Raw genomic sequence first — 57,671 nt, 5'->3', positions numbered from 1 at the left:
TTGATCATGCCAACGAATCCAACACGCCATCGATTTTGAGCTGCAGAAATAATTGCCCTGCTTATAGCAGGGTAACTGCTGGCTGTCATGGACAGGTGCTGATCTATACTTCCTTTCATAACACCAAAGGAGGAGATGAGCATGTCGGATATACTGCAGCACATACGTAGCCCTGCCTCGAATCAGAATGACCCGGACGGCAACCTGTTGGAATTGGCTCCCTGGTCAGAAGATGCGGCGGTTGCAAGAGCCCAGGAACTGGGTATCGCATTGAGTAATGATCATTGGGATGTTGTCCTCTTCGTACGTGATTACTATCGCGGACGAGGGGAGAAAGCCAAGGCGCGGGAGATCACAAAGGCGTTGGTGGAAGAGTTTGCAGAGGATGGTGGGAAAAAATGGCTCTATCAACTGTTTCCCGGTGGCCCGGTTAACCAGGCCAGCCATATTGCCGGTATACAGGTGCCTGGTGATGCAAACGATCCATCCTTTGGCAGTACCCATTAGGCAGTCAAAAACTACCGGTTTTCAGCATTACCAGGGTGCAGCCCTCCAGCCACTCGATGCCTGCCTTGTCCAGACGTGATGTGAGGTCTCGGGATTCGGTGCCCGGATTGAAGATCACCCTGCTGGGTGCTGCATTGACGATTTCATCGAACATGGGTGCCAGGCGCTGTGGCCCGACATAGAGGGTCAGGGTGTCGATGGTTTTTGAGATCTTCCCTAATGATGAAAATACCTGCAGGCCTTCGACGCTCTCCAGTTTCGGATGTACAGGTGTGACTTCATAGCCGAGTTCGTTCAGCAGTTTAATCGCCTGATTGGCGTAACGGTGCGGTTTTGAGCTGGCGCCAAGCACCGCGACATGGTGTTCTGACGGATTCATAACGCCTGAATCTTTACTGCCTGTGCCTGCAAATCCTCAAGCGCCTTACGGGCGACCTCCATCTTGTCCTTCTCTTTCTGCACTACGGCCGCCGGTGCCTTGTCTACAAAGTTGGGGTTGGAGAGTTTTTTTCCGGTGCGTTCCACTTCCCCCTGTAGTTTGCCGATCTCTTTCTCCAGACGTTTGATCTCCGCGTCTTTGTCGATCAGACCGGCAAGGGGGATCAACACTTTCATCTCGCCTACCAACGCGGTGGCGGACTCCGGCCCCGCCTCTCCCGCTGGCAGGACTTCCACCGATTCTGTGCGGGCAAGGAAATCGAGGTAACGCCGGTTGGAGGTGAGCCAGGTCTGATCCTGTTCGGTGGCGTTGGCCAACAGCACCGGAACCGGCTTGCCGGGCGAGATATTCATCTCCCCCTTGATCTTGCGAATGCCGAGAATGAACTGCATAGTCCACTCCATTTCGGCGACAGCACTCTCGTCGATTTGTAATTGATCAGCCACCGGATAGCCCTGCAACATAATGGTGTCACCCTCGGCATCGGTCATTGGCGCGACCCTCTGCCAGATCTCTTCGGTGATGAAGGGCATGATCGGATGAGTGAGGCGAAGCAGGGTCTCCAGAACCTGAACCAGGGTGCGACGGGCGCCGCGTTTGGTCGCTTCCAACTTCCTGTCTTCCGCGACACTCGCACTTCCCTGTGCATCAGCGGCGTCCGGGGAGGCATCGTTCGTCAATACCGGCTTACAGAGTTCCAGGTACCAGTCGCAGTAGTTGTTCCAGGTGAACTCGTAGATCGCCTGGGCAGCGTGGTCGAAACGGTAGTTGTCGATCGATTGGGTTACCGCAGAAATGGTGGACTGGAGTTGGGTGGTGATCCAGCGGTCGGCGACTGAAAGTTCGACCTCTGATGAACCTTTACCGGCATCTTCGCCTTCGGTGTTCATCAACACGTAGCGGGTGGCGTTCCACAGCTTGTTGCAGAAGTTACGGTAGCCTTCGACCCGGCCCAGATCGAACTTGATGTCGCGGCCCCTGGAGGCCAGTGCGGCAAAGGTGAAGCGCATGGCATCGGTGCCGAAACTGGGGATGCCGTCGGGGAAGTCCTTACGGGTTGCCTGTTCGATCTTCTTCGCCAGCTGTGGCTGCATCATGCCACTGATGCGTTTCTCCACCAGTGGCTCCAGTTCGATGCCGTCGATCAGATCGATGGGGTCGAGCACGTTGCCCTTCGATTTCGACATCTTGTCGCCGTGGGAGTCGCGTACCAGGCCGTGTACGTAGACCTCTTTGAAAGGCACATCGTCCATGAACTTGATGCCCATCATGATCATGCGGGCGACCCAGAAGAAGATGATGTCGAAACCGGTGACCAGCACCGAGGTGGGGTAGAAGGTCTTTACCCGCTCGGTCTCTGCCGGCCAGCCCAGGGTGGAGAAGGGCCAGAGGGCGGAGCTGAACCAGGTGTCGAGCACATCCTCGTCCTGACGTAGCGGGTAGTCGTCCGCCAGGTTGTGCTGCTTACGGACAGCTTCTTCGGAGCGGCCGACATAGACGTTACCGGCATCGTCGTACCAGGCCGGGATGCGGTGCCCCCACCAGATCTGGCGGCTGATGCACCAGTCCTGGATATTGCGCATCCACTCAAAATAGGTGTTTTTCCAGTTGTCGGGTACGAATTTGATGTCGCCGTTCTCTACTGCCTCGATAGCCGGTTTCGCCAAAGGGCCGACCTTGACGTACCACTGGTCGGTGAGAAGGGGTTCGATAACCGCGTCGGAGCGGTCACCCCGTGGCACCATCAGCTTGTGGTCGTCGATCTTCTCCAGCAGTCCCTGGGCCTTCAGGTCGGTCACGATCTGCTTGCGTGCAGCGTAGCGGTCCATGCCGATGTAGGCTGTCGGGATCAGGTTGTCCTCATCCTCATCGTTGTCACGGATAGCGGCATCGATGGTAAAGATATTGATCAGGCCGCCGTGGGGCTCTTCGGTGATGACCTTCTCATCCCGGTGGCGCTGCCAGACCGCATAGTCGTTGAAGTCGTGGGCCGGCGTAATCTTTACGCAGCCGGTGCCGAACTCGGGATCGACATGCTCTTCGTCGGCGATGATTGGAATCATGCGCCCGGTGAGAGGCAGTTCCAGCAGTTCGCCGATCATGTGCTTGTAGCGCTCGTCGCTGGGATTGACTGCCACCGCGCAGTCGCCGAGCAGGGTTTCCGGCCGCGTGGTGGCGACGACCAGATGGCCCTGGCCGTTGGAGAGAGGATAGCGCATGTGCCACATGTGGCCATTCTCCTCCTCGGAGAGCACCTCCAGATCGGAGACGGCGGTATGCAACACCGGATCCCAGTTGACCAGACGTTTGCCGCGGTAGATCAGTCCCTCTTCATAGAGGCGGACAAAGACCTCCTTTACCGCATCCGAAAGCCCCTCATCCATGGTAAAGCGTTCGTGCTCCCAGTCGAGGGACGATCCCATGCGCCGTAGCTGGAGGGTGATTGTGTTGCCTGAGTGCTCTTTCCAATCCCAGATCCGATCGATGAATTTTTCCCGCCCATAGTCGTGACGGGTCTCCCCTTCGGCGTTGATTAGTCGTTCAACCACCATCTGTGTGGCTATCCCCGCATGATCAGATCCCGCCTGCCAGAGGGTGCGTTCCCCCTTCATGCGGTGGAAACGGGTCAGGGCATCCATGATGGTGTCCTGAAAGGCGTGACCCATGTGCAGTCTGCCGGTGACATTGGGTGGCGGGATCATGATGCAGTAGGCATCGTCCCCTTCGTCTTTGGGCGCAAAGTAACCGCGCTCCTCCCAAGTCTGGTACCAGTGTTGCTCTATGGAGTGGGGATCGTAGGTCTTGTCCATGGGTTTCGTGATGGTTGGTCGCAAAAGGCGCCTAGTATAACCGGATGGACCGGATAAGGTGGAGGGTGGTTTTTCGCTGATTCTGCACAACTGTAGAGAATCTTCCTCCAGTTATAGCGCTCGTGGCCGCTAGACAGGTATGGAACGGCTCTGTTTCGGAGGCGGGTGTGCCGGAATGGGCGCTAACTAATGGAATTAACTGATGCGTATTTGAGAAATGGACGCTTCTATAGACATACTTGCGATAGACGACGACAAGATAAGCCGTAAAATTATTGGCCGCAGCCTTGAGGCGGCAGGTATGGTGCCGAGATTTGCCGAAACTGGCGAGGAGGGGCTTGCTGAAGCCCAGCGCCATATTCCCGATATCGTCCTTCTCGATGTGGAGATGCCCGGCCTCAATGGTTATGAGGTCTGCGATCGTCTGCGCCATACAGAAGCAACCAAAGATGTTCCGGTTGTCTTCCTCTCCTCCCATAGTTCCCTGCGGGAAAGGATGCTGGGCTACGAAATGGGGGGGGACGACTATCTGGTAAAGCCTTTTGAGCCGGAAAACCTGATCGCCCGCATCAGGGTGCTGATCAAATACAGGGAAGAGCAGCAGGTGCTGCAGGCGCAATACGAGCAGGCGCAGAAAACCGCCTTTATCGCGATGACCGGGACCAGCGAACTGGGCATGGCTGTGCAGTTTGTGGAGAAGAGTTACGCCCACAAAACCTACGAGGAGCTGGCAGATGAGCTTTTCGGAGTCATGCACCATCTGCAACTGCAGTCTTGCCTGATGATCATGGATGAAAATACGCCTCTTTGGTTCTCATCGGAGGGCAGCATCAGTCCGTTGGAAAAGGAACTGATCGAGATGGCAGATAAGGACATGCGTTTTTTTGATTTTGGAGCCAATACCATCATCAACTACCCCACGCTCAGTCTGTTGGTAAAAAACATGCCGCTCGATGATCCCGAGCGTTATGGGCAAATCAAGGATCTCATGCCGGTAATGCTTTCTGCGGCGAATGCCAAAAACAGCACTATTAGTGTCGAAATGGCCCTGCTGGGGCAGAGCCGCGATCTGTTGAGTGCCTTTGGCCAGATCCGGGCTAAGCTCTACTATCTTGCCAGGGGTATGTTGGACAAGCAGGAAGAGAGTGGTGGACTGCTGCGGGAGATGGCGGAGCATATCAACTACGATCTGTTGAGCATGGGTCTGGAGGAAGATCAGGAGGATTATCTACTGGCGCGAATCGATACTGCGATTGATGATGCGATGGAACGCATCGACTCAGGTGAGACTATTTACTATACGCTGTCAAATGTGCTGGCGAGCATTAAAGGGGTTATGCAGAACCAGGAGCATATCGTGGAGGCGTTTACCATGAGCCAGGCAGTGGATGGTGATGCAGATGAGAAAAATTATGAAGGGGATATTGAGCTCTTTTAAACGCTGAAAATCCGCTACAAAATCCGGATAAAAGTCTATTCTTCATTGCTGAATCTGTCTTCAGTCCCTCTTACGAACAAATCGCCATGACCATGACCCGATAATAGGGTCATCCCGCTGTGTTCCGGGTGAATTCGGTAATGGTTCGGCAACAAAAAAAGGCTATCATACTCTGATGATTCAATCGGGGTGGAGCAGGTTCCGCCTCCCGACAAAGGAAAGAAGTAAATGAGTGGAAAAAGACAGGTTTTCTCTTTCGAAGAAGGTGACGGCAAGAACAAACAGCTGTTGGGCGGCAAAGGTGCGAATTTGTGCGAGATGACCCAGTTCGGTCTCAATGTGCCGCCTGGCTTCGTCATCTCCACCGAGGCCTGTCTAGACTATCTTGCCAACGAAACCCGGCAGTTGCCGGATGGCCTGATGGACGATGTGAGAGAACACATGAAACGGGTCGAGGCGGCCACCGGCAAGGGCTTTGGTGATGCAGAGAACCCGCTGCTGGTCTCTGTACGTTCCGGCTCCGCAATGTCGATGCCGGGAATGATGGACACCATTCTCAACCTGGGGCTTAACTCCAAGACCCTGCTGGGTGAAATCGAGCAGACTGGTGACGCCCGTTTCGGATATGACGCCTATCGCCGCTTCATTCAGCTCTTCGGCAAGGTCGCTCTCAATGTGCCTGACGAACTCTTTGATGCTGAGTTTGAGCAGGTGAAACAGAAGGCGCATGTTTCAGAAGATGTGGGGCTCTCCGGAGATGACCTGAAAGAGATTTGCGAACGTTTTCTGACCGTTTTTGAGAATCATACCGGACGACCTTTTCCGGAAGACCCATACGACCAGCTGGAGATTGCCATCAAAGCGGTATTCGGCTCCTGGGGCGGCAAGCGGGCAGTGGATTACCGCCGTGAATTCAATATCACACCCGAAATGGCCAATGGTACTGCGGTCAATGTCTGCACCATGGTCTTCGGAAATCGGGGCGACGACTCCGCCACCGGCGTTGGCTTCACCCGTAACCCCGGTACCGGCGAGAACAAGTTGTATGGCGAGTATCTGGTCAATGCTCAGGGTGAGGATGTGGTGGCGGGTATCCGTACGCCGAAACCCATCGACCATCTTACGGAAGAGATGCCGGAGATGGCGCGGCAGCTTGCGGAACTGCGTGAAAAACTGGAGACCCATTATAAAGAGATACAGGATTTTGAGTTCACCATTGAGCGTGGCACTCTCTACTGTCTGCAGACCCGCAACGGAAAGATGAATGCAGTTGCCATGGTGCGCACCTCTGTGGAGATGGTGGAGGAGGGGCTGATCGACAGGGAGCAGGCGCTGCTGCGCATTGATCCCGCCCATCTTGAACAGATGCTCTACCCTCGTCTTGATCCCGACGCCAAGGCGGATGCGGTGGCACAGGGTTTGCCCGCATCGCCGGGCGCGGCCAGCGGCCGGGTCGTTTTCGATGCGGATCGGGCGGAGATCTTCGGCAAAGAGCAGGGGCAGAAGGTGATACTGATGCGCGAAGAGACCAAGCCCGAAGATATCCACGGCTTTTTCGCTTCGGAAGGTATCCTCACCAGTCGTGGCGGCAAGACATCTCACGCCGCGGTGGTGGCCCGTGGCATGGGTAAGCCCTGTGTGGCAGGTGCGGAGGGTATCTCTGTGGATGTTCAGCGCCGGGAAGCGCACATCGGCGGTTTGGTGATCCGGGAAGGCGATGTGGTCACCATCGACGGTAGTAGCGGCAACGTCTATTTGGGTGAGATATCGATGGTGGAGCCGGACTTCACCGAGGAGCTGAACCGGTTGCTGCGCTGGGCTGATGATGAGGCTTATCTGCGGGTGGTGGCCAATGCCGATACTGGACCGGATGCCACGCGGGCGCTCAAGTATGGCGCCAAGGGTATAGGTCTCTGTCGTACCGAGCGCATGTTCAATGATGTCGACCGTCTGCCGGTAGTGATCGAAATGATCGTGGCGGAAACCGATGAACAGCGTGAGGCGGCTCTGGATAAGCTACTGCCGATGCAGCGCGCCGACTTTAAGGCGATATTTGAAGTCATGGCGCCGTTTCCGGTCACCATTCGCCTGCTCGATCCGCCGATCCACGAGTTTCTGCCATCCGAGCAGCAGTTACTGGCGGATCTGGAAAAGTTGCACCATCTGCGCAATTCGGTGCGCGGCATGGAGGTTTTGGCAAGCAGCATGATCCTGCTGCACGATCCTGATCAGGCAAAGCAGGAAGCGGCTTCGATGCGCCAGATCGTGGACATCGACATGGTGGAAAAGACGCTGAAAAAGAAGGAGACCATGCTGAAAAAGGTACGGGCTCTGACAGAAACCAACCCGATGCTGGGGCATCGCGGCGTACGGCTGGGTATCACCTTTCCTGAGATCTATTCGATGCAGATTCGGGCAATCCTGGAAGCTGCCGCCGAGTGTGCCGCCAAGGACCTGGAAGTGCATCCGCAGATCATGGTGCCTCAGGTCTGTACTTCGGAAGAGCTGAAAAAGGTAAAAGAGACCGTCGACCGGATTCGCATCGAAGTTGAGGCTGAGTTTGGACATAAACTCAATTTTCGCTTCGGTACCATGATCGAGGTGGTGCGTGCCTGCATGCGGGCTGACACCTTGGCTGAAGAGGTGGAGTTCTTCTCTTTCGGTACCAATGATCTGACCCAGGCCACCTTCTCCTTCTCCCGCGAGGATGCCGAAAACAAGTTCCTGCCCATGTACAACCAGATCGGTATTCTCCAGGACAACCCTTTCGAGGTGCTGGACGAAAAAGGTGTGGGCAAGCTGATGGATCTGGCAGTGAAGTGGGGACGAGAAAAGAAGCCTGACCTGAGTGTCGGTATCTGCGGTGAGCACGGTGGACATCCGGCCTCCATCGCCTTCTGCCACAAAGCGGGTCTGAACTATGTCTCCTGTTCTGCACCGAGAGTGCCGGTGGCAAGGCTGGCCGCTGCCCATGCCAGTCTGCTGAATCGTAAATAGAATCCCCCACTCCGCGGAGGGGTGTTGCTCAAACTTTTGTGTAGGTCGGGTTACGCTACGCTAACCCAACCTACACTTGTTAAATTCCCCCACCGGTGATCCACTTTGCTTGATCAGATCTACTCCCAGAACACTTTCTAATCTCATTCATTTGATCTAAAACAGTGACAGAAAGGTCAGTCGGCCCTAGAATGCCGCGCTTACTGTTGAGAGTGTTTGCATGAAATTCACCCGAATCCCAGTTCTTCTGTTATTGACCCTGTTATTTCAGGGCACGGCTGTTGCTGCGACAGATCAGCAGTTCGCAGCAATTAAACGTCTGGGAGAGTTAAACGGCGTGGCCCTGCATTGCCGATATCTTGAGCAGACCCAGCACATGAAAAGAGTGTTGGTGATGACGCTTCCCAAACGCAGGCAGTTGGGAGAGTTGTTCGATATTGAAACCAATACCTCCTTCATGAATTTTATGGCGGCACAGGCCACCTGTCCGGATGTGCATACATTCAAAAAGCAGGTGGATGCCGCTGTGCAGCAACTGGAAACTGTTTTTAGCAAGTCTTAAGCTGATTTTAAATTATGTGGTTCAAACGTTACCTATTACCTCTGTGTGTCCCTCTCGGCCTTATATTCTCCGGACAAGCTGTCCTTGCTGATGACAGTTTTGATGTCGTTGTCAGCATCAAGCCGATCCATTCCATCGTGGCTGGCCTTATGGACGGCACCAAAGGCCCACAGTTACTTGTGAGTGGGGGGCAGAGTCCCCTTGAATTCAAGCCAACCGACCAGCAGAAGCATGCTATGCAGTCTGCTGATCTTGTCATCTGGGTCGGCCCGGAGTTGGAGGAGCATCTGGCGGAATCGATAGCGGCGCTCGAATCCCAGGTAAGGGTAATTGAGCTTTTGTCGAGCAGCAGCATGAAGATTCTCCTCTCGCGGGGCGATGATGCAAAACGTGATCCGTTTTTCTGGCTCGACGACCGGAATATCATCATTTTGCTGGATGATCTTACCCATCTGCTGGAGGAGGCAGACCCGCTCCGAACCCACATCTACCAGCAAAACAGGCGAAAGATGATGCAGCGGCTTACCCGCATCGACCGTGAATATGAATACGGTTATCGGGGGTTGAAGGCGGGATTGGGTGTGCAATATTACGATACCCTTCACTATTTTGAACAGGCTTATGCGCTGACGGTACTCGAACATGTGGGTATCTCTCCCAGACAACCGGGTGATGCGACTTCGCTGTTCAAGGTGCGGCAGCGCATCGTGGACGGTGAGGCAGTGTGCCTGCTGATAGAAGTGGGCATGCCTGCGGAGCATGCAGGGCTTTTGACTCAGGGGCAGGAAGTCAATATCGGCAGACTCGACAGCCTGGGCATCAATCTAAAGCCGGGTCCCGATCTCTATTTCCAACTGATGGATCATAATACGGATACCATCAAGCGGTGTTTGAATGCGGATATGGGGGCAGCGGAACAGGCACGTGTTTCAGCCGATAGTGGTGGTATTCCCGATCAGGATGGTATTGGTGGGCGTTTCATCCTGACCGACCATCTTGGTGGAACGCTCACCGAAGATGACATGCGGGGGGGCTACCACCTGCTCTATTTCGGTTACACCTACTGTCCGGATGTCTGCCCCACGACCCTGCAGGTGCTGTCACTGGCCTTGGACGAACTGGGTGAAAAGGCCAAGTTGATACAGCCCTATTTCTTCACCATCGATCCGGAGCGGGATAACGTCAAGGTGATGCGTAACTATGTAGAGTACTTTGATCCCCGGTTGATCGGGGTGACAGGTTCAAAGCCTATGATTGAGCGTGTTGCCGCCCAGTTCAAAGTAAAATATGAAAAGGTGGAGGAGGCGTTGGCGGATCCCGATCTCTATGTGATGGATCACTCTGCCAGCCTCTATCTATTGGGACCGAATGGCCGCTTTATAAAGAAATATGTCTATGGCATTACCGCTGAGCAGTTGGCTCAGGAGTTGCTTGAGGTTCTGCCCTAAAACCCTACCTCTTCCTTGCGCTGGCATAGAAAAATCTAATCTGTGTTATTTGACTAAAATCAATGTGTCATATGACGCATTTTTAGATTATCCTTCCGTGAGTGTTCGTAATATGCGCAGCACAATCTGTCTCTAAACTTGGGGAAGGGGAATAATGAAGAAAAGCACCAAACAGTTTTGTACGGCGCTTGTGGGCCTGGGTATTGGGCTAGGAGCGGCTTCAAGCAGTTTTGCCCAGCAGTCTCTCAAAGATGTGATGCAGGCGCGTGGCCTGACTCAGAAAGACCTGCTGGCTGCAGCCAAGACCTACACGCCTACCGGCGGGCGCGATGAGTATCTGGCTTTCAGTTCAGGCGGCCAAAGCGGCCATGTGATCGTATACGGCATCCCGTCTATGCGTATCCTGAAATACATAGGCGTGTTTACGCCTGAGCCTTGGCAGGGTTACGGCTTCGATGACGAGTCCAAGGCTGTTCTGGCCCAGGGCAAGATCAATGGCAAGCTGATCAACTACGGTGATACCCATCATCCAGCTTTCTCCGAGACAGAAGGCGAATACAACGGTAGATATCTGTTCATCAACGACAAGGCCAATCCCCGTATCGCGGTGATTGATCTGCACGACTTCGAAACCAAGCAGATTGTTGTCAACCCCTTCATGAAGTCTGATCACGGTGGTGCTTTTGTTACCCCTAATACAGAATACGTGATGGAGGCTTCCCAGTATGCAGCGCCGGTCAGCGGCGACTATGTGCCGCTGGAAGAGTTCAACGAAAAGTATCGTGGTGCTTTGACCTATTGGAAGTTCGATAACAAGAAGGGGCGGATTCAAGAAGATCAGTCCTTTACCTTCGAATTGCCGCCCTACAGTCAGGATCTCTCTGACGCGGGTAAGGGGCCTTCCATGGGTTGGGGTTTCACCAACTCCTTCTGTTCCGAGCGTTATGTCGGTGGTATCGAGCGAGGGCGTCCTCCTTTCGAAGCAGGTTGTTCGCAGAAAGATACTGACTTCCTGCACGTAACCAACTGGACAAAAGCAGCCGAACTGGTTGCTGCCGGCAAGGTGCACAAGGTCAATGGCGCATACCAGATCACCATGAAGCAGGCGGTGAAAGAGGGTCTGCTCTATCTGATCCCAGAGCCCAAGAGTCCTCATGGCGTTGATGTCAGCCCGGACGGTACCCATATCATCGTTTCCGGTAAACTCGACAGCCATGCATGGGTCTACAGCTGGGACAAGATCAAGAAGGCCATCGACAGCAAGAAGTTCGAAGGCAAGGATCCCTACGGTATCCCGATCATCTCCATGAAAGACACTCTGCACACTCAAGTGCAGGTAGGCCTTGGCCCTTTGCATACCCAGTATGATTCCAAAGAGTGCGTGGTCTACACTTCTATCTACGTAGACTCCATGGTCACCAAGTGGGACTACTGTAAGGGCAAGGTGCTGGATCAACTCCATATCCACTACAACATCGGCCATCTGGTCTCCATGGAAGGCGACTCCGTCTCTCCTGACGGCAAGTATCTGGTCTCCCTCAACAAGCTGGCAATCGACCGCTTTAATCCTGTCGGTCCCCTGCATCCGCAGAATCATCAGTTGATCGATATCAGTGGCGACAAGATGCAGCTGCTCTACGATATGCCTCTGCCTTTGGGCGAACCCCACTACGTTGTGGCAATCAAAGCCGACAAGCTGAAACCTGCGGTTCGCTATAAGTCTGGTTGGGACAGTCGTTCCGACAAGAAATCGCCCTGGAAGACCCGTGCCGGCCGCGAGAAAGTGGTACGCAAAGACGGCGTGGTTCATATCTATGGTACTGTGATTCGCTCTCACATCACGCCTGAGATCATCGAGGTCGAAGAGGGTGAGACTGTCTCCATCCATCTGACCAACCTGGAACGTGCTGAGGACGAGACCCATGGTTTCGCCATGTACAGCCAGAACGTCAACCTCTCTATCGAACCAGGCAAGACCGTATCGGCTACCTTCGTAGCAGATAAAGCTGGTGTCTTCCCCTACTACTGCACCGAGTTCTGCTCCGCGCTCCACTTGGAGATGCAGGGTTATTTGCTGGTCAAGCCGAAAGGTTATGTGGCCGAAGCCGGCGCGAAGATGGAAGAAGGCCAGAAGTACACCAAGGCTGATTATGACAAGCAGGTGAAGACGAATGTCGATACCCAGGCTGTAATCAACTCCGTGGTGGGCTTCATCACCAGTCACAACTACAAGGACTTCCCGGAAGTTGTTGCACTGGTTGAAGATGCTACCGACCAGCTCGGTTTTGCTGATGAGGCCAAGAAGAAGGCCGAGGGCTATGCCGTCAAGGGTGACTTCCAGAATGCTACTCTCTGGGCTGGTCAGCACTGGCAGTATCAAGTCAAGACAGCTGACCTGGGCTTGCGCGCCAAAACCTTCCTTGAGGAGCATGGTGCCGTCAAGGTCCAAGCGAAAAAATAATTGCTGAGAAGCAATTAACCTGAAAGAGAAAGGGGGCCTTATGGTCCCCTTTCTTGTTTCTAAATAGATATTTGGTCGATAATTATAGATGCATGGTTAGTCAGATACTCTCCTGATAATTATTCAATGCCAGGTGGTATCCACTATAAGTCGCACTAATCGAGGGGTTTTATTTGATGTCGCTCAATGCGGGAACCTTTACCCGGTGAGAGACTCCTACTCCATGGAATAAGTTGCCCAAAACGGGGCGCATTGTCTGAAAAAAGAGGAAATACGAATGTTGAAATTGATCACTTTTGCCGCAGTAGCCGCGACACTCTCTCTTGGAGGGATTGGCAATGCAGTTGCTGCTGATGGTGCTGCGCTCTTCCAGGCAAAGACCTGCTGGTCCTGCCACGGTAAAGATGCCAAGACTCCAATTATGCCTATGTATCCTAAGCTGGCGGGACAGAATGCTGACTACGCCTTTAACCAGATGAAAGATATCAAGTCTGGCGCACGTAATAACGGTCAAACCGCAGCCATGAAGGGTGTGATGGGTTTGGTCTCAGATGACGAGATGAAAGCGATCGCAGACTGGCTCGCTACTCAATAGTCCAAACAACCCTGCACTGAGATGTAACCCGGTCGTTGGGGTTGGTCTTGGTGCGGGTTTGACGCATATCAAAGAACGCTAATATTCCCCGTGAAAGAATCCGTCCCTGGAACGGATGTTGAATTTCCGGTCAGACAGGGGCGCAGTGGCGGCCTGGTGTACATTTTAGAAGTGTTTGTACCCCGACACCGGGGAAGAGGAGAAACTTGGAATGAGTGTTAAATCTGTATTGACGACCCTTTCACTGGCTTTGGGTTTGGCCATTTCCGCCGGCAGCTTTGCTGGAGAGGCTGATGTCCAGGTAACGGATGTCAAAGACTGGAATAAAGAGGGTGGTGAGAAGACCGAGGCTATGTTGCTAACACCCGATAAGCCACGTGGCATAGTTGTCTACGAAGTCTGTTCCGCCTGCCACCTGCTGGAAGGCTGGGGCCTGAAGGACGGTACCTTTCCACAGTTGGCCGGACAGCATCGCAGTGTGCTGGTTAAGCAGTTGACCGACATTCGTGCCAAGAATCGCGATAACCCCACCATGTATCCTTTTGCGCTGGATGAACAGATTCTGGCGGTATCCGGTTATCATGCGGGGGAGATTAATCCTGCCCAACTGGTTGCTGACGTCACCGACTATATCTCCAAGTTGCCCATGAACCCGGACAATGGCAAGGGTCCCTGGAATGAACTGTTTCCAGAGTTTGAGCAGGGTAAGAAACTCTATGCCGACAACTGCACCCAGTGTCATGGTGAAAATGGTGAGGGCATGGAAGACAAGTTCTACCCCAAGATTCATGGTCAGCACTACTCTTATATGCTGCGCCAGTTCGAGTGGATTCGTGACGGAAAACGCCGTAATGCTAACCCCGATATGGTGAAACAGATCAAGGGCTTCTCCGACAAGGATATGCAGATGGTCATCAACTACGTATCCCGTCAGAAAGTTCCCGCCAAGGATCTCGCACCTTCCAAAGATTGGCAGAATCCTGATTACGATTAATCAATGACAACTGTGCCGGGTGTCCGCAAAATTTGGTACAGGCTCTCCCTCTAGATTCCCCGGGAGTTGCTTAAGGTGCTTCATCCAGAAGCGCCTTGAGTCTCACCGGGGGACTCATCAACAAAATGTCAGTGATTATGCAAAACAAGCAAACGCTCCTAGTCGCAATACTCTCTCTGGCTGCTGTAGGTCTGCTTGCAGTCATCTTCTATAGCCCGATCTGGTGGGTATCCCTCACCGCGCCCAACTACCCTGAAGAGTCATTTCCGGATGGTGTGCGAATTCATTTTCACATGAATGGCGTCTTCAACGGCTGTCAAAAGCAAGATAAAGCTGAAATTACTGAGGATGAAGCACTCGATTGTGTGCATGAGATGGATACTATCAATCACTATGTCGGCATGTATCCCATCGCCGCAGGTGGTCCGGTAGAACGAGGCTTTGGTCAATTCCTGATGGCGTTCATGGTCGTTATGCTGCTGGGATTTATCTGTACGAAGCCGAAAATCCGCATGGCGCTGATGAGTGCTGGTTTTGTAGGTATCGCCCTCTGGATGTATCTCACGCTGTATGGAGAGGAGGGTTTCAATCTGCAGAATGAAGGATTTGTCACTGCACTGGTGACCTCTCTTGATCAGGAGGCGTCCGGCGAATCCTCAGAGCCTGAAATCGTCATCGGTGGAATTACCGGTGTTTTGAAAACTTCGCTTGAGGACTCAGGCGTCGAGGTTATCCTTCCATCTGAGGTGGCGGCTGCAAAGGCAAAGGCTGAAGAAACCGATGTCGGCAAGACACACCTGATCGAGCAGCTCAGGATTACCTACGATATTGACCAGGCTAAATCGGAAACGATGGAGCCGTGGAAAGGCAGTTCCTTCCAGGTCATGTCCTGGCACTATGCCAAGAGCCTGGGACGCTATTTCAATAACCAGGAAGAGATCGTGCCGATGGTCGCCACCTTGGAAACTGCGGTCAAAGTTGTTTTCTTTGGTCTGCTGGCGGCGATGGTGGTTGTGGTGGTCGGTGCGCGCAAGAACAACGGTTTTTTCTATTGGTTGCTGGTAATGGTGCCAATGGCCCTGCCACTCTTCTTTATTATCGACTACTCAGCCTGGCTCTGGTGGTATGGACACACCCTGAACGACATGGGCGCTTTTTCGGTCAAACCCTTCATGCCAACCGTATTTGGTCAGGGAAAGGTAGCGCAGTTCACCACCCACTCCTATCCATACACAGGCTTCTTTTTGATGCTGTTGACGTCGGTGGTATTGGCTGTGGCTGCATTGATTCGTAAGAAACAGTTTAAGGAGTCGAGTGATTGAAGCCATCGCTTTGGTCGCATGTCCTGGTCTGTCTTGCCTTTTTGCTGTTGCCTCTGGGCAGCAGTCAGGCAGCCTATCCCTCGTTTCAAGAACTGGTCGATGCTGCTGACCCCAAAGGCACGCTGACTCCACCGCCCGGCACCTATGCCGGGCCGGTTACCATCGAGAGCGCCATTACCATCGATGGCAGGGGGAAGGTTACTATTGATGCCGGTGGCAAGGGTTCGGTCATCTATCTGGATACTGATGGCGCAACCCTGAAAAATCTGCATCTGACCAACTCAGGTGAATCCCACAACGATATCGATTCGGGGGTTCAGGTCCGCGGTAATTTCAATGTTATCAAGGATAATGTCATCGACAATACCCTGTTTGGCATAGATCTCCAGCAGTCTGAGAACAACGTCGTGCAGAGAAATCGCATCTCCTCCAAGCCTTTCGATCTTGGCATGCGGGGTGATTCAGTCCGGCTCTGGTACAGCTTCAACAACAAGATCACAGACAATATCATCCGGGATTCCCGTGACATGGTCGTCTGGTATTCGGCAGATAATCTGATTGCCAGAAATGATTCCCGTGGTGGTCGTTATTCCCTCCATTTCATGTATTCGAAGTACAATGAGGTGATAGAGAACCACTACGAAAAAAATTCAGTGGGTATCTTCCTGATGTACAGCGACGGCGTACAGGTGAAGAATAACTATATCGCCCATGCACTTGGGCCAACCGGGATGGGTATTGGCTTTAAAGAGACGTCCGATGTGGATGTCGTCGGCAATCAGATTCTCTATTGCGCCACCGGTATCTATCTGGACATCTCCCCCTATGATCCTGAGACAACCAATCGACTGAAGAATAACCTGATCGCCTATAGTGGAATTGGTATGCTGTTCCTGAATGACTGGACAGGCAACATCCTCGAGAGCAACAGCTTTAAGGGTAACATTACCCAGGTTGCTGTTTCCGGTGCGGGCAAGACCGCAAACCGGAACGACTGGTTAGGAAACTACTGGGATGACTATGCAGGATTCGATCAGGACAGGGACGGTGTGGGTGATAAGCCCTATGAACTTTACAGTTATGCCGACAGGATCTGGATGGATGTGCCACCGGCCCGGTTTTTCAAAGGTGCGCCGGTTTTGGAAGTGATGGACTTTTTGGAACGCCTGGCCCCGTTTTCCAATCCAAATATGTTGGTTAGAGACAAGAAACCGATGATGGCGGCTCAATTAGCTGTTGCGGAAGTGGAGCAGGAGAGCGGGTCTGCTGTTACTGGCGAAACAGCCGGGGACGGGAAAGTGGAAGGTCAGGATGCGTATGATCCACTAAAGGCGCTTAGAGAATCGCTGGACCGATAATTGTTGGTTACTGCTTCCTGTAGGCCCGATCAAACGTAGCGGATTGGGCATTCACGCAATATCGAAACAGGGGATCACCGGTTCCACTGCGCTCGAACCGGCCCACTCATCGATAGGTAGCGACAACACAAATTTCTGGAGGCAGGATTTCTGATGAGTGATATGACTACGAAAAAGTCCCAAGCCAAAAGGCCGCTCTCACCAAAACGGAAGGAGCAGAGCCGACGGGAGTTTCTGCGTTCCTCAGTATTGACCGTAGGTGTTGTCGGTGTTTCTCTGCTTGGGATCATTCCAGTGGTGCAGGGGACATCGATCCGGCTGCGTCCTCCAGGCGCGATCAAGACACCTTTCGACGAGCAGGAGTTTTTTGCCTCCTGTATCAAGTGCGGCCAGTGTGTGCAGGTTTGCCCGGTGAACGCGATTAAACTGGCGGATCTGGAGGATGGTTTCGGCATCGGTGTTCCCTATATCGATGCACGGACCCAAGCCTGTGACTTCTCCTGTGACGGTCTGCAGTGTGTGCTGGCTTGTCCAACCGGCGCACTGACCCATCATCTCGACTATCCTGCCGATACTCGCATGGGCTTTGCTCGTCTCGCACGCCCCAGAGCCTGCCTTGCAGTACAGGGTAAAGGTTTCAAAGGTCAGGCCAGGGGGCCGGACTACGAGGGGCTTTTACGATATGACGAGGTGGACCGCTGGAATCCTATTTCGGTGGCGGATCATCCGTACGACCTGGAGTTGTGCGATCTATGCGTTCGTCAGTGTCCCATCGAGATCCGTATCACCCAATGTGCAGAAAAGGCGAAGCAGGCGGAAGCCTCTGGAGATTCAGGCAAGATCGCCAGGGTGGCTGAACAGCATGGCAATGAATGTCCGCCAAAGCACGCCATTGTGCTGGAACCTTTCGAACTGCCGAATGGAGAGACGAGAATGAAACCCGTGGTCAAGGAGGGGTGTGTCGGTTGCGGCGTCTGCGAAATGATCTGTCCGGTTGAGTCAGCTGCGATTGTGATTGATCTGGATAAAACTACGGATACGCTGGGAGGTTGATATGCGATACATAAGAGACTCCCTGTCACAAATATTTGGCAATAAACCCCGCCGGCCCTCGAAGGCGGAGCAGCCGCCCGAGCTGTTAGAGATCTATCAGGGTAAAAAAGGCAATCTCTCCAAGGCGGATGTCGAAGCAGTGCGTCATGAGCACCATACTGGTTGTTGCAATAAATGGCAGCGGCGGCGTTGGATTACCCTGATACTGGTGAATGTACTGTTTGTCGTCTCCTACTATTTTGACGTACAGCTGCTGGAGGGCGCACTCACCGCGTCACGCTTTGTGGGTTTTCACATGGCGGATCTCAACTCAGCGCTGCAGGTGGCTTTAGCATACAAACACATCGTGCTGAACCTGGTGATCGGAACAGCCACTGTATTTATTATGTGGCTGTTGCTCGGTGGCCGCACCTTCTGCTCCTGGGTTTGCCCCTACCATCTGCTGGCTGAGTGGGCGGAGTATCTCCACCTCTGGCTGGTGAAGAAGAAACTGATCAAGAATCACACATTCAACCGCAAAGTTCGTGGTGTCTTTTACGTGATTTTCGCCTTGCTTGCGCTGATCTCCGGATATACCGTTTTCGAGACAATCTCGCCTACTGGTATATTGAGCCGTGCCCTGATCTATGGACCCGGTGTTGCGTTGATCTGGGTGGGAGCGTTGCTGCTGTTCGAAGTCTTCTACTCCCGTCGCGCCTGGTGCCGTTACGTTTGTCCAATTGGCGTCACCTACGGCGTCGTGGGTGTATTGTCTCCGCTGCGGGTAAAGTACAATGCCGAAGCTTGCCACCACGAAGGCGACTGCCGCAAGATCTGTATGGTGCCTCATGTGCTTGATCTGACTGTCCGTGGGGCAGCCCATGATGTGAACCAGGATGTAGGCGCAGACTGTACCCGTTGTGGCATGTGTGTGGATGTCTGTCCCACTGGCTCCTTAGTCTATGAATTTAAAGGTTTGAGTAAACTGCTCTGATCCATGATCCAGTTTGAAAATATCGTAAAACGATTTCGACGCAACGAAGTTTTGAAAGGCGTGAACCTGACGATTGAGCGGGGACACAGGGTCGCTTTGGTGGGTTCTAACGGTGCCGGAAAGACGACGCTGATACGTTGCCTGTTGGGTGAGTATACTTGTGACGGTCGGGTGCTGGTGGACGGCATGGACCCGCGCAAGCAGCGGCGTGAAGTGCTCTCCAAGGTCGGTTTTGTGCCGCAACTGCCACCACCTCTGCGTATGCCGGTGGGACAGTTGATCCGCTTTGCCGCCAGCCTTTGTGAATCCGATCCTGCCAGGATGCGCGATGTGGCACAAAAGCTTGGATTCGATGCGGAACAATTTCGCCACCAACCTTTCGTGAAACTCTCAGGTGGACAGAAACAGAAGCTGTTGATTGCCATCGCCCTCGGACGGGAGAGTGAACTGTTGGTCATGGATGAGCCCGCAGCCAATCTCGATCCGGATGCCCGGCACATCTTTTTTCAACTGCTGGCGGAAAAGCAGGAACGCTCGGCAATGTTGATCTCCAGTCATCGTCTGGATGAGGTTGCTACACTTGTAAACCGGGTTATTGAGATGGACCAGGGCAAGGTGGTCCTCGATGACCGGGTAGCTGACCTGGTGGAACTCTCCTCTCGGCTGCGTTGCCGATTGCGCTTGATCCAGCCCGAAGAGGCGTTCGCCAAAACAATCGGAGAGTGGGGTTTTCTGGGCGCTGCGGACGGCGTGACCTGGGAAGGCTATATCGCCGGACCGGACCGGCTGCGTTTTCTTGGTGTTCTCTCCCGCTATGCTGCTCTGCTTGCCGGGATGGAGATGGAAGAGGCAGAGGAGCAGGTGGCAGCTGCCAATGTCAGCTAAGCGCTGTTACAGCCTGCTTGCGGGGCTGGCTATTCTTCTCCTGACTGCCTGCTCCGGTGATCCTGGTACGGGTCCCAAAGAGGTGAAATGGGATCGGGTTACCTGTGAACGTTGCCGTATGGTTCTCAGCGACCGGCACTATTCCGCCCAGATTCGCTATTTTCCAGAAGGTAAACGTTCCAAAGTGGTGGGGTTTGACGATATCGGTTGTGCAACGCTCTGGTTGGACACACAGTCATGGAAGGATGATCCGAAGACAGAGATCTGGGTTACCGATTTTCGTACCGGTGATTGGATCGATGCGCGCACCGCCACCTACGTAAAAGAGAAAATTACGCCGATGGAGTACGGATTGGGTGCCCAATCAGATCCGACGCCTGAAGGACTCAATTTTTCCCAGGCGAAACTGCACGTCGTCGAAGTGGAGAAGCGTTTCAGCATTCATGGCGTTCACTTGCTTGACCGACTGAAAGAGCAGGCGGAACGGCGCGATGCCAGGCGCAAAGCCAAACAGGCGGAGCAGGCTCCACCTCCAATCATTCCAAAGAATCAACACTGATGAAATATCTCTGGCTTACTGCTTACACAGACATAATAGAATCCCTGCGGGCTCGCTGGTTCATGGTCTACTCTATGGTGTTTGGAGGATTGGTGGTGATCCTCTTTGCCTTTGGTCTGGCCGAGTCCCGCATCATGGGCTTTACGGGCCTCTCCCGTCTGTTGATTACCTATATCCAGTTATCGATGGCGATACTGCCGGTGTTTGTATTGATCACTACGGTACGCTCGGTGGCCGGAGACCGGGAGGCGGGGGTTTTTGAATATCTCCTCTCTTTGCCGATCACACTGAGCGCCTGGTTTTGGGGGCGGGTGTTCGGCCGTTTTTTCGTTGTCTTCCTGCCGGTGTTGCTCGCGATGGTGGGTGCGGTTGTCTGGGGAACGATAAAAGGGGCTGAGGTGCCGTGGGAGCTGCTGATCTACTATACCGGCCTGCTCATGTCTCTCGCCTGGTGCTTTCTCGGCATTGGTATGTTGATTTCAACCATAGCGCGCTCCTCCGATGTGGCACAGGGTGCCGCCTTTGTCGTCTGGTTGAGTCTGCTGCTCTTTCTCGACCTGATATTGCTCGGTGTGATGATACGCGAACACCTGCCGCCGGAGAGTGCAGTGGCTATCGCACTGGCCAACCCGATGCAGGTATTTCGTACCGCCACCATGATGCTGTTCGATCCGCAACTGGTGCTGCTCGGTCCAACGGCTTATGTGATCCTGGATAATTTTGGCCAGGCGGGTTACATCACCTACGCCATCGTCTATCCGATTCTGCTGGGTACCGGCTGTGCCTGGTTGGGTTATTTGCTGTTTAAACGGAGTGATTTGCCTTGAAAAAGGTGACAGGTTACGGGTGCCAGGTGACATGATTGATCAAGGATCGATTGCGTGGTTGTTGACGCGTTTCTGGACCGAACTAGGCTTTGGCAGCCTGTAGCCAAAAATCATGAAAAAACAAAATACCCTCCTTTGGCTGGTCGCCGGGTGCCTCCTGGCCGCTTTTTCGGCAGTTGCCATCTATAAAGTCTGGCCTCTGCTGCATCCGGAAGTGTTGATCTCCGCCTCTCTTGATTCAGAGTGCGATCTGCGTGCCGGTCCCTGCCGATCACAACTGCCTGACGGCAGCAGTATCTCGTTTTCTATTGAACCTCGCACCTTGCCTCTGGTGAAACCTATTCAAATAGTGGTCGAGATCGAGGGATTGGAGGCGGAGCAGGTCGAAGTGGATTTCACTGGGGTCGATATGAATATGGGCTTCAATCGACCGGCACTGGCAAATCAGGGGGAAGGACGTTTTGCCGGAAAAGGGATGCTGCCTGTCTGTGTGCGTGATGCCATGGAGTGGGAGGCCAAGGTGCTGGTCAAAACGGAAGATGGCCTGGTTGCTGCACCTTACCGATTTATTACGGTCAAGCCGGGTACGTCTTTGCCTTAATAACTCTTCTGGTCAAATGGATGGATAAGTATGCTTGGCTCCAAGCGGAGCCATCTCAGTCATCCAATATGGATAGATAGGCGAAGATGTCAGTGAGTTCTTCATCGCTGAAATCCAGCAGTAACTCCTCATCGGGCTCGCTCTCGTCATGGATGCGGATTCTCTTGCGATACTTTTCCACCTGACGCCAGAGGTAGTTCGTATACTGCCCGGCCAGCATTGGTACCGCTTTTTTCAGGTCGCCCCAGCCGTCGCGTCCATGGCAGGTGCCGCACTCCTTACGGTAGATCTTTTTGCCCTGCTCGATATCTCCCTTGGCACGCGGGACCTGCATCAGCCTTTTTGATTCCAGCAGGCGAGCATAGGCGTCGAAATCCGGGGCATTTTTGTCGGCGGGCGGGAGTCTTGTTTTTAATTTGACCTGCTCCAGATAGAGGGAGATATCCTGGATATCACTGTCCGGCATCTGGCGTTCGTCGATATACTCGACCATTGCCAGGTTGGGGCGTTTGCGGTCTCGAAACAGGTGGAGTTGTTTTGCGGTAAATGCATTCGGCATGCCTGCAAGACGTGGATATTCACCCTCTTTTCCGCCCTGTCCAAATTCACCGTGACATCCGGCGCAAACTTCATTGATCTCTTCGCCATTTTCCGGATCGTATTCATGGCCCACAGCCGACATTGAAAATATCATGCAGAAGAGCAGGGTTATTTTATGTAGTCTGTTAAGGTGGCTCATTGCTCTCTTTTCTGTGGTTTGCTATCTGTCTGTTATTGCCAGAGTATATCCGAATTGCGGCAGGTATTTGATCAGGGTGTTGGCCCTCCCTGCTTTAACGTAGATCAACTTTCGATAATGAAGTTCAAACCATCAAGTCCATCTGAGTTGTCAGTATTGCCGGGGCAATGGCTGTCGGAAACAGCTATCGGGTTTCCCGAATCCCCGGCAGTTTTGCTGGATGGTGAGATAACCAGCTATGTCAGCCTGGAACGGCAGGTGGATGTTGTCTGCATCCGACTGGCTCAAGCCGGAGTTTCCGGTGTGGTGGCTATCTGCATCGAAAGTCGTTGGATGTCACTGTTGCTGTTTCATGCGGCCCTGAAGATGGGGTTTGCGCTGTTGCCTCTTGATCCATCTATCCCGGCAGAAAGGTATTTGCCGCTGATCAGGCAGAGCGGTTGCCGATTTGCCGTTGTGGATAAAGGTATGGCGGATTTTGTCGCAGATGTTGATGACATTCCTGTGTCCAGTTTGTTGGAACAGACAGCACTCTCTCACCAATCGGCAGTGGAGCCAAACTCAGCTCAAGACGGTTCAACCGTGTTATTGGTTATCACTACCAGTGGCACCACTGGGGAGCCAAAAGGGGTAATGTTGACAGGTGCCAATCTGGCTGCCAGTGCAACTGCGGCCACGAAATACCTTGATCTCCAATTGGGTGATAGTTGGCTGAATTGTATGCCGATGGTCCATATTGCAGGCTTAGCTGTCGCGGTCCGCTGTCTGCGGGTTGGCGCTACGCTATTGCTGCATCAGGGGTTTGATGCGGCACGGGTTTTGAACGATATTCTTCATCGAGGCGTTAGCCATATATCTTTGGTACCGGCGATGCTGACGAGCCTGCTTGACCAAAGCCATGGAAGGCCGTGTCCAGCAAGTCTGCGTGTTGTGCTGATTGGTGGCGGCCCGCTTTCCACTATTCTTGCTGAACGTGCCCACCGTCTCCGGTGGCCGATTGTTGTCAGCTATGGAATGAGTGAAACCGGATCACTTTGTGTAGCGGATGACACTGTCAATGCAGGGTTGACTGATGGTGTTGCCGGTATGCCGCTGGAGGGCTTTGAGGTAGCGCTGAGTGATTCTCCAGCAGGATGCATTCGTGTGCGGGGAGCAGCGGTGATGGCAGGTTACGTTAATCCGCAGCTGAATCCTGGTGAGGGTTTGTGCCAGGGCTGGTTCGAAACGGGGGATCTTGGGGAGTTCGATGAGGCGGGCCGCCTGCGGATAGCGGGGCGTGCAGATGATGTTCTTGTTTCCGGCGGCAACAATATTCATCCTGCGTTGGTGGAGTCGTTACTCATCAAGTGTCAGGGCCTGGAACAGGTTGGTGTAACAGGAAAAGAGGATCCGGTGTGGGGTCATCGGCTCATTGCATTCTATGTCGGCACTATTTCAGCTGAGGCGGTCGAGACCTGGGCGCGTGCCAATATGCCGGACAAACTGCGTCCCAGGGCGTTCTGCCAGGTGAAGTCGTTGCCCATAACACGTTTGGGAAAGCTGGATCGGAAGGCGCTTAGTCCAGATAGTTAGACAACGCCTCCCGCAGGTCGTCTGGCAGAGTTCGACGTTCTCCCTTGTAAGGGGAGATCAGGACGTGGCTTGTCTCCACCTTCGCCAGTTCATTATCATCCTGATTATTGAAGCTGTAGCTGACAGTGAAGGAGGTATCTCCAACCGTTGCCACTTGCAGCCGTACGGTAACACTGTCGCCGTGTCTGATAGGCCGTAGAAATGTGGCCTCGGTATGAATCAAAGGCAGATGCTGGTTCTCTTCGATCAGGCATTTCAGTTCGAAGCCGATCTCCGCCATAAATGCCTCGTAGGCATTGTGTGCATGGCGCAGGATGTGCGTAAAAAACATGACTCCGGCCGCGTCGATGTCATGTAGCGGAACGGTAAATTGATATTCGTAGGTAGACATAACGTTAGGCTGTGGTGATTGGGCCGATTCCAAGTCCATGTGTATCAGGTAATATCATCTGACCATTAGTGATGGCAAGGGGTTCTGCGATGTCCTCTTCCAGCCATTCACTGGTGGCCAAACCCTGTGCCAGATGTCGGGAGGAGGGAATGGCCGCCGCCAACTGGGCAGTTGCCAGCACTCCCACCGCGCTGTCTACGGTTGTTGTGACAACGCACTCCACACAGGCATTTGCAGCCGATTCGGCAAGTTTTTTCGTAGATAGCAGGCTGCCGATTACCATGGGTTTGAGGATGAATCGTTTTACCGGAGGATCTACCAGGAGCTTGTCGATATGAAGTTGTGTAAGCGATTCATCAAGGGCCAGAGAGCAGTCGGCCAGATTCTGTAATCTTGCCAGAAGTTTCAGGTCAGGTTCACGCAATGGTTCTTCAAGGGAGTCGATGGGCAGTCCTCGAATGCCGTCAATAAAGTACTCCGCATCCCTGGAACTCCATGCCTGGTTGGCATCCAGTCTGAGTCTGATCTTTTCCGGTAGTTGTTGTGCCAGTCCATGCAGTTGTGCCAGTTCATCCTGCGGACTCCTTACACCGACTTTTAATTTCAAGGTCGTAAAACCCTGCTCAATTTTACGGAACGCCCGTTTTTCTACTGAATCGTTCAGAGTACCGATCACTGCGTTTACCAAAACATGGTCAGTGGCTTTTGCGTTGATCCAGTAGCGCAGCGTGACCTGTTCAGACTGAGCAAAAAGATCGAGTAGTGCGGTCTCCAGGGCGAAACGGGCTGCAGGGGTTTGTGAGGTTCCCGCAGTGCATCTTCGTAGGAGTTCAGAGAGTGATTTGCCCTCCGTGGCCGATAGCTGTTCTTTCAACCACTGCTTTGCAATCTCTGGTGACTCGGTCCCGGCCGCCTGCAGTGGGGCACAATCCCCATATCCTTTGGCGCCATTGTTACAGGAGAGTTCTATCAGCCAGCCCTTTCGTTCGCAAAATCCCCCCATACTGCTCTGCCACTGCTGTCTGAGCGGTAGTGAATAGGAGATCAAGCGGGCTGATCGAATGTGCATCTCAGATTAGCAGGCCCAGGCTGAGCAGCAGGCCAAACATAAGTTGTAACTTCGCGGTGTGCGCCAGCAACTGATTGAATTCGGGGCCGGCGGGAGTCGAGATGAAACGCTGCAAAAGCATAACAGCCCAGGGCAGGACAACGAGCGGTAGCCAGATGCTGGGGGCTTCTTTGTTCATTATGAGAGGCAGCAGAAACGGTGTCAGCAGCAGGAAGCCGTAGAGTATCCGGGCGCGCTTCCGACCCAGATGGAAGACCAGAGTCAGCTTGCGGGCGATCCGGTCGGTATCCAGGTCACGGTAGTTGTTGACCAGCAGCACCGCTGCTGCCAAAAAACCCACCGCGCAGGCTGCGGCAAAAGCATTGAGGGAGAGTGTCAGGGTCTGGATATAGTAGCTGCCCATCACGGCGGCGAGTCCGAAGAAGAGAAAGACGAACAGTTCACCAGAGGCGCTATAGGCGATGGGTTTGGGACCACCGGTATAGGCATAACCCGCAGTGAGGGAGATGAGTCCCAAGGCGATGATTGGCCAGCCCCCAATCCAGGCCAGATAGATGCCGATAAGAAAAGCGGTGCCGAAGCTGAGGTAGGCTGCCTGCTTGACCTCTGTGGCAGTGAACCAGCCCTCTGCCGTGGCGCGGGCGGGACCCATACGGGCTTCTGTATCGGCGCCCCGTTCAAAATCTGCCGCGTCGTTGTGCAGATTGGTGCCGATCTGAATCAGCAGAGCGCCGAGAAGAGCCGCTATAGCAGTTACCCAGCTGAATTGCGAAGTCTCTATCCAGGCGAGACTACTGCCCACCAACACCGGTACCAGTGAGATACCCAACGTTTTGGGGCGTATCGCGAGCAGCCACTGATTCATGGGCGGCGGGGGAATTTGTCGAAGTCAGCCGGACGTTTTTCCACGAAGGCATCCCGCCCTTCCTGAGCTTCATCGGTGAGATAGAAGAGGGCGGTGGCGTTGCCGGCCAACTCCTGGATGCCGGAGAGGCCATCGGTTTCGGCATTAAATGAGGCCTTGAGTACGCGCAGGGCCGTGGGGGAGAGGGTGAGCATCTCACGGCACCACGACACTGTCTCCTGTTCCAACTCAGCTAAGGGTACGACCTTGTTAACCAGCCCCATATCCAGTGCCTGCTCTGCATCGTATTGGCGGCAGAGAAACCAGATCTCCTTGGCTTTTTTCAGCCCCACGGTGCGGGCCAGGAGCCCCGCGCCCAGTCCACCGTCGAAACTGCCCACCCGCGGCCCAGTCTGGCCGAAGCGGGCATTGTCTGCGGCGAGGGTGAGGTCACAGATCAGGTGAAGCACATGACCACCGCCAATCGCATAACCTGCGACCATCGCCACCACGGGCTTCGGCAGTGTGCGGATCTGGCGTTGTAGTTCCAGTACATTGAGATGTTCCACACCCTTGTTGTCTCGATAACCGCCGTCACCGCGAATCTTCTGATCCCCGCCGGAGCAGAAAGCGAGGTCGCCCGCGCCGGTGAGAATGATGACGCCGATTTTAGGATCGAGATGGGCATGGCGGAACGCTTGGCTCAGTTCCTCCACCGTTTCCGGCCGAAAGGCGTTGCGGACATGGGGCCGGTTGATGGTGATCTTGGCGATGCCCTCCGCCTGATGGTAGAGGATATCTTCGAATGCCAGATTCGGCGGTGTCTGCCAACTAATGGAGGTCTGCATGGATTGCTCTGAGTGCTTAACAAAAATCAATTCTAACAGGCTTAGGGTTTCAGTTTCAGATAGGCCTGTCTTTGGGATTTCGGTAGTTTCTCTATGGCATATCGCAGCATGGTGCGTGGCATGGTGGCAGCGTGGCGATCGAGAAATTGTCTCTCTCTGGCAAGATCCCGTTTGCCGATCTCCCTGAGCATCCAGCCTACGGCCTTGTGGATTAGATCCTGGGGGTCGCCGACCAGTTTGTCGGCGATTTTGAGCGCATCCTCGAATTCCCCATTTTTGATGTAACGGAAGGTAGCGAGCATGGCGATGCGTCTTTGCCAAAGGTCGTCTGAATCAGCCCATTCGTAGAGCTGAGATCTATCGTGCTGTTCCAGCCAGGCACCGATGATATGGGGTGCGGAACTGTCAACCAGATCCCAGCTATTGATGTACTCCATGTTGCGGACATAGGTCTGAAAGATCCTTTCCTTAACAGCAAGCTTACCCATCTCAAACTGGTGGATGAGGATGAAGAGGGCGGTGAGGCGCTCTTCATGAAAGACCGACTGCATAAGCTGCTCTACGGCTGGAAGGGCAAGGGACTTGAACTGCCTGGCAACCTTGCGTTGATCCGGCACCACCACGCCATGAAACCGGTCTCCCTCTCCGTACTCGCCTGGGCCTGTCTTAAAAAAACGTTGCAGTATCTCGGCCTTACCCGGCGTGATGCGGGACTTCAAGGCGGCGCGCAAGGCAGATAGTTCTTTTTGGTGGGGCGCCGCTCCTAACATCTAATTATTGAAATCTATCCAATAGTCAGCCTGGCGTTGCAGGCTCTGTTTCCGGTCGATCATCACTTCGATGATCGTGCCGTGTTTTTCCGTGATGGCTTCACTCAGGGCGGGTCTGAATTCGGCCTGTTTTGTAATACGGCGATAATCGATCACGAACAGCTGCGCCGCGTGAGAGAAATCCAGGCCCGTGGGCATCAGCCAGTGTTTTTCAAAGCCTTCCAGTTCGGCCTGTGGCAGTTGGCCGAAGATGGCTCCGCCGCCGTTGTTGAGCAGGATAATGGTTGCGTCTGAATCCCGCATGGCCAGCAGGCCATTCATGTCGTGGAAGAAGGTCAGGTCACCCAGCAATCCAATAACAGGTTCGTTGTTGGTGGCTGCAATGCCGAGCAGGGTGGAGATGTTTCCGTCGATACCGCTGGCACCCCGGTTGGCGAGGAAACGGATCGTCTTGCCGGAGGTGCCGCTCCAGGAATCGAGTTGGCGTATGGGCAGGGAATTTCCACTGAATAGTGTAGCGCCGGATGGGATGCAATTAAAAATCTCAGCGATGATTTTGTCTTCAAAGGGGAGAGGTTCAGGAGCCGGTTGCCGGTTGTTTAAGGCCCGCTCCTGGGCGGCAAAGTCATTGAACCAGTTATCCCCGGTAGAGACAGGATTCATCTCCAGCAATTTTTGGCACAACAGCGTCGGTGTGGCGCGTATCATCTCCGTCACTTGGTGCAGTGGGTCGGGCCAGTTGCCGAAAGGGTCGCAGAGCAGGGTAGGGACATCACTCCCTTCCAGATAGTTGTGCAGGATTTTTGAAACGGGCGCTGCGCCGAATCGCAATACCCATGCGGGTTGATGCCGTTGTCGGAAATTCGGGTTGCGCAGAAAACCGTCGTAGCGGCTGATGATGTGCGACAGGTCATGATTGCCGAAACGCAGCTGGCTGAGGGGGTCGGCCAGAATCGGTGTGTCCAGCGCTTTGGCCAATTTTGTCACGGCATCCGGGAATCCGGGGTGATGGGCATTGGGTCCACAGACGATAAGGCCGGGCAGTCCCGATATGCAGGTCTGGACGCTCTCTATCTGATTCTTATCCGGCAGGATTGATGGTGTTGGTGGTATTTGTTTGGCGGTGGCTTTGGGTAATTCGGGAAACTGCTTTGGGACCAGTGGTTCCCTGAAGGGAAGGTTGAGATGCACCGGCCCGGGATTGGGCCAGCAGGCTTGGTGACCGGCGCGAACCCCCAGAGCGCGGATATAGTCAAACGCCTCGGGCGCAGCGGGTCCCGGATCGTGAAAACCACGCACGTGGGAGCCGAACAGCCGGTTTTGATCGACAGACTGGTTGGCACCACAATTTTGCAGTTCCGGCGGCCTGTCTGCGCTGAGCAGTAGCAGAGGGATGTTCCCGCGGTTTGCCTCGATGACGGCGGGATACCAGTGTGCGGGGGCGCTGCCTGAGGTGGCGATCACGATTACCGGTTTGCGGTCGTGGCTGGCGAGACCTAGCGCAAAGAAAGCCGCACTGCGTTCATCGGGATGGTGCCAGCTGGTAATGTCGCGTCGCCGCTCGATCGCAAGCACCAGCGGCGTGGAGCGGGAGCCGGGAGAGATTACGGCATGATGGACGTCGGTCGCCACTATCCCATCGATCAGTGCATCTGCCCAGCGCAGATTGAGGGCGGCGGTGTCTTCATTTACGCCTTTCGTATGCTCAGGCATTTTCCAATGCTTCCAGCATTGCAAAAAATTTCAGCTCCGTCTCCTTAAACTCGGCAGTAGAGTCGGAACCGGCGGTAATTCCGGCGCCTGCATAGAGCTCTGCGCAGTCTCCATCGAGCAGGGCGCAGCGCAGGAGTACGGCCAACTCTCCGTCTCCAGATGCGCTCAGCCATCCTGCCGCGCCTGTATACCAGCCACGGTTGAATGGTTCATTTCTCCGCAGCCAGGTAAAGGCCTTGTCTGACGGTGCCCCATTTACGGCACCTGTGGGGTGTAGTTTGGTGGCGACATCCAGCAGACTGATACCGGGATTCATCTCTCCCCGAATTTCAGTCCAGAGGTGTTGCAGGTTTCGAAGCGGCATCAGTTGTGGTTTTTGAGGATGTCGTAGATGAGTACAGAGTGGTTCCAGAGCCTGCTTGATGGTATCAACCACGACGCGATGTTCATGTGCCGTCTTGGGATCAGACAGCAGTGCCTCGCCGAGCGCCAGATCCTTGTTCTCTTCGGCGCTTCGCTGTGTTGTGCCGCCGACCGCATCGCAGATGATCTCTGAGCCCCGGCAAGAGAGCAGTCGTTCCGGTGTGGCGGCAGTCAGCGTTACCCCATTGAAACAGGTGGCGAAATGGAGACTGCGGGGATAGAGGCAGTTTAGGGTTGCAGAGAGTCGTACAGGATTCAGTGTGTGCTGGGCCTGCACTCGGATATGTCGAGCCAGCACGGTTTTTTCCAACTCGTCGCGCTTTATCCCGGACTGGAGTTGCTCAACAAGCCTCAGCCACTTATCCGGTGTTGGGGTCGATTCAATCCGGGTCAAGGTTGTGCGTTGTCCCGATGGTCCCGGTTTATGTGACAGCGTGGTAATCAGTTCTTCGAGACGTCCGATCAACTGCCCCAGGATGACGCCTTTGTCGTTATCGACGCTGCAGTCCCAACTGCATGAGAGTACGCAACTGTTATCACGCTGTTGCAGCAGCAGTTGCGGGAGAAAGAGTCCGGTGTTGGGCATACCTTTCCATGCAGCATCCATTGGGTCGTCGGGTGCAAAGGCAAAGCCGATGAAAGTGATGGGGTGACAGGTGGTCTGTTCAGGATCGAGCCGTATCCAACGGCTTAGCAGCTGCTTGAATGCGGCTGCCAGGCGTTTCAACCGGTCGTTTCCGGAGGTGGTGATAGTCAGCGCATCTCCGATGCCGATGACATATTCATCCTGTTCGGGTTTGGCCCAGAAAAACCAGTTGTCATCAGCCATGGCCGACAGATTGTGCAGGTGGACCTCCGGCAGAGGCAGCGTCAGGGTGATGACCTGATCTGAGGTGGCTGCATGGTCTTGCAGCACCTTTTTTAATTTTTTCTGGACGCGCTCGATAAGCGCCTGACGGTCAAACATAGACTTAATGTTACCTGATTCAGAAATAGGAAAGGAGATTTCATGCTGGCCGGGCATTACGTTTCTTCCCTGTATGGCCTATTGTGGGACTGTGGCGGATGAATCCGCGAGAGATTCTCTCGCGTAGTAGAGTCTGACAAATACTATCATTGAGAGATTGCAGGACTGATGAATAGACAAAAAGGGCTTTTACTGCTGGTGATTATCGGCTTGGTCGGTGCGTTTTTTTACTTCGACCTGACCCAATACCTTACCCTGGAGTACCTGCAGACACAGCGGGATGCATTGATCGAGTGGCGACGGTCTGAGCCTCTGTTTGCGGCGGCGCTGTTTTTTGTTGTCTATGTGTTGGTAACCGCATTGTCACTGCCGGGGGCAACAGTGATGACCCTGGCGATTGGGGCGGTTTTCGGCCTGCTTTGGGGGCTGCTGCTGGTCTCCTTTGCCTCTACCATAGGGGCCACGCTGGCCTTTGTCATCGCACGATTTCTGTTGCGTGATACGGTTCAGTCACGCTTCGGAGACCGTTTGAAATCGATCAATGCAGGTATAGAGAAGGATGGTGCCTTCTATCTGTTCACCCTGCGTCTGGTTCCGCTCTTTCCCTTCTTTGTCATCAACCTGGTGATGGGGTTGACGCCGATCAAAACCATAACCTTCTACTGGGTAAGTCAGGTCGGCATGCTTGCGGGCACGATTGTCTACGTCAATGCGGGTACCCAACTGGCAGGACTCGACTCATTGTCCGGGATTCTGTCACCAGGCCTGATTGGCTCCTTTGTGCTGCTCGGTTTTTTTCCACTGTTGGCGAAAAAGTTTGTCGCACTGGTCAAGGCGCGCCGCGCCATGGCCGGATGGAAACGTCCGGCAAAGTTTGATCGAAATCTTGTGGTGATCGGTGGTGGTTCAGCGGGTCTCGTCTCCGCCTATATTGCTGCTGCAGTAAAGTCGAAAGTGAGCCTGATCGAAAAGCATAGGATGGGGGGAGACTGCCTGAATACCGGTTGTGTTCCCTCCAAGGCGCTGATCCGTTCGTCACGGATTCTGGCCCAGTCCCGACGTGCCCAGGAGTGGGGGTTCGATGCTATCGATGTGAAATATGACTTTGCCCAAATCATGGAGCGGGTACAAAAAGTGGTTGGTGAGGTTGAGCCTCACGATTCTGTTGAACGCTATTCGGAACTGGGTGTCGATGTAATCCAGGGTGAGGCGAAGATCACCTCGCCCTATGTGGTGGAGGTGGATGGCCGTGAGATCACCACCCGGGGCATCGTTGTTGCCACCGGCGCGCGACCCTTTGTGCCGCCGATTCCGGGTCTCGATCAGATCGATTATCTGACTTCGGACAACTTGTGGCAGCTGAGAGAACTCCCACAGCGGTTGCTGGTGCTTGGTGGTGGTCCCATCGGTTGCGAACTCTCCCAGGCCTTTGCCCGCTTCAGCAGTCAGGTCACCATGGTAGAGATGGCGCCGCGACTGATGATTCGCGAGGATGAGGATGTGGCTGCGCTGGTCACCGAACGCTTTCTTGCGGAGGGGATCAATGTACTGGTCGGTCATCGTGCCACCGGGTTCAAGGTGGTGGATGGCGAGAAACGACTGCTTTGCGACTACGATGGAGAAACCGTCGAAGTCGTTTTCGATCAGGTATTGGTCGCGGTGGGACGTCGCCCCAATACCCAGGGCTTTGGTCTGGAAGCGTTGGATATTCCCCTGAATCCGAACGGTACCATCGAGACGAACGAGTATCTGGAGACCCGTATCCCCACCATCTATGCCTGCGGCGATGTGGCTGGTCCCTACCAGTTTACTCACACCGCTGGTCACCAGGCCTGGTATGTTGCAGTCAATTCCCTCTTCGGCAGCTTCAAAAAGTTCAAGGTCGACTATTCAGTGATTCCCTTTGCCACTTTTACCGATCCCGAGGTGGGAAGGGTCGGTCTGAATGAGCAGGAGGCCAAACAGCAGGGCATCGACTATGAAGTCACCCGCTTCGACCTCTCTGAACTTGATCGGGCGATCGCCGAGGGTGAGGCTCATGGCATGGTGAAAGTACTCACAGTGCCGGGCAAGGATAAGATTCTCGGCGCCACCATCGTCGGCGAAAATGCGGGGGAGTTGATCGGCGAATTTACCGCCGCCATGCGCCATGGGTTTGGGCTCAACAAGATTCTTGGGACCATCCATATCTACCCGACCCTGTTTGAGGCCAACAAGTACGCTGCAGGGGTCTGGAAGAGGAATCACAAACCGGAAAAATTGCTGAACTGGGTCGAACGATTTCACGCCTGGCGGCGGTGAGCCGGTAAAATGGCAGAGTGGGGGGTGACGCCTCCGCCCCCCCTTTTTTCTTGCATTCTCATTGAATGGAACTAAAGTGGTTAATCAATAAGAAGTCACAAATACAAGCAGGCAACAGAAGAAGAAAAAGAAAAGGAAATTTCATGTTGACCCTTCTGCCGAACACCATCCTCGGTTCTATTTCCACGCCAGATGCAGTCCCCAGTGACTGCCCTCCTGCCTCGTCTCACGTTCCTGCCCCTCTGGGAGAAGATTCATGAAAAAAGGCACTCAATATTCACTGCGTGGATTTGCCGCTGTGCTCGGCGCCATCGTGTTCCTGTCGCAAATGAGCGGCTGCGCGACAGACGCACAAAGCATTGCATTGGGTGCGGCGGTGGTGACCGCTTATGCTGGGCGGACACCGAGTAACGAGATTGAGCAGACCTACTATCTCGGTGTCTTCGATCCGCAGGACCAGATTCCACCCACCGTCTACCGGGTAAGGGTGCATGGTCAGGCCAGCGCTCTCAGCGGGGTAAAATTCGCCTCGGGTTGGGTGCCGGCACAGGTGATGGATGCCCTGGGCAGCACCACAGCATTCCAGAAAGGAAGCGACAAGGTCACTATCGAAAAATCGGACGAAACCTTCAGTAGTTTTGAAACCGGCAGACGGCTGATGCTCTTCGGCCCCGAGGGATTCCGCGAAGCCCCGGCCAGCCACCGGCTGGTAATTGCCATGGGTTCTTCACCTGAGGCATTTTTCAACGCCATGAATGAATCCCTCGGCGTACTGGCCCAGGTCACCCAGAGCCAAGGCAGCAATGAGTTGAGTAATCTGCTCTTCGAGGCGTTGATCACCACGCGCAGTCAGCGTGAACAGGTGGATGATCTGATCGCCGATGCCAAGCAGGACATGCCGGAGGCCGCCAAATGAACGGTCGCAAAGGTATTCTTGCAATCCTGCTGCTTATCCTCCTGCTGACTGCCGGTTGCGCCACCATGCGCGTGGATGTGGATGTCTACAAAGGTCCCATGTCCAACCACGAGGATGTACAGATCGAACAGATGGCAGTGATGGCGATTGGGGCCAAGCCGGTGCTGTTGCAGCTGCGTGATGAGTTTCTTGTTGTCGATGAGGGGTGTGTGCGGCCGGACAGCAGTAACTGGGTCGAACTAAAGAAAAATGCAAAAGCGCGAAGAGTCAATGCGATCCTCTGTCTCTATGAAAACCGGGCTGAATCCCTGATGGATAGATATCTTTCCCAGGCTGAGCGGCTTCTGGAGCGGCTTGAAAAGACTGATTCTGTTAATGACCCGCAAGCATATAGAAGGCTGATGTCAGAAATGCTCTCACTGGCACTGAAGGTGATCGTCGAGGTCAACCAGCCCAGGTTCAAAACATTGGTAGATCAGCAGGAAGTCACCAGACTTGCGACAGATGTGGTTGTCTCAATCATCAAGGTAGGGAAGTTTGAAAAGGCGTTGAAAGCCGCGAATAGGAGACCTGGTCATCAAAAGCAACTATTCGCCCTTACTGCCCAGCTTGCGAGCGCACCGGAGTTTTTCAGTAAAAAAGAGGTATTGCGCGTATGGCTTGAGGAGAAGCCCTTCGAGACAGTGAAGATGGTCCGTGACGTACAACACAGGGTGAAAATTGAAGACCTGGTTCTGATGAAACCAGATGGACGCCCCTTGATCCCGATGATGAAACGGCGTTTGGTGCAGCTCGCCACGACCGTCTCAGGCCTCGATTTTGAAAAAGGCCGACTCGATGATGGTCTGGAAACCCTGGTTGAAAATTATATCGACTCAAGAGACGGGGAAGATTGCATCGGTGTGGTCTGTGAAGAAAAATTGCAACGGCGACGGCTGCGGGATGCACTGATAAGATTTGCTGAAAAGATACTGTTCATTGCCAACCACCGGGAGCTTTTCGAGAGGTCGGAAACCGCAATCGATGATGGCCTGGATCGCTACACATTGGTGCTACAGGCCATCGGCAACTCCATTCTTAATCAGGCTGATGAGCTCACTCATTCTAAAGCCCACCAACGCCGACTTGAACATCAGCAGGAGTCTGAATACCAGGCACTGGAACAGGCGGCAAAGGTCAATACTGATTATGCCGTCCCTCCCAGGGGTGAGAAGAACCAGCGCGAGGTCCTGGACGATCTGATTGCCTTCCTGCGCTACGATCTGGTGCTTGCTACCCGTAAAGGTGGTGATACCGGTCGCGCAGGGCAGATCGAAAAGGCGCTCAAGTTGTCGCTGGAGCATCGGGCCTCCATGATCCATATTCGACCCCCATCAGCCTATCTGCGTTCCAGTTTTGCCGCCACCGGTCTGCAGGACGAATCACGTATCCGCTGGAAAAACATGCTCGACGAGAGAGGTTTTAAAGCTTCTCTCCCCTTTGGTGGTGGTGAAAAACTGGTCAACAAAGACGATAAATACAGAATTCCGATCCTCGAAAGCATCGACAAACAGTACTGGCAGAATATCAACAGTGTCCGGGTCAGTGGCGGCGGCGATACCAACTACGCCATTGCAAAGGACGACATCGGTAACTGGTATGTCAAATCCTTCTCCGCTGACCCGACACCCATTATCCGGGGCGCCCAGCGCATGGCCCTGTTTGCAGCTGGCGGTGATTCAGTCAATCTGCTGAGTCGGCTCGATCGTCAACAGGCTTTGCAGAAACAGATTGATAACAAACTGGCGAACGGACAGGATGTTACCGACGATCTGGAAATGCAGAGGCAGTTGGAGGCGGAGGAGCCTGCAGGCGGCAGCCCTGCGCTTCAACGGGTGTTTGAGCGCAACAGGGAGGTCTATGTTGCGGCAACTCAAGAGGAGTTTAACGATCTGCGGTCGAAAGTCGGGCAGGGTGCCGGTTCGCTCGATAAGGCACTCTCGGCAGCCTGGGAGGCTGAAATCTCCTTTTCTGGGGATGTCGATGGTTCCCGGAAGGCCGATTTTGTGAAGAAACTCAACGAGAAACTGGCTGCTTCCAATAGCTTCCTTATCAATGCGCGCCAAGCTCTCCATCTCTCGGATGATGGCAGCGAGAGTGCTGAAAAGGATAAACAAGTCACTGATGCACAGAGAGAAAAGGGGATTGTCGTAGCGCTCAAGCAACTCAGGCGCATGCACAATGCCCTCTATGCCAAAGTTGGGGCGATTGATCTGATTGCCGCTGAGCCCGCACATACCGAAGCTGTCAGCAACCGCACCCAAGCGGCGCTGGATGTCTCCAGAATCATTCTCGGAGAAGTGTTGGCAGCTGCTGAAAAACGCCGGGACAACCTGAAACACTACGAGGATGCGGTACTCATCATCGGCGATGCCGGCGAATAGCGGTTGAGCAGAGAGTTTGCCTACCCCGGATTTTGCCTAGGAGGCTGTTGAGTTTAACGCGGTTTGGCTGCAAATCCCTGGATGGCGATCAACTCAGCTTATCGAACTCGTTAAATAGGCCCGCTATTCGCCTCATTCGATAAACTGATTTGATTCGCCCCCAGTGATTTTCGCTTCAAACGGATAAACCCGACAGCCTCCTAGACAGGCTGCCCGTCACGGGTATCGGAAACCGGCTACAGGTGACGCACCGCCGCTTCCAGTATTAGTAATCTATGTTATTCTTCATGAACACGACCCGAAACATTTCAAGTGCTTATTCAGGGTGATTTTCATGCTGTCATATCGGCCCCTTTTCTTTTTATTGCTTTTTCTGCCATTTTTACTCAACGCTGCCGGGGCGGCATGGGAAGGCAGTATGGTTGACGGCAGTCGCATTACTATCGATCCAATTACCAACAAGGCTACCCGCTCATCCGAGGGGGTGAGTTCCCAGCTGTGGGATGGCGTGCATCGGCTCGACAACGGCGCGGTGATTATCGTGAGGGATGGTGTTGTGGTGAGGGATGCGATACTGCTGGAGTCCCAACAGCAGCAGCAGATGGAGGAGGAGAGGGAGGCGTGTAGCCTGTTGGTCCGAAAGGTCTGCGGTCAGCATGATGAGTGTCGTGGCCATCCTGCCTGTAATCCTGCCCGGCAGTTGTTGGCGCTGGAGCAGGAGGAGGCGCAACAGCAATGGGACGGGCGCGCCCGTGAAAGTTCACGTCTTTGTCTCGACGCGCTGACACAAAACGACTATTTTCAGACCTGCACCAAGCGTCCCACAGGTACACCGAGCACATCTTGCGAAGTGCTGCGCCAAAAGGTGTGCGGAAGGCGACTACAGTGTGCCGGTACTCAGGCCTGTGACCTTGCCGATCAATTGTTGCTGATGGAGATGGATGAACAGGTGTTGTCTCCAGATATCTTCACCCAAACCGGTGCGCAATGCCGGGAAGCACTGGGAAATACCGATCTGTTCAGTCGTTGCGATTAGCGCCCCTTCAACGTGATAATCACGGATTCAGCCAGGATGTAGGGTGCGCTGTGCGCACCATGATTACTCCGGTTGTGGTTTTTTATGCATCTGATTCCGTATCCGTTCTAAACCATTTTCCACCAGTGAATAAACTGCAGGCACGACGATCAGGGTCAACAGTGTTGAACTGACCATGCCGCCAATTACAGCCACAGCAAGTGGTGCATTGGTATCTGCGCCGGCACCTATGCCCATAGCTGCCGGGATCATGGAAAGAATAACTGTCAGCGATGTCATCAATACCGGTCTCAGTCTTATGGGGCAGGCTTCCAGTAAGGCCTCGTTGATTGGCTTGCCCTGTGCCCGCATCTGATTAGTCAGGTCGATGAGCAGTATAGAGTTTTTTGCCACCAGACCAACCAGTAATACCAATCCGATCATGGAATAGATGTTCAGTGAATGCCCGGCTAACCAGAGTCCAAAGATGCCACCAATAATGGCAAGAGGTTGAGCAACCATGACAATCAGAGGCTGTATGAATGAGTTAAACTGACTGGCCAGTGTCATGTAAAGCAGGATCAATCCTGTGGCAAAAGCAAACATGATATAGCCCACCGTTTTACTGAACTCCTTGGCGCGGCCAATAAGTTCTACCTGATAGCCTGTGGGGAGTAATTTTTTCGCTTCATCCAATACAATGATTGAAGCATCCCCCTCCGGTATCGTGGGTGTGGCGAAGAAAGTAGCCGCATATTGCAGATTGTATCGACCTATGGTGGCAGGACCCAGTCCAGATTCAAATTGTGCCACGCTATCCAGTCTGACCAGTTGGCCGGATTGATTGCGCAGATAGGCCTGTTGCAACTCACCTTCATAGGTCATGGTGCCAGGTGCTGTCTTTAGGCGTATATCATAGCGTTCGCCATCACCTGGCTCGTCATTATATTTGGCTACATCCAGGCCACCGACCAGTACCCGTAGCGCATTGCCGACGGTCAAGGCGTCCAGTCCAGCATCTCTGGTTTGTTCACGATCAGGAACGAGTTTGAGTTCGGGCATCTCCAGTTGCAGATCCGTGTCCAGCGGTCCAATGACCGGGATTTGTTGTAACCTGTTGGCTAATTTTGTTGATAGCGCAGCTACCTTTTCCAGGTTTGGCCCCTTGAGTACAAACTGGAGTGGCTCGCCGCGTTGCCCTCCAACTATAGGGACTGGAGCAGCAAAGGCTTTAACGCCCGGTATTTTGGCAAGGTCTACCCGAACCTTTTCAATGATTTTGGTCTGATGTAATTTCCTCTGTTCCCTGGGTATCAGGCTGACATAGATTTCACCCTGATTTACCTGGCCTCTGTCACCGGTTCCAATGGTGCTGAACAGGCCGTAAATTTCATCATATTGTTTCAGGATGTTCTCGACACGGTGAAGTCGATCACGGGTATATTCAATACTGGATCCCAGGGGCGTCTTTAAAGAGACGATAAAGCGAGCCTGATCTTCTTCCGGCATAAACCCCTTGCCTAACTGTCCCATGAACCATCCGCTTGCATAAACGGTCGAGGCCGCCAGTACTATAACCAGCAGGCGTTGGTGGACTGCAAAACCGAGTACTGCTTTGTATAGGCGCTCCATGCCTTGAAATATGGATTCCAGTACGCGGTAGATCAAACCATGGTTCGTTTTGACGCGCAGGTATTTAGCGCACAGCATGGGCGTGAGCGTAACCGATACAAACAGAGAAACCATGACTCCAAAAACCACCACAACCGCAAAGGAACCGATAAATCGACCAATGATTCCTTCCATGAATACCACCGCACCGAATAGAGAAACCAGGGTAAAGGTGGAGGCCAGTATGGCAAACATGACCTGACTGGCGCCTTGAATCGCATGTACCTCTGGTGCGGTGTCAGGATCTTTCGTCATATGCCGGAAGATGTTTTCCAAAACTACAATGGCATCATCAACCACTACCCCGATGAGCAGGAGCAGTCCCAACATGGTCATGGTATTGAAGGTGTAGCCTGCGAAGTAAATGGCTGCAACGGCACCCAGTAGCGAGACAGGAATAGCCGTGGCTACGATCAGGGTGGAGCGCATACTCTTTAGAAATAACCAGACCACCAGTGCCGCCAGCAGAGTACCTTCGAAAAGATGCGTCTTTAACCCTTCAACGATAGCCGTTATCAGGTCAGCATCATCCACGACTATTTCCAGTTTCATGCCAGGCGGAAGCTGCGGCAGGATATCGCCGTCAAGCCTGTGTTTAACTTCTTCGATAAGGGCTACCGTATTGGCGCCGGATATTTTGATCAGTCCCAGTCCAACAGTAGGCGTACCGTTATAGCTGGCAAATCGTCTGAAATCCTCCAGCCCATCTTCGATATCAGCAACCTCATGCAGATAAACCGGCAAATGATCACGATAACTGACGATGAGATTTTTCAGCGCATGCAGGTCATGGTACTCAAGGTCCAGCTTGAGTTGTTGTTCACGATCCGAGCTGACCACGAAGCCGCCAGGCAACTTGATGTGCTCACGTTGAAATGCGCCAATCACATCATCTACTGCGATACCAAGTCCGGCCATGCGATGGATATCCAGATTGATCCGCACGGTGCGTTCACGCTCTCCCGCGATCAACACATTACCTACGCCACTCACCGTTTCAACCCGCTTCTTGATGATGTTTTTGGCATAGAGATTCAACTGCTGCAGGGTGCGATCTCCCTGCAATGACAGCCACATGACAGGGGTTCCACCAACCTCCACCTTTTTGACGATGGGTGTTTCAGTATCATTGGGCAACAGGCGTATTACCTCATTGATTTTTGCCTGCATCTCGTTAAATGCTGTATCAATGTCTTTTGACAGATCAAACTGAACAACTACTACCGATACCCCTGCCAATGATGAGGATTGAATGGTTTCGATACCTGAAATGCTGTTTACTGCGGATTCGATGATATTGGTCACAGATGCATCGATAATGGAGGGATCTCCGCCTGGCAATACCGTAGATACAGATAGCATGGGAAATTCTATTTCTGGCAGTTGGTCAACGCCTATACGGTTATAACTGATCACGCCAAAGAGGATCAGCACCAGGCTGAGCATATAGGTCAGCACATGGTTCTTTATGGAGAAAGCCGGCAGGTTCATTGTGCGCTTTCCTGAATTTCCACTCTTGCACCATCAGTCAGCCAGGCGGCGCCATCCAGCACGATAGATTCCCCTGCGCTAATACCCGACGTCACTTCAATCAGATCTCCTTGTTTCAAACCTGTCGTGACGACCTGCTCCGTCACTGCGTTGCCTTTTATCCGATACAGCACCATACCGGCAGGCCGGCGCACCAGTGTTTTTTCCGGCACGGCCACCGCTTGCGTATGTTTTTCAAGTATCACCCGGGCAATAATACTGGAGCCGGGTTTCCATTGGCCCTCGTTCTGGAAATCAACCAGTGCATGTAACGCTCGATTGCTTTCTTCCAGCATGGGGCGTATGTGAGTTACTTCGCTGATTACGGTTTGCTCACCTTGGGTTAACTCTACCTTCATGCCCAAATAGACCGATGTGGCCAACGTCTCCGGGAAATAGAGACGAGCGCGCAAGCTGTCCGTCGATGCTATCTGAAACAGCAGGGTACCAGGTTTGACGTAATCACCCCTGGAGACCGTCCGTTGTTGAATGATGCCATCGACAGGACTGGTTACTCTGGTATGGGAGAGTTGATAACGAACCTCTTTGAGTTTAGCTCTGGTGCCTATCAATTCTGCCTGGGACTGTTTCAGGGCTGTTAGCGCATCATCCAGAACTGATTGTGAAGCCAGATTTTTACTGAACAGCTCTTTGTTGCGCGTCAGAATTCGTTGTTGATTATCAATCAGGATCTGTAGACGTTGGATTTCAGCGCTGGCGATCTCTGCGGAAATCTTAAATGTCTCATCGTCAAGCGCTGCCAGCAGTTGGCCCGACTGCACCTGCATACCTTCATCCACTTTGATACTGTCAACTTCCGCAGAAACCTTGGCTGCGATATGGGGCGTACTGGGGCTTTCAACCTCTCCTCGAACCATGGTTGTGGAAATCATGGTTGTCTGAACGGCTCTGGTCATGGTGACCGGAGTGGCCTGGGGTGGTGCTATATCTTTAGGAGGTGCTGCAGATACCAAGGTGCTGAGAGTAAGCAGTAGCCATGCCGAACCCAGAAAAAAATGATTCATGTCCTATCTCCCAAATATGCGGATACCACGGCCATTACCTGTTGGGTAATGTAAGCAGGTGTGTTGTGCGCCGGTTGACTGCCAGGGAAGAAACGATCCAAAGGATTCAGCTCATAAGGCTTTTGCACCATGCCAATAATGATGACTGAGAGACTATGTGCGTCACAATCGGGCTTTAATTCAATCAACAGATTCATCAGGTGCTGGAATGAATGACCAAAAACTTCCTGCGCCAGATAGCGTAGTCGCTTTTCATCGCCATCTAATAATTCGCGCTGCATCAGGCGATGAAAATCGGGGTCATCATGCAACACTTCGCTTAATCGGGTGATGAAGTTCTGCAGGCGTAGTATTGGCTTATCCTGCCCAGTCAGTGCTTGCAGTAGCAGTTCTGATTTATTCTCGAAAGTATCGGTGATGACTGCAATATAGAGCGACTGTTTATCCTTGAAATGGTTGTATAAAGCAGGAGTGCTGATGTCAACTGCACACGCGATATTGCGCATGGATACCCCTTCATACCCTCGCTGGGAAAAAAGCAGGATTGCCGCCTTGAGGATGGCTGTTCTTGTATTGCTCACGTCTGTTTTTCCCGGCATATATTAATTAACGTTCATTAATCTTATTCAAGATAGATGACCGGTAACTTTCTGTCAATCATGGGTACAAGCTGGTGGCGTTTAATTCTCTGGAAGGGTGAGCCGTGCGCGCCAGAATGGGTAATCGTGGTGCGTACGGCGCACCCTACGTTCGGCACATTTAGAGAAGCCAACCTCCACCCTGAACCCCGAAATTCGAGTTATCAACGCCAGATGAAGCACCGCTGACCTTCCAGCGTTTAGCCAGAAACCAGTAAGGGCCTCGTGAAACATAATCATGAGAATTACGCGGTAACTTCTGTCGACTTAGGATTAATTTCATAATAGTGTGTGTTGCCAAACCGCTTTTCCAGCGGGCTGTCACACCAGCAAAAGAGATCTGAGAGAGATGAAAGATACGGTTAAAGAGTATTACGGCAAGGTGCTGCAGCACTCTGGAGACCTCCAGACCAATGCCTGCTGCACTGATGCTGAGATGCCTGGCTATCTGCGCGATGCACTGTCCAATATTCACGACGAAGTTATGGCCCGCTACTATGGCTGCGGCCTGGTGAGCCCTCAACTGCTTGAAGGAACAAGAATTCTCGATCTGGGAAGTGGCTCCGGACGGGATTGCTACGCGCTGGGGCAGATGGTCGGTGAGTCGGGGTATGTGCTTGGCGTGGATATGACCGATGAACAACTTGAAGTCGCAGACCGCCATATCGAATGGCATCGTGACCGTTTTGGTTATGCCAAGAGCAATGTGGAATTCCGCAAGGGCTACATCGAGAAATTGGATGAGTTGGGTCTTGAGGAGAGCAGTTTCGACATCATTGTCTCCAACTGTGTCATCAACCTCTCTCCCGACAAGGAGGCCGTGTTGCGGGAGGCCTATCGCCTGCTCAAGCCAGGTGGTGAGCTCTATTTTTCCGATGTTTACTCTGACCGGCGGGTGCCTGAGCATCTGATTGCCGACCCTGTGCTCTACGGCGAATGTCTGAGTGGCGCACTCTACTGGAACGATTTTCAGAATCTGGCGAAAAAAGCGGGATTTGCTGATCCCCGCTTGGTGGAGGATCGCCCGATTACCATTGATAATCCGGAGATCGAAGAGAAGATAGGCCACATCGGTTTCTACTCAGCGACCTATCGGCTGTTCAAGCTGGACGGGTTGGAACCGGCCTGCGAGGACTACGGACAGGCAGTGGTCTATAAAGGGGGTATCCCGGAGAGCGAGCAGACTTTCGCCCTGGATGACCACCATATCATTGAGAAGGGCAGAATGTTTCTGGTCTGCGGCAATACCTACCGGATGCTGAATGAAACCCGCTTCAGTGAATACTTTGAATTCTATGGGAATTGGGATACTCACTACGGTATCTTCGATGATTGTGGCAGTAGTTTGCCCTTCAGGCAGGCAGGGCAGGGTGAAGAGGAATCAGCGGGAGGCAGTTGCTGTTAATCGCGAAAAGAGCCACACCGTAGGCCAGATCAAGCGCAGCGGATCAGGCAATCACTGAATGGGTTACTTTTCCGCGAAAAAAAAGCCGCCTCTCTATTTGAGAGGCGACTAGTGGAGGTCGTTTTAGTGCTAGTATTATTATTTATTATAAAAACATGAAGTTGAGTCTATATCTTCATATAAATTATATTGTTCTCTCATGTTACCCGATTCTCTACGGATAACTACCCTGCATCAGTTAAAGCGTGGGTTGTAAGTCACCCATGTGCCTTCTGCAACAGCCTCTTTGCCTGCTGGATCAAGGGTGTGCACTGACCCATCGGGATGGATGGTAACTGAGACGATTTGTGGATCGTCGTTGGTAACCATGGAGCCGTCATCCATCTGCGCGCCCCAAACTTTGATTGCTCTGCGAATCTTTGCCATTTTAAGCCTCCTGAAAATGAGCATTACGTGCGTGTATTAATAACCAAGTGATCTGGTAGGGATTAGAGCAAAGACCAACTAAAACTGTCAACTATTATTTTGGAATAGTTCTAAACTAATTTCCCTGAAATTTATTAATATGAGTAATGACGTAAATAAGTTATTGTTTTATTAGTTATTAACCAGCGGGCATGGTATTTCATCAGGTGTTTTACAGGCTGGGGGTATTGTGGAGATGGATCGGCTTTACAGACCCTGAAAACAAAAAAAGCCAGCCCGAAGGCTGGCTTTTTCCTGATCAGGCGTGGCCTGAATTACTTTGCGGCTTCCGGTGCAGCGGGGGTAACCGGGGCAACAGGTGCGTAGGGAGCGCCGTAAGGTGCATAACCGTAGTAGTAGGGTGCATCATAGCCGTAACCACGAGCGGTGGTATGGGCGCTTGAACGGGCTTTGCCTGAGAAGTTCATGTTGAAAGCCATGTCGCCGTCACCAAAACCGTCGAACATGCCGTCGTTGTAGCCGTTGTCGTTGAAACCCCAGAAAGCGTTGGCCTGGGTGGAGGCGATCAGTGCGGCAATTGCGATGATTTTTTTCATGATTGTATTCCTGTATCGGTAATAAGTTGTTTGATTTTGTTTTCGGTCGTTGTGACTCGATGGGGATAAGTATATAAGCAAAAACTAATATGTCAACAGGTTTTTTATCGCCCTTAAAAATATCTTATGGGACGAAGTGGTGATCGGAATAGCTTACGGGGTTTGCTGGGAGAGCGTATCGAGTGAATCGTGATGATCAGCAGCCAGTCGGCAGAAGTTCGATGTTGTAGATGCTGGAAAACTGCAGCGTAACAGGGGCACAGGTTTCACCTTGAATACGGACACGCAGGGTATTGAGATCGATACTATTCAGGTCGACACGTATTTTTGGGTGGTGCGTTGCTTTGACCTGAGCCGGAAGGGTGGGAAAGTCAACCGTGGGTGGCCAATAGAGTGCGTAGTTCACTCCAGGGGTTATCCTGATGATATTCGGGGACTGATCCAGGTGGATCAGAGCTCCACCAGGGTCCTGAGTGGTGAAGGTCCAATTCAATGTTTGTTGAGCACCATTCGCATTGAGTTTTGCAATGGCCAGGTATGACTGGTTCCAGTCGAGCCGCTGAAGCGGGAAGAGCGCAAACTGCCGACGGGTAAATCGATGGTTGGGGTCATTTTCTGAGTTTATCAGTCGAACCTGTTCTACTTGCTCAAGCCCTTGGTCAGTGATTTTGTGAAGGGTGAAGGCACCAAGAGATAGGGTCCCTGTCAGTGCTGGATTGACCTGGATTGAGATCGGATAACCAGAGACCTCATAGTCCGGCAGCGGGTCGGGTTCCTCTGCATAGAATGCGGGAGGGATATTTACGGCATCCTTAGGTGGCCAGAGGACAACCTCCGGATTCTCCTCGTGACGCAACCGGGTGAGCTGTTCGACGTATTCCTCACGCAATTTCACCGGGTTTGCACAAAATTGCAGATAGCTGCAGGAGGCAGTGTAGCGTCCCCAATCCGGCGTTGATCTGCAGTTTTCCCGGAACCACTCTGCTGTTACCCTCACAGGGGGTTCGCATATTTCGTAGTACTTGCCGCTCTGATCGTAGTTGGCCCCTGCAGGGGGTGTGCTGCAAAAAGCCTCGAGCCACTCAGCATCAATCTGTTTGTTGCCATGGCAGATTGTGTAGTATCTACCGGTTCCGGAAAATATCGCTTGTGGGGGAGTTTGTCGGCAAAACTGCTCCATATAGTCGCTATTAAGCAACATGCCTCCGGGGCAGGCTTCCGGCCATGGCTTGCGGAAGTGGGCGTGTGGTGGGATCTCATTGCAGAGCTGCGTGAAATAGTCCTGAGTCAATTGTGTACCCAAACAGTTTACCGGGGCACTGGAGACGGCGACCGCAGGGGGTTGGGTACAGAGTTGCTGAAGGTCGCTGCGTCCGAGTTTGAAAACCTGAGATATGCCTTCGAGTGACATGCCAATCTCATCAGCGGCAAAATCGAGGAAGGTGAAACGGTGGTAGATGGCGCTCATCAGATTGTCGATGGCACTGTGAACGTCGTGCTTTCCGATAGTGGCATTTTCCTTGACTAACTCATGGGCATAGCCTGCATTTTGCGCCCGTTTGCCGGGATCGATGCCACTGAAGCCAGGATTGCCTTTGATCTCGGTGTGGGCGGAGATGGATAGATAGGGGGGCTTGGCATTACGGTTGATGTCAAGATAGTAGGCGTGACTGCCTGCTGCAGTGGCCAATTGAATATTGTGCCTGAATTCTACCATCCCAGCCTGGGTGCGCAGTTGATTGAGATATTCCAGGCCGGTGTCAGAGAGGGATATCTGACTCCAGATGAGCAGGATTGTCAGGAGACCGGAACTTTGCCGCAAGTGGTTTAGAGGTTTCGACATGTCAGTTAGGATGGCGCTGATCAAAAAATTTTTTTGTCATCTCGACCGCAGGGAGAGATCTCCAGCTTCGAAGCTGCAAATGAGCGATTGTAGACCCGTTCAAATTTGCGAAACTGGCAAAAGCCGCTTGTCGTGCTGAGTCTGTTGCTTGATCCGCTGTGCTTGGTCATGCCTGCGAATTCAAAGTGGCGAGGTTCAAAGTTTCTCTCAAACGTTCTCTGCGTGTTTCCAGATTGCCGGATTGATCTCGATGGTCTCGCTGTCGCTGCCGAACCAGACTTGTCCATCCTGAATGGTGCACTGTAGCTGCATGTTGCGCTGTGCCAGGTTCGCCAGTGCCTGACTGGAGTCGTCTGATAGGTTGATTACCGAGAGGTTGGAGAGGCGTTGCAGATTGTCCCGGTTCTGTTCCCACCAGATATCGGCCCCACGGCCGGAATAGAGGTATACGATTACGTTCTTGGCGCGGCCAGAGGCCTTGCGTAACCTTTTTTCGTCGGGCTGTCCGAGTTCTATCCAGCAGTCGATCTCGCCGCTCAGACTCTTATTCCAGATATCGGGTTCATCATCGGTACTGATCCCTTTGGTGAAGATGAGCCGTTCATCTGCGTTCATGGCAAAGGCCAGCAGCCGCACCATCATGCGCTCGTCTGTTTCTGACGGGTGGCGGGCAACGGTGAGTAGGTGTTCCTGATAGTAGTTTCTGTCCATATCCGCAATCTGCAGCGTGGCCTTGAAGATAGTCGCTTTAAGAGCCATCGTGTACTTTTCCCCGCAGGGCCTTTTTCTGGCCGTGTTTGTTTTTCCGATCCAGTCTTTTTCGTTGCGAGCTTCGACTAGGCTTGGTTTTGACGCGTTTCTTGCGGGTGACGGTGACGCTCTTGAGCAGTTCCTGCAGACGCTCCAGAGCGGCTGTCCGGTTTTTTTCCTGGCTCCTGAACTGTTGGGCCTTGATGACGATGATGCCCTCTTTGTTGATGCGGTGATCTGAGAGCAAGAGCAAACGATGTTTATAGAAATCGGGCAGGGAAGAGGCCTGGATGTCGAAACGCAGATGGATGGCGCTGGATACCTTGTTGACATTCTGTCCGCCGGCACCTTGCGCGCGTATCGCCACAAATTCGATCTCGTCATCGGGGATGCTGACTTGGTGGGAGATTTTCAACATGAAAGGTCTCGGATGAAAATGTGGTCTAAATCAAGAAACTCAGTGCAATGCCAGAAATAGATCGCTTCGATTCATTGATCATTCTACCACTGTAAAGTGCCGTGCCGCCCTGTTCTGCTAAACTGCACGCGTTTTTATAAGATTGGATGACCGGGAATGTGAACGACCCCTCTGCTGATATACAAGTATATGCCGCGCTGACGCCTGACAGGATGCTGGATGCGATCGAGGCAACTGGCGTCGACTGCGACGGCAGGTTTCTGGCGCTGAACAGCTACGAAAACCGCGTCTACCAGGTCGGCGTTGAGGACAGTGTTCCGATTGTTGCCAAGTTCTACCGGCCTAATCGCTGGTCGGACGAGGCGATTCTGGAGGAGCATCAGTTTACTCAGTTGCTGGCAGATCAGGAGATCCCGGTCATTGCCCCTATCGTGGATTGCAATGGTGAAAGTCTGCATCGGCAGGGTTCCTATCGATTCGCCCTCTACCCTTCCCGGGGTGGGCATGCACCTGAACTCGACAACCCTGATCATCTGGAGCAGTTGGGGCGTTTCGTCGGCCGAATTCACGCTTTTGGCGCTACAGGTTCATTTTCTCACCGGCCGAAAATTGATATCGAGAGTTATGCCGTCAAGCCGCGGGCGTTTCTCCTGGAGAAGGGGTTTATTCCGGCGCATCTGACGGCCGCCTATCAGACCCTCACTGCAGATCTGGTCAAACAGATCGGGGGGAGTTTTGAACGGGCAGGTGAAATCAGGACCTTGAGACTACATGGAGATTGCCATCCCGGTAACATCCTCTGGAATGAAGGAAGCGCCCATATTGTGGATTTTGATGATGCCCGCACAGGACCGGCGATACAGGATCTTTGGATGTTTCTCTCCGGTGACCGGGCCTATATGACTGCCAGGCTGGCGGATCTTCTGGAGGGCTATACTCAGTTCTTCGATTTCAACCCTGCCGAGCTGCATTTGATTGAAGGTCTCAGGACAATGCGTTTGATTCACTATGCCGCCTGGATCGCCTCTCGCTGGGACGACCCTGCCTTTCCTGCGGCTTTTCCCTGGTTCGATACCGACCGCTATTGGGAAGAGCATATCCTGATGTTGCGGGAACAGGCGGCTTTATTGGATGAGCCGCCACTGATCTGGGACTGACCGGCGGGTCGTCTACAAATATTCTATCTCTGTGATCCAGTAGATATCCTTCCCGCCAGGGGTATTCACCTCTACCTCATCATCCAGGTTCTTTTTCATCAGGGCGCGGGCGAGAGGGGAGTCCATGCTTATATAACCCGCTTCAAAATCGATCTCGTCTGGCCCGACGATACGGTATCGCGACGTCTCTCTCGTTGAGTCCTCCAGGGTCACCCAGGCGGCAAAAAAGACCTGCTGCGGGTTGGTTGGTCCCTGATCGACAATCTTTAGCGAAGGCAGTCTTTTTTGCAGATAGCGGATTCGCCAGTCTATCCCGCGCAGCTCTTTTTTGCGGTAGATGTATTCCGCATTTTCTGAGCGGTCACCTTCAGCAGCGGCAGCACTCAGCGCTTTTGTGACATCTCTACGGCGTAGCCACAGGGCGCGCTCTTCCTCTTCGAGGCGTCTGTAGCCATGCGCGGTGATATAAGGGGACTTTGGTGGAGCGGGGGGACGGTATCTGCCCATGATTATTCAATCTGTTTTTCTAGGAAGATATCTCAAACCAAAGGACAGAAATGACAATTAACTTAGGGAACCCCTGAATAATTGTCATTTCGAGCATCGCGAGAAATCTCAACCTACGTAAGCCTTTGATAACTCCGTAGTTTGAGATCTCTCCCTGCGGTCGAGATGACAGAGACCGGATTAATCAGAGATTCCTTAGTTCTACTTTGTCAGATTAGATCTATAAGTAACTCACTGAATAATATAAAATATATGCTGTGAATTTCTTGGCAATCATCGTAAGGAAGAGCATCAAATGACAAGCACCAAGGTCATTTGAATTACCTGATACGCGCATAAGTAGAATCGATCGCATAGCGGAGCGATTCCAACGTTTCCAGTACCGCTTTGAATCCCATTTTCGAAGCAAGACGAGGTCGGTGTTTCAACCGGTCACACACTATCTCAAAGGCCTGATGCAAGCGCAGAGAAAGAACATGGAACGCATGGAAGAGGTGGTTGCAGGCGCAGATGATCAGCGTCTCCAGCATATGCTCACCGAGTCCCCGTGGGATCATCGTGCGGTGTTAGACCAAGTGGCGCTGGAAGCCGATCAATGGCTGGGTGGAACCGCGGATACCTGTCTGTTGCTCGATGAGAGTGGCCTTGCCAAGAAGGGTAAACATTCAGTGGGGGTTAAACGCCAATGGAATGGCCGCCAGGGCAAGGTGGATAACTGCCAGGTTGGTGTATTCGCAGCACTGGGTAAAGGGCACTTGTCCACGCTGATAGATGAACGTCTCTATCTACCCAAAGAGTGGGTATCGAACCCGGCTCGCTGTCGCAAGGCGGGTATCCCGGAAGTTGAACGGAAACATCAAAGCAAGTCAGAGTTGGCGCTGGAGATGGTGCGTCATCAGAGGACGCTTGGCCTGCGTTTTGCCTGGGTGGGTGCAGATGGGGGATACGGGAAGGATCCGGCTTTTCTGAGGGGTTTGGAGGCGATGGGTGAAACCTTTGTGGTGGACATCCACAAAGACCAACAGGTCTACCTGGAAGATCCACAGCCGTTCATACCGGAGAGCACGACAACGCGCGGTCGTCGTCGAAGTCGTCTGCAAGCCCAGGCAGCCCGTCTGCGCGTTGACCAGTGGCTCAATGAGCAACGGGACAGCGAGTGGCAGCAAGTGGTATTACGGGATAGCAGCAAGGGCAAACTGCGCGTCGAGATCCTGCATCATCGGGTTTGGCTTTGGGATGGAAAAGAAGCCCAGGCACATCAATGGCACCTGATTGTACGACGAGAGGTCAATTCACCGGAGACGATTAAATACACCTTGTCGAATGCACCGGAAGAAACGCCATCCCATTGTCTTGCAAAGATGCAGGCGCAGCGGTTCTGGGTTGAGCGTTCGTTCCAGGATGGTAAGAGTGAATCAGGTCTTGCTGATTATCAGGCCCGTAAATGGAAATCCTGGCATCACCATATGGCCTTGGTCATGATGGCGATGTTATTCATGCTCGAAGAGCGAATTGTGCAAAAAGATGATCACCCCTTACTCAGTTGTTCAGACATCGAATCGCTATTGCGTGCCTTCCTGCCACGGCGAGATATTGAACGCGATGAAATACTACGGCAAATGACGAAACGGCATCGTAAACGACAAGCGGCTATCGACTCCCAATATCGAAAACAGACGCTGGAACAGTCGGTTGCCGGGTGATGGAATCTGACAAAGTAGAATTAGAAGTGTCCTAGATATCCCCAGCATTATTGACGTACTGGTTCCTGTACTTGTCAAATAAATCAATACCGGCTTTCTTCTGTTGTGGGGTCATCATTCGCGAAGTTTCAATGATAATATCTGTTGCCAACTTGTAACCTGAACGGCTTGCCAGCTTGTACCAGGCATACGCCTCGACGAGGTCTGTTTGGACGCCTTGGCCGTGTCGGTACATATCCCCAAGCATGAATTGTGATGTAGGGACACCCTTTTCGGCACTTATCCGCCACCAGCGCATGGCCTCTTTATAGTCTTGTTTCCAACCAGGCTCGGGACCCATTACGGTGCCACCGTAATAGTTTTTCAGCGCCAGCAGGTTTTGTGCAGGCAGGTAGTCTGAATCTGCTGCCACACGCCACCAGTGAGCCGTTTTTTCAGCATCCTGCACATTTTCAGGGCCGTAATCATAAACTTCTCCCAAATAGGTTTGTGAGACCGGATCTCCCATCTTGGCGGCTTCGGTACAGGGGACGATGGCAGCTTCATATTCGGCAGCAGCGAAGAGTCGTTCACATTGCTGGATGGGGGTTTCAGCAGAAACCACAGTGGGCAAAAGAAGAGGAAGTAAAATGCAGACTGTATTTTTGTACATGGAGAGCATGATTGCTACGGACCAAGATCGATTGTGAAAAACAGGATTCAGCTAAAGATACTGATTCTGCATCAGTTTTTCCAGTGGATTGATTGCCTCGTCTTCGCCAGGGTTAATGAAGTGGCTTGCGATAGGCGGAGCCTGTTTTCCAGACTCCGCCCTTCTGTCATGGGTTTGTTAATCTGAATCCAGTGACAGCATAGGTCGCAAAGTTGATAACAGTTTGTCCCCCACACCGGGCACCAGAGTCAGCTGATCCACAGAGGTAAAACTGCCGTGTTCCTGCCGAAATTTGATGATGGCTTCCGCTTTGGAAGCACCAATACCCTTGAGCTCGGATGCCAGGGTCTGTGCGTCAGCCTTGTTGATATTAACCACTTCTGCACTGGCAGTAACCGGTAGAGCCAAAAGCATCAATATCAGTGTAATGTTATGAATGAATCCTTTCATTGCCTATCTCCTTAGAAAAACTTGACCAGGTTGTCTTTAAATATGGGAAGTTACACTTCAATATCCCACACCCTCACCCCGAGGGGCTTAGCAATTCTGGCCCGAGGAGGAATTAAAGTCATTGGTAGATGTCTTAAGATTCTGTAGGATTTTTCTTAGTGCTTATTGCAGGGGTTAGTCGCTCTTCTCTTTATGTCCACCGAATTCGTAGCGCATGGCGGACAGTAGCCTGTCTCCATAATCAGCCTCTCCACGGGAGGAGAAACGGTTGAATAGGGCAGCGGTGAGTACATGGGCAGGAGCCCCCGATTCGATGGCAGCTATGCTGGTCCAACGCCCTTCGCCGGAGTCGGAGACTCTGCCGGAAAAATCGGTGAGATTGGGGTTGTCGCCCAGTGCGGCGGCGGTGAGGTCGAGTAGCCAGGAGGAGACAACACTGCCCCGGCGCCAGAGTTCGGCCACCTGCGCAACGTCTATATCGTATTGGAATGTCTCGGGATCCCTCAGTGGGGTGGTCTCCGCATCGGACTCGGCGGCCAGCTGCCCAACGTTGGCGTGGCGGAGGATATTGAACCCTTCGGCATAGGCAGCCATCAAGCCATACTCGATGCCGTTGTGCACCATTTTGACAAAGTGTCCTGCCCCTGCAGGTCCGCAGTGGAGCCACCCCTGTTCTGCCGGTCCTGGATTGCCGGAACGACTGCGGGTGCGGGGAATTTTGCCAACCCCGGGAGCCAGTGAGGTGAAAACAGGTTGAAGCCGAGAGACAGTTTCCTGTTCGCCGCCGATCATCAGACAGTAACCCCGTTCAAGTCCCAGGACTCCGCCGCTGGTGCCGACATCGAGATAGTGGATGCCTCTCTCATGGAGGTGTTTATAACGGGTAATGTCATCCTTGTAGTAGGAGTTGCCGCCATCGATGATGGTGTCACCCTCGTCCAGGTAGGCGGAAATCGCCGTAATGGTGTTGTCCACCACACCCGCCGGCACCATGATCCAGACTGCGCGGGGAGCTTCCAGTTTCTGCACCAGATCCTGCCAATCCGTGGCGCCGGTGGCACCCTCCTGTTCCATTTGAGTGACTGCCTCCCGGTTCAGGTCGTAGGCAATACACTCGTGACCGTCTTTCATCAATCGCCGCACCATGTTGGCGCCCATGCGCCCCAAACCGATCATTCCCAGTTGCATCCCGTTCCTCCGATTAATTCCAGTCGATACGCTCATCTCATTAACGTCATTTTAGTCTAACGCTGTAGATAGAGTGATATCCCATAATTTATGGTGGGATATCCCACAATTCAAATAAAGTCCTAAACTAAATTTTTCCTATCTTGCTGATTCCAAAGAAAATTAAATTTTGGCATGACTCCTGCTTTTGGGTTTTACGAACAAGTGCTAAAAACTTGCATGCCTTCCGCACGTTGGTCGGCAGTAGTACCTAAATAATTAAAAAGGGGAGAGATCATGTTGGGAAAATCCCGTAAGGCCGGCCTTTTGTTAAAGGCCGGGTTTCTGGTATTTACGTTTGCGGGCATCAATAGTTCCTGGGCCGGTGTACTGGATGAGCCGAAGGCCCATCCCGCCATTCCGTTGCTGGATGAGAGTGGCAGCCATGTGTTGGATAGCGGTAAGCCTTACAGTCCGCGCATGAGTTGCGGCACAGGTGGCTGTCACGACTACGATGCGATTACCCACGCCTTCCATTTTGAACAGGGGCGTGACGAAGCAAGAGATGACTTTGGTGCCGAGCGTGGTCTGCCGCAATTGGTCTCTCCCGGGTATTACGGTGGATATAACTGCATGGGCAGCAATAACCCCGATATCCTGGCGAAAAAGGAGAATGCCACAGAATCCGATTTTGCCGATCATGGCTCTGCCGGACTGGTCAAACGCTGCGTCAGCTGTCATTCCGGTGGCGGTTGGATGGAGAAGGACCGTAACGGTCGACGCTACGATGAGGTGGATCCAACCACCGTAACGGCACTGGATGGTGACTACTTCAATCGTAGTACTGATGCTGATGGTAACCCGGTAATAACCCAGTGGGACTGGCAGAAGAGTGGGGTGGTGGAGAACGACTGCCTGATGTGCCATGCCAGATATGTCGATCTGAAAAGTTTTGATGCCAGATTGCCCGCCGGTGATGCGCCGCTGGACATGTTCAAGGATGTACGCCGTCATGCGTTGATAGACAATGATCATTTCCGTTATGCCGATAGTGCGATCCTTGAGTTTCTGAATATCAATATGGATGGCAACCCTGCGAACGACAAGGCGTTGATGCAGTTTGCCCGCGTCGATGATGATGCCGATGGGGCGGTTGCAGTGGAGGCAATTCCAGTGGATGCGAATGGTGAGCCTGTCATCACCTGGAATGCGGCTGCCTTCGACGGCGACAGAAAGGCTGTGATTCCCATGGTTCGATATCCTGCCAACGACGCCTGCATGCAGTGCCATCGTACCGCCAATTCACGGCGAGGTTTTTACGGTTTCGGTGATAACGCCACGCTGGTCTATGAAGAGAATGACCTGCTGGTGCGGGACTATCAGGATGATGTGCATAAGGGACTGGACTGGACCGAGGCCAATGGTGAAACCCGGGAGATCCAGAACTGTAATGCCTGCCACACGCGCAATTACTACAATCCATCCCATTCCAATGTGGATCTGGATGCCGACCACAGCTTCCTCAAGGGCAACTCCGACATGGATGTGGCCAACGAGCGCGATTACACACCCTCGGCCAAATCCTGCGTCTATTGTCACGATGATGCAGAGACACCTGCGATCCCATCCGGTCATCCCGACATGCTGAGCGCACACAGGGAACGCTGGAAACTTGCTGGAGATATGGCGGGTTACACGGAAAATTCACTCACCAGTATCACCCAGACCCATCTTGATGTAGTTACCTGTGAGGCGTGTCATATCACTGATAAGGCGAGTCGTGGCACATCATTGCAGATCATGTACCGCTATGCGGCCAGTGAGGACGGAAAAGTGCGTCTTCGCCCCTACAACGCAAGATACCGTTACTACTGGAAGGATAAAACCAGCGGTTATGTCTTCAGCCAGACAGAACGTAACAGCGCATTTCGTATGGAGACCGATGCCAATGGTGACCAGTACGGTGCGGTAATCGATCCGGTTTCCGGTGCTGAGTTGGGACAGGTGACGGTGCGTTTTTCACACGGCTCCTGGCGTTTTGGTGACCCTGCCGATTATGACACCATGATGGCGCTGAAAGGTGCCTATGACGCCGTGCTGCTAGGCAAGGGGTTGGAAAATCCCGATGCGGTTCTGGTCTGGAGTGCATCCAACTTCTATGTGATGTCCCACAATACCCGGCCTGCTGTAGAGGCAGCACAGTGTGAAGATTGCCATACACAAACGGCACGGGGCGCCTTTAGTTCGCTGATCTCAAACGATGGTATTCTGAGTGAGGCAAATATCAAGACTGTCACTACCGTGGTGGACAAACGTCTGGTGGATGAAGGGGTAATCGTTTTTGATTTCCCCTCCATGAAAGTGGATGCCAACGGCGTGGTGACCGAAAATGTTTCCGACATTCTCTACTCCAGTGGAATCAATCCCTCCCTTTCCCGTCTGAATTCCTCTATTGCTCCTGTGATCAGCGGTATGGTTCAGAAGATAGTCAGCGACACTGCTATGGCAGGTATCGGTCTTGCTGAAGGGGATATTGCTCCGCTGCAGCTGTTAATGCCCACTGGGGAGATCTATCTGTTTCAACCCAGCAACGGTGAGCCTGCGGTGCGTCAGGTCGCTATCATGTCGGAGGACAGTGTGCAGGCAGGTGTGGTGTTACCCACCTATCGTTTCCTGGTCGGAATGGGGAGTGACGAACTGGCCACTGCGGCAACCCAGGCTACCAATCGTCAGACCTATATGGTCTATCGACTCGAAGCCACAGACAGCAGTGGCAACCCGGTCACCCAATTTCCGGGTACACCGCTCTATGTGAAGTTGCCCTGGAGTGGCACCGATGTGGATCAAGTCAGCATCGTTACCTCGTCGGATGGAGTCGCCTGGGGTCAGGTTGATCCTGCCAGTATTGTGCTGGTTCGCCCTCAGACAGCGGCCGAGGATGGCTACGTGGTTATGCGCACTGACCATTTCAGTTACTACGCAGTAACCGATGCGGTAGCCCGTGACACGGTTGACAGTACATCCATCTCATCCAGCGGAGGTGGCTCCGTCATTTATCTACCGATGGTGTTGCTGCTCCTGTTAAGTGGACGCCTTCTCCAGCGAAGAAAAACAGCACGGATCTGATCGTCCAAAGCCATCACCGTGACAGGGGCTGATTGCCTCTGGTCTCGGTGATGGCGTTTTTCCTGGGAGGTGAAGATGCCGTTTCCTATCAAAAAGAGTGTCGTCAAGGTGCTGCTGCCCTGGGGTGCCGGTGCAGGTTTCGCCATGGGTCATATGACCCTATCCAGTCGCTGCACTCTGGTGCTGTTGGGACAGTGCACCGGTTGTGCCGGATGTGTCATAGCCCTCGCCTCATTGGTGGGTTGGGCCGCGCTCAAGGATAAAGGGGCAGAGACAAAGACACCCCGCCGTACCTGATGTCCTGCTTTCGAGCCATCGGAATCATGAGTGGAGGGTTCCTTCTCTGTACACTTTCTCCGGCGTGGGCCGGTTACTCCGGTTTTATGGAGACCACACTGCAGATGGATAACTTCCTGTTCAATAACAATCGGAGTTATCTGGAGCAGTGGGGCGAAGTCATCTACACAGACAGGATAAAGGGGCAACAGGCTGTACTGCAGTTTGGACTGCGAGGTGGAGATGAGGGAGAGATTGACCATGCACTCCATCAGCTCTATTTCCGCACTCAAATTGAACGTTACGGAAGTGAAGTGACCATCGGCCGATTTGACCATGCTGACGGCGGTGGATTCTACACCCTTGACGGCATCTCCCTGCAGAGCGCCGAGAGGCCCGTCAGATGGAATCTCTTTGCAGGATCATCCAAGCGAATCGATGACTATGACGGTCTGAGCGGTGGTTTTCTGCTCGGGGCCGAAGGCCGTTATCAGGCTGAAACCGGGTCAGG

49 protein-coding genes (1 of these 49 only partly in view) are annotated in these 57,671 nt (G+C 53.1%); 27 read left to right on the top strand and 22 right to left on the bottom strand.

Annotation, left to right across the window (positions count from 1 at the left end; all coding sequences use genetic code 11):
- Positions 1–141 precede the first annotated feature (141 nt).
- Complete coding sequence (locus HPY30_00485) at positions 142–507, top strand: TusE/DsrC/DsvC family sulfur relay protein (GenBank protein QYZ64600.1); 366 nt, start codon at positions 142–144, stop codon at positions 505–507.
- A gap of 4 nt (positions 508–511) precedes the next feature.
- Here HPY30_00485 and HPY30_00480 read toward each other — a convergent pair whose 3' ends face one another.
- Positions 512–886 carry a CoA-binding protein gene (locus HPY30_00480; protein ID QYZ64599.1) on the bottom strand — a complete coding sequence of 125 codons (375 nt, stop codon included), beginning with the start codon at positions 884–886 and terminating at the stop codon, positions 512–514.
- A complete protein-coding gene (locus HPY30_00475; GenBank protein ID QYZ64598.1) occupies positions 883–3,756 on the bottom strand; it encodes a valine--tRNA ligase in 2,874 nt (957 codons plus the stop codon). Before HPY30_00475 ends, HPY30_00480 begins: the two co-directional genes overlap by 4 nt.
- Positions 3,757–3,973: 217 nt before the next feature.
- Between HPY30_00475 and HPY30_00470 the strand changes: the two genes are divergently transcribed.
- The 15 genes from HPY30_00470 (at position 3,974) to HPY30_00400 (ending at position 21,829) form a co-directional block, all read left to right on the top strand.
- Complete coding sequence (locus HPY30_00470; GenBank protein QYZ64597.1) at positions 3,974–5,194, top strand: response regulator; 1,221 nt, start codon at positions 3,974–3,976, stop codon at positions 5,192–5,194.
- Positions 5,195–5,422: 228 nt separating this feature from the next.
- On the top strand, positions 5,423–8,191 hold the full coding sequence (locus HPY30_00465; GenBank protein ID QYZ64596.1) for a pyruvate, phosphate dikinase: 2,769 nt from the start codon (positions 5,423–5,425) through the stop codon (positions 8,189–8,191).
- A gap of 220 nt (positions 8,192–8,411) precedes the next feature.
- The gene (locus HPY30_00460) at positions 8,412–8,753 is read left to right on the top strand and encodes a hypothetical protein (protein QYZ64509.1); all 342 of its coding nucleotides are present in this window, start codon (positions 8,412–8,414) and stop codon (positions 8,751–8,753) included.
- Positions 8,754–8,767: 14 nt separating this feature from the next.
- Positions 8,768–10,201 carry a zinc ABC transporter solute-binding protein gene (locus HPY30_00455; GenBank protein ID QYZ64595.1) on the top strand — a complete coding sequence of 478 codons (1,434 nt, stop codon included), beginning with the start codon at positions 8,768–8,770 and terminating at the stop codon, positions 10,199–10,201.
- A gap of 154 nt (positions 10,202–10,355) precedes the next feature.
- The gene (nosZ, locus tag HPY30_00450) at positions 10,356–12,662 is read left to right on the top strand and encodes a Sec-dependent nitrous-oxide reductase (protein ID QYZ64594.1); all 2,307 of its coding nucleotides are present in this window, start codon (positions 10,356–10,358) and stop codon (positions 12,660–12,662) included.
- A 277-nt stretch (positions 12,663–12,939) separates the two neighbouring features.
- A complete protein-coding gene (locus HPY30_00445) occupies positions 12,940–13,257 on the top strand; it encodes a cytochrome c (protein ID QYZ64593.1) in 318 nt (105 codons plus the stop codon).
- Between the two features lie 211 nt (positions 13,258–13,468).
- Positions 13,469–14,251 (top strand): c-type cytochrome, encoded by a 783-nt coding sequence (locus tag HPY30_00440; GenBank protein QYZ64592.1) that lies wholly within the window; start codon positions 13,469–13,471, stop codon positions 14,249–14,251.
- Positions 14,252–14,376: 125 nt separating this feature from the next.
- Complete coding sequence (locus tag HPY30_00435) at positions 14,377–15,573, top strand: hypothetical protein (protein QYZ64591.1); 1,197 nt, start codon at positions 14,377–14,379, stop codon at positions 15,571–15,573.
- Positions 15,570–16,931, top strand: coding sequence for a nitrous oxide reductase family maturation protein NosD (gene nosD, locus HPY30_00430; GenBank protein QYZ64590.1), 1,362 nt, complete (start codon positions 15,570–15,572; stop codon positions 16,929–16,931). The genes HPY30_00435 and nosD overlap by 4 nt, the downstream gene beginning before the upstream one ends.
- A gap of 153 nt (positions 16,932–17,084) precedes the next feature.
- Positions 17,085–17,984 (top strand): 4Fe-4S binding protein, encoded by a 900-nt coding sequence (locus HPY30_00425; GenBank protein ID QYZ64589.1) that lies wholly within the window; start codon positions 17,085–17,087, stop codon positions 17,982–17,984.
- Between the two features lies 1 nt (position 17,985).
- A complete protein-coding gene (locus tag HPY30_00420; GenBank protein ID QYZ64588.1) occupies positions 17,986–18,957 on the top strand; it encodes a NapH/MauN family ferredoxin-type protein in 972 nt (323 codons plus the stop codon).
- A gap of 3 nt (positions 18,958–18,960) precedes the next feature.
- Entirely contained in the window at positions 18,961–19,842 is an 882-nt protein-coding gene (locus HPY30_00415) for an ABC transporter ATP-binding protein (protein ID QYZ64587.1), read from the top strand.
- Complete coding sequence (locus HPY30_00410; protein ID QYZ64586.1) at positions 19,832–20,401, top strand: hypothetical protein; 570 nt, start codon at positions 19,832–19,834, stop codon at positions 20,399–20,401. Before HPY30_00415 ends, HPY30_00410 begins: the two co-directional genes overlap by 11 nt.
- Positions 20,401–21,228, top strand: a complete 828-nt coding sequence (locus HPY30_00405; protein ID QYZ64585.1) for an ABC transporter permease subunit — start codon at positions 20,401–20,403, stop codon at positions 21,226–21,228. The genes HPY30_00410 and HPY30_00405 overlap by 1 nt, the downstream gene beginning before the upstream one ends.
- Before the next feature lie 112 nt (positions 21,229–21,340).
- Complete coding sequence (locus tag HPY30_00400; protein QYZ64584.1) at positions 21,341–21,829, top strand: hypothetical protein; 489 nt, start codon at positions 21,341–21,343, stop codon at positions 21,827–21,829.
- A 55-nt stretch (positions 21,830–21,884) separates the two neighbouring features.
- Here HPY30_00400 and HPY30_00395 read toward each other — a convergent pair whose 3' ends face one another.
- Entirely contained in the window at positions 21,885–22,568 is a 684-nt protein-coding gene (locus HPY30_00395; GenBank protein ID QYZ64583.1) for a c-type cytochrome, read from the bottom strand.
- Between the two features lie 156 nt (positions 22,569–22,724).
- On the opposite strand from HPY30_00395, the gene HPY30_00390 reads away from it, so the two are divergent.
- Positions 22,725–24,140: an acyl--CoA ligase gene (locus HPY30_00390; GenBank protein QYZ64582.1), complete on the top strand. Its 1,416-nt coding sequence runs from the start codon at positions 22,725–22,727 to the stop codon at positions 24,138–24,140.
- On the opposite strand, the gene HPY30_00385 is transcribed toward HPY30_00390, so the two are convergent.
- Genes HPY30_00385 through HPY30_00355 form a run of 7 tightly spaced genes read right to left on the bottom strand, consistent with a single transcriptional unit; the run spans position 24,124 to position 31,165 of the window.
- Positions 24,124–24,570, bottom strand: coding sequence for an acyl-CoA thioesterase (locus HPY30_00385; GenBank protein ID QYZ64581.1), 447 nt, complete (start codon positions 24,568–24,570; stop codon positions 24,124–24,126). The genes HPY30_00390 and HPY30_00385 overlap by 17 nt on opposite strands.
- Positions 24,536–25,600 carry an o-succinylbenzoate synthase gene (locus HPY30_00380; protein QYZ64580.1) on the bottom strand — a complete coding sequence of 355 codons (1,065 nt, stop codon included), beginning with the start codon at positions 25,598–25,600 and terminating at the stop codon, positions 24,536–24,538. The genes HPY30_00385 and HPY30_00380 overlap by 35 nt, the downstream gene beginning before the upstream one ends.
- Before the next feature lies 1 nt (position 25,601).
- Positions 25,602–26,465, bottom strand: coding sequence for a 1,4-dihydroxy-2-naphthoate polyprenyltransferase (locus tag HPY30_00375; protein QYZ64579.1), 864 nt, complete (start codon positions 26,463–26,465; stop codon positions 25,602–25,604).
- Complete coding sequence (gene menB, locus HPY30_00370; GenBank protein QYZ64578.1) at positions 26,462–27,292, bottom strand: 1,4-dihydroxy-2-naphthoyl-CoA synthase; 831 nt, start codon at positions 27,290–27,292, stop codon at positions 26,462–26,464. The genes HPY30_00375 and menB overlap by 4 nt, the downstream gene beginning before the upstream one ends.
- Before the next feature lie 41 nt (positions 27,293–27,333).
- Entirely contained in the window at positions 27,334–28,062 is a 729-nt protein-coding gene (locus HPY30_00365; protein ID QYZ64577.1) for a DNA alkylation repair protein, read from the bottom strand.
- Entirely contained in the window at positions 28,063–29,775 is a 1,713-nt protein-coding gene (gene menD / locus HPY30_00360) for a 2-succinyl-5-enolpyruvyl-6-hydroxy-3-cyclohexene-1-carboxylic-acid synthase (protein ID QYZ64576.1), read from the bottom strand.
- The gene (locus HPY30_00355) at positions 29,768–31,165 is read right to left on the bottom strand and encodes an isochorismate synthase (GenBank protein ID QYZ64575.1); all 1,398 of its coding nucleotides are present in this window, start codon (positions 31,163–31,165) and stop codon (positions 29,768–29,770) included. The genes menD and HPY30_00355 overlap by 8 nt, the downstream gene beginning before the upstream one ends.
- Before the next feature lie 168 nt (positions 31,166–31,333).
- Here HPY30_00355 and HPY30_00350 point away from each other — a divergent pair, with 168 nt between their 5' ends.
- The 4 genes from HPY30_00350 (at position 31,334) to HPY30_00335 (ending at position 37,841) form a co-directional block, all read left to right on the top strand.
- The gene (locus tag HPY30_00350) at positions 31,334–33,466 is read left to right on the top strand and encodes an FAD-dependent oxidoreductase (protein ID QYZ64574.1); all 2,133 of its coding nucleotides are present in this window, start codon (positions 31,334–31,336) and stop codon (positions 33,464–33,466) included.
- A gap of 256 nt (positions 33,467–33,722) precedes the next feature.
- The gene (locus HPY30_00345; protein QYZ64573.1) at positions 33,723–34,382 is read left to right on the top strand and encodes a hypothetical protein; all 660 of its coding nucleotides are present in this window, start codon (positions 33,723–33,725) and stop codon (positions 34,380–34,382) included.
- Positions 34,379–36,805, top strand: a complete 2,427-nt coding sequence (locus HPY30_00340; GenBank protein QYZ64572.1) for a hypothetical protein — start codon at positions 34,379–34,381, stop codon at positions 36,803–36,805. Before HPY30_00345 ends, HPY30_00340 begins: the two co-directional genes overlap by 4 nt.
- A 418-nt stretch (positions 36,806–37,223) precedes the next feature.
- Positions 37,224–37,841: a hypothetical protein gene (locus HPY30_00335; protein QYZ67845.1), complete on the top strand. Its 618-nt coding sequence runs from the start codon at positions 37,224–37,226 to the stop codon at positions 37,839–37,841.
- A 63-nt stretch (positions 37,842–37,904) separates the two neighbouring features.
- Here the strand turns inward: HPY30_00335 and HPY30_00330 are convergent, their stop codons facing one another.
- Genes HPY30_00330 through HPY30_00320 form a run of 3 tightly spaced genes read right to left on the bottom strand, consistent with a single transcriptional unit; the run spans position 37,905 to position 42,627 of the window.
- Positions 37,905–40,982: an efflux RND transporter permease subunit gene (locus HPY30_00330; GenBank protein ID QYZ64571.1), complete on the bottom strand. Its 3,078-nt coding sequence runs from the start codon at positions 40,980–40,982 to the stop codon at positions 37,905–37,907.
- Entirely contained in the window at positions 40,979–42,046 is a 1,068-nt protein-coding gene (locus tag HPY30_00325; GenBank protein ID QYZ64570.1) for an efflux RND transporter periplasmic adaptor subunit, read from the bottom strand. The genes HPY30_00330 and HPY30_00325 overlap by 4 nt, the downstream gene beginning before the upstream one ends.
- Positions 42,043–42,627, bottom strand: coding sequence for a TetR/AcrR family transcriptional regulator (locus HPY30_00320; GenBank protein QYZ64569.1), 585 nt, complete (start codon positions 42,625–42,627; stop codon positions 42,043–42,045). The genes HPY30_00325 and HPY30_00320 overlap by 4 nt, the downstream gene beginning before the upstream one ends.
- A 406-nt stretch (positions 42,628–43,033) precedes the next feature.
- Here HPY30_00320 and HPY30_00315 point away from each other — a divergent pair, with 406 nt between their 5' ends.
- Positions 43,034–44,089 (top strand): methyltransferase domain-containing protein, encoded by a 1,056-nt coding sequence (locus tag HPY30_00315; protein QYZ64568.1) that lies wholly within the window; start codon positions 43,034–43,036, stop codon positions 44,087–44,089.
- A gap of 234 nt (positions 44,090–44,323) precedes the next feature.
- Here the strand turns inward: HPY30_00315 and HPY30_00310 are convergent, their stop codons facing one another.
- The 5 genes from HPY30_00310 to arfB form a co-directional block, all read right to left on the bottom strand.
- Positions 44,324–44,515: a hypothetical protein gene (locus tag HPY30_00310; protein ID QYZ64567.1), complete on the bottom strand. Its 192-nt coding sequence runs from the start codon at positions 44,513–44,515 to the stop codon at positions 44,324–44,326.
- Positions 44,516–44,829: 314 nt separating this feature from the next.
- Complete coding sequence (locus tag HPY30_00305) at positions 44,830–45,111, bottom strand: sulfur globule protein CV1 (GenBank protein QYZ64566.1); 282 nt, start codon at positions 45,109–45,111, stop codon at positions 44,830–44,832.
- Positions 45,112–45,307: 196 nt separating this feature from the next.
- Positions 45,308–46,954: a CAP domain-containing protein gene (locus HPY30_00300; GenBank protein ID QYZ64565.1), complete on the bottom strand. Its 1,647-nt coding sequence runs from the start codon at positions 46,952–46,954 to the stop codon at positions 45,308–45,310.
- 207 nt (positions 46,955–47,161) lie between these two features.
- A complete protein-coding gene (locus HPY30_00295; GenBank protein QYZ64564.1) occupies positions 47,162–47,713 on the bottom strand; it encodes a YaeQ family protein in 552 nt (183 codons plus the stop codon).
- Entirely contained in the window at positions 47,703–48,122 is a 420-nt protein-coding gene (gene arfB / locus HPY30_00290; protein ID QYZ64563.1) for an aminoacyl-tRNA hydrolase, read from the bottom strand. Before arfB ends, HPY30_00295 begins: the two co-directional genes overlap by 11 nt.
- A gap of 146 nt (positions 48,123–48,268) precedes the next feature.
- Here arfB and HPY30_00285 point away from each other — a divergent pair, with 146 nt between their 5' ends.
- A complete protein-coding gene (locus HPY30_00285) occupies positions 48,269–49,279 on the top strand; it encodes a serine/threonine protein kinase (GenBank protein QYZ64562.1) in 1,011 nt (336 codons plus the stop codon).
- A 12-nt stretch (positions 49,280–49,291) separates the two neighbouring features.
- Here HPY30_00285 and greB read toward each other — a convergent pair whose 3' ends face one another.
- Positions 49,292–49,786 (bottom strand): transcription elongation factor GreB, encoded by a 495-nt coding sequence (greB, locus tag HPY30_00280; GenBank protein QYZ64561.1) that lies wholly within the window; start codon positions 49,784–49,786, stop codon positions 49,292–49,294.
- A gap of 455 nt (positions 49,787–50,241) precedes the next feature.
- Between greB and HPY30_00275 the strand changes: the two genes are divergently transcribed.
- On the top strand, positions 50,242–51,489 hold the full coding sequence (locus tag HPY30_00275; GenBank protein ID QYZ64560.1) for an IS701 family transposase: 1,248 nt from the start codon (positions 50,242–50,244) through the stop codon (positions 51,487–51,489).
- Positions 51,490–51,520: 31 nt separating this feature from the next.
- On the opposite strand, the gene HPY30_00270 is transcribed toward HPY30_00275, so the two are convergent.
- The 3 genes from HPY30_00270 to gnd form a co-directional block, all read right to left on the bottom strand.
- Positions 51,521–52,141 (bottom strand): sel1 repeat family protein, encoded by a 621-nt coding sequence (locus HPY30_00270; GenBank protein QYZ64559.1) that lies wholly within the window; start codon positions 52,139–52,141, stop codon positions 51,521–51,523.
- A gap of 177 nt (positions 52,142–52,318) precedes the next feature.
- Complete coding sequence (locus tag HPY30_00265; protein ID QYZ64558.1) at positions 52,319–52,591, bottom strand: helix-hairpin-helix domain-containing protein; 273 nt, start codon at positions 52,589–52,591, stop codon at positions 52,319–52,321.
- Positions 52,592–52,765: 174 nt separating this feature from the next.
- Positions 52,766–53,779: a decarboxylating 6-phosphogluconate dehydrogenase gene (gnd, locus tag HPY30_00260; GenBank protein QYZ64557.1), complete on the bottom strand. Its 1,014-nt coding sequence runs from the start codon at positions 53,777–53,779 to the stop codon at positions 52,766–52,768.
- 276 nt (positions 53,780–54,055) lie between these two features.
- Between gnd and HPY30_00255 the strand changes: the two genes are divergently transcribed.
- The 3 genes from HPY30_00255 to HPY30_00245 form a co-directional block, all read left to right on the top strand.
- The gene (locus HPY30_00255) at positions 54,056–56,884 is read left to right on the top strand and encodes a cytochrome C (GenBank protein QYZ64556.1); all 2,829 of its coding nucleotides are present in this window, start codon (positions 54,056–54,058) and stop codon (positions 56,882–56,884) included.
- Positions 56,885–56,959: 75 nt separating this feature from the next.
- On the top strand, positions 56,960–57,181 hold the full coding sequence (locus HPY30_00250) for a hypothetical protein (GenBank protein QYZ64555.1): 222 nt from the start codon (positions 56,960–56,962) through the stop codon (positions 57,179–57,181).
- Positions 57,182–57,207: 26 nt separating this feature from the next.
- On the top strand, positions 57,208–57,671 hold the start of the coding sequence (locus HPY30_00245) for a hypothetical protein (protein QYZ64554.1). It continues 769 nt past the right edge of the window; 464 of the gene's 1,233 nt are visible here — the first part of the coding sequence; its start codon is at positions 57,208–57,210; its stop codon lies off the right edge, out of view.

It is taken from the genome of Gammaproteobacteria bacterium (ex Lamellibrachia satsuma), from assembly GCA_019623805.1.
Lineage (GTDB): Bacteria > Pseudomonadota > Gammaproteobacteria > Chromatiales > Chromatiaceae > QGON01.
Note: the sequence above shows the minus strand (reverse complement) of the source record. Positions and strands in the feature narration are given on the sequence as shown.

What these genes read in the sequence shown, in the direction of transcription:
- HPY30_00485 (QYZ64600.1), top strand. Translation starts at nt 142, where the DNA reads ATGTCGGATATACTGCAGCACATACGTAGCCCTGCCTCGAATCAGAAT.
- HPY30_00480 (QYZ64599.1), bottom strand. Translation starts at nt 886, where the DNA reads ATGAATCCGTCAGAACACCATGTCGCGGTGCTTGGCGCCAGCTCAAAA.
- HPY30_00475 (QYZ64598.1), bottom strand. Translation starts at nt 3,756, where the DNA reads ATGGACAAGACCTACGATCCCCACTCCATAGAGCAACACTGGTACCAG.
- HPY30_00470 (QYZ64597.1), top strand. Translation starts at nt 3,974, where the DNA reads ATGGACGCTTCTATAGACATACTTGCGATAGACGACGACAAGATAAGC.
- HPY30_00465 (QYZ64596.1), top strand. Translation starts at nt 5,423, where the DNA reads ATGAGTGGAAAAAGACAGGTTTTCTCTTTCGAAGAAGGTGACGGCAAG.
- HPY30_00460 (QYZ64509.1), top strand. Translation starts at nt 8,412, where the DNA reads ATGAAATTCACCCGAATCCCAGTTCTTCTGTTATTGACCCTGTTATTT.
- HPY30_00455 (QYZ64595.1), top strand. Translation starts at nt 8,768, where the DNA reads ATGTGGTTCAAACGTTACCTATTACCTCTGTGTGTCCCTCTCGGCCTT.
- nosZ (QYZ64594.1), top strand. Translation starts at nt 10,356, where the DNA reads ATGAAGAAAAGCACCAAACAGTTTTGTACGGCGCTTGTGGGCCTGGGT.
- HPY30_00445 (QYZ64593.1), top strand. Translation starts at nt 12,940, where the DNA reads ATGTTGAAATTGATCACTTTTGCCGCAGTAGCCGCGACACTCTCTCTT.
- HPY30_00440 (QYZ64592.1), top strand. Translation starts at nt 13,469, where the DNA reads ATGAGTGTTAAATCTGTATTGACGACCCTTTCACTGGCTTTGGGTTTG.
- HPY30_00435 (QYZ64591.1), top strand. Translation starts at nt 14,377, where the DNA reads ATGTCAGTGATTATGCAAAACAAGCAAACGCTCCTAGTCGCAATACTC.
- HPY30_00425 (QYZ64589.1), top strand. Translation starts at nt 17,085, where the DNA reads ATGAGTGATATGACTACGAAAAAGTCCCAAGCCAAAAGGCCGCTCTCA.
- HPY30_00420 (QYZ64588.1), top strand. Translation starts at nt 17,986, where the DNA reads ATGCGATACATAAGAGACTCCCTGTCACAAATATTTGGCAATAAACCC.
- HPY30_00415 (QYZ64587.1), top strand. Translation starts at nt 18,961, where the DNA reads ATGATCCAGTTTGAAAATATCGTAAAACGATTTCGACGCAACGAAGTT.
- HPY30_00410 (QYZ64586.1), top strand. Translation starts at nt 19,832, where the DNA reads ATGTCAGCTAAGCGCTGTTACAGCCTGCTTGCGGGGCTGGCTATTCTT.
- HPY30_00405 (QYZ64585.1), top strand. Translation starts at nt 20,401, where the DNA reads ATGAAATATCTCTGGCTTACTGCTTACACAGACATAATAGAATCCCTG.
- HPY30_00400 (QYZ64584.1), top strand. Translation starts at nt 21,341, where the DNA reads ATGAAAAAACAAAATACCCTCCTTTGGCTGGTCGCCGGGTGCCTCCTG.
- HPY30_00395 (QYZ64583.1), bottom strand. Translation starts at nt 22,568, where the DNA reads ATGAGCCACCTTAACAGACTACATAAAATAACCCTGCTCTTCTGCATG.
- HPY30_00385 (QYZ64581.1), bottom strand. Translation starts at nt 24,570, where the DNA reads ATGGACTTGGAATCGGCCCAATCACCACAGCCTAACGTTATGTCTACC.
- HPY30_00380 (QYZ64580.1), bottom strand. Translation starts at nt 25,600, where the DNA reads ATGCACATTCGATCAGCCCGCTTGATCTCCTATTCACTACCGCTCAGA.
- HPY30_00375 (QYZ64579.1), bottom strand. Translation starts at nt 26,465, where the DNA reads ATGAATCAGTGGCTGCTCGCGATACGCCCCAAAACGTTGGGTATCTCA.
- menB (QYZ64578.1), bottom strand. Translation starts at nt 27,292, where the DNA reads ATGCAGACCTCCATTAGTTGGCAGACACCGCCGAATCTGGCATTCGAA.
- HPY30_00365 (QYZ64577.1), bottom strand. Translation starts at nt 28,062, where the DNA reads ATGTTAGGAGCGGCGCCCCACCAAAAAGAACTATCTGCCTTGCGCGCC.
- menD (QYZ64576.1), bottom strand. Translation starts at nt 29,775, where the DNA reads ATGCCTGAGCATACGAAAGGCGTAAATGAAGACACCGCCGCCCTCAAT.
- HPY30_00355 (QYZ64575.1), bottom strand. Translation starts at nt 31,165, where the DNA reads ATGTTTGACCGTCAGGCGCTTATCGAGCGCGTCCAGAAAAAATTAAAA.
- HPY30_00350 (QYZ64574.1), top strand. Translation starts at nt 31,334, where the DNA reads ATGAATAGACAAAAAGGGCTTTTACTGCTGGTGATTATCGGCTTGGTC.
- HPY30_00345 (QYZ64573.1), top strand. Translation starts at nt 33,723, where the DNA reads ATGAAAAAAGGCACTCAATATTCACTGCGTGGATTTGCCGCTGTGCTC.
- HPY30_00340 (QYZ64572.1), top strand. Translation starts at nt 34,379, where the DNA reads ATGAACGGTCGCAAAGGTATTCTTGCAATCCTGCTGCTTATCCTCCTG.
- HPY30_00335 (QYZ67845.1), top strand. Translation starts at nt 37,224, where the DNA reads ATGGTTGACGGCAGTCGCATTACTATCGATCCAATTACCAACAAGGCT.
- HPY30_00330 (QYZ64571.1), bottom strand. Translation starts at nt 40,982, where the DNA reads ATGAACCTGCCGGCTTTCTCCATAAAGAACCATGTGCTGACCTATATG.
- HPY30_00325 (QYZ64570.1), bottom strand. Translation starts at nt 42,046, where the DNA reads ATGAATCATTTTTTTCTGGGTTCGGCATGGCTACTGCTTACTCTCAGC.
- HPY30_00315 (QYZ64568.1), top strand. Translation starts at nt 43,034, where the DNA reads ATGAAAGATACGGTTAAAGAGTATTACGGCAAGGTGCTGCAGCACTCT.
- HPY30_00310 (QYZ64567.1), bottom strand. Translation starts at nt 44,515, where the DNA reads ATGGCAAAGATTCGCAGAGCAATCAAAGTTTGGGGCGCGCAGATGGAT.
- HPY30_00305 (QYZ64566.1), bottom strand. Translation starts at nt 45,111, where the DNA reads ATGAAAAAAATCATCGCAATTGCCGCACTGATCGCCTCCACCCAGGCC.
- HPY30_00300 (QYZ64565.1), bottom strand. Translation starts at nt 46,954, where the DNA reads ATGTCGAAACCTCTAAACCACTTGCGGCAAAGTTCCGGTCTCCTGACA.
- HPY30_00295 (QYZ64564.1), bottom strand. Translation starts at nt 47,713, where the DNA reads ATGGCTCTTAAAGCGACTATCTTCAAGGCCACGCTGCAGATTGCGGAT.
- arfB (QYZ64563.1), bottom strand. Translation starts at nt 48,122, where the DNA reads ATGTTGAAAATCTCCCACCAAGTCAGCATCCCCGATGACGAGATCGAA.
- HPY30_00285 (QYZ64562.1), top strand. Translation starts at nt 48,269, where the DNA reads ATGACCGGGAATGTGAACGACCCCTCTGCTGATATACAAGTATATGCC.
- greB (QYZ64561.1), bottom strand. Translation starts at nt 49,786, where the DNA reads ATGGGCAGATACCGTCCCCCCGCTCCACCAAAGTCCCCTTATATCACC.
- HPY30_00275 (QYZ64560.1), top strand. Translation starts at nt 50,242, where the DNA reads ATGCAAGCGCAGAGAAAGAACATGGAACGCATGGAAGAGGTGGTTGCA.
- HPY30_00270 (QYZ64559.1), bottom strand. Translation starts at nt 52,141, where the DNA reads ATGTACAAAAATACAGTCTGCATTTTACTTCCTCTTCTTTTGCCCACT.
- HPY30_00265 (QYZ64558.1), bottom strand. Translation starts at nt 52,591, where the DNA reads ATGAAAGGATTCATTCATAACATTACACTGATATTGATGCTTTTGGCT.
- gnd (QYZ64557.1), bottom strand. Translation starts at nt 53,779, where the DNA reads ATGCAACTGGGAATGATCGGTTTGGGGCGCATGGGCGCCAACATGGTG.
- HPY30_00255 (QYZ64556.1), top strand. Translation starts at nt 54,056, where the DNA reads ATGTTGGGAAAATCCCGTAAGGCCGGCCTTTTGTTAAAGGCCGGGTTT.
- HPY30_00250 (QYZ64555.1), top strand. Translation starts at nt 56,960, where the DNA reads ATGCCGTTTCCTATCAAAAAGAGTGTCGTCAAGGTGCTGCTGCCCTGG.